General features: G+C 71.4%; 42 protein-coding genes and 1 pseudogene (1 of these 43 only partly in view). 13 read left to right on the top strand and 30 right to left on the bottom strand.

Going from position 1 to position 57,671, the window contains the following annotated elements:
- The 7 genes from ACFZDE_RS26375 to ACFZDE_RS26405 all read right to left on the bottom strand — a co-directional run.
- Nucleotides 1-1,319 carry the 5' portion of a proline--tRNA ligase gene (locus ACFZDE_RS26375; RefSeq protein ID WP_391203829.1) on the bottom strand. 382 nt of this gene lie to the left of the window's left edge, so 1,319 of the gene's 1,701 nt are visible here — the first part of the coding sequence; it begins with the start codon at nucleotides 1,317-1,319; the stop codon falls past the left edge of the window.
- 107 nt (nucleotides 1,320-1,426) lie between these two features.
- A complete protein-coding gene (locus ACFZDE_RS26380; RefSeq protein WP_391203832.1) occupies nucleotides 1,427-1,957 on the bottom strand; it encodes a GNAT family N-acetyltransferase in 531 nt (176 codons plus the stop codon).
- Nucleotides 1,958-2,052: 95 nt separating this feature from the next.
- Complete coding sequence (locus tag ACFZDE_RS26385; RefSeq protein ID WP_391005749.1) at nucleotides 2,053-2,901, bottom strand: GNAT family N-acetyltransferase; 849 nt, start codon at nucleotides 2,899-2,901, stop codon at nucleotides 2,053-2,055.
- Between the two features lie 178 nt (nucleotides 2,902-3,079).
- Complete coding sequence (gene ispG, locus ACFZDE_RS26390) at nucleotides 3,080-4,237, bottom strand: flavodoxin-dependent (E)-4-hydroxy-3-methylbut-2-enyl-diphosphate synthase (RefSeq protein ID WP_352096987.1); 1,158 nt, start codon at nucleotides 4,235-4,237, stop codon at nucleotides 3,080-3,082.
- 168 nt (nucleotides 4,238-4,405) lie between these two features.
- Nucleotides 4,406-5,698 carry a site-2 protease family protein gene (locus tag ACFZDE_RS26395; protein ID WP_391204439.1) on the bottom strand — a complete coding sequence of 431 codons (1,293 nt, stop codon included), beginning with the start codon at nucleotides 5,696-5,698 and terminating at the stop codon, nucleotides 4,406-4,408.
- Between the two features lie 8 nt (nucleotides 5,699-5,706).
- Nucleotides 5,707-6,993 carry a 1-deoxy-D-xylulose-5-phosphate reductoisomerase gene (gene dxr, locus ACFZDE_RS26400; RefSeq protein WP_391203835.1) on the bottom strand — a complete coding sequence of 429 codons (1,287 nt, stop codon included), beginning with the start codon at nucleotides 6,991-6,993 and terminating at the stop codon, nucleotides 5,707-5,709.
- A 514-nt stretch (nucleotides 6,994-7,507) separates the two neighbouring features.
- Nucleotides 7,508-9,448 carry an acyl-CoA dehydrogenase family protein gene (locus ACFZDE_RS26405; RefSeq protein ID WP_391203838.1) on the bottom strand — a complete coding sequence of 647 codons (1,941 nt, stop codon included), beginning with the start codon at nucleotides 9,446-9,448 and terminating at the stop codon, nucleotides 7,508-7,510.
- 348 nt (nucleotides 9,449-9,796) lie between these two features.
- On the opposite strand from ACFZDE_RS26405, the gene ACFZDE_RS26410 reads away from it, so the two are divergent.
- From ACFZDE_RS26410 to ACFZDE_RS26420, 3 genes are all read left to right on the top strand, one after another.
- Complete coding sequence (locus ACFZDE_RS26410) at nucleotides 9,797-10,810, top strand: substrate-binding domain-containing protein (RefSeq protein WP_391005739.1); 1,014 nt, start codon at nucleotides 9,797-9,799, stop codon at nucleotides 10,808-10,810.
- Between the two features lie 71 nt (nucleotides 10,811-10,881).
- A complete protein-coding gene (locus tag ACFZDE_RS26415) occupies nucleotides 10,882-12,924 on the top strand; it encodes a TIM-barrel domain-containing protein (protein ID WP_391203841.1) in 2,043 nt (680 codons plus the stop codon).
- Between the two features lie 110 nt (nucleotides 12,925-13,034).
- Nucleotides 13,035-14,222: a sulfotransferase gene (locus ACFZDE_RS26420; protein WP_391203844.1), complete on the top strand. Its 1,188-nt coding sequence runs from the start codon at nucleotides 13,035-13,037 to the stop codon at nucleotides 14,220-14,222.
- Between the two features lie 30 nt (nucleotides 14,223-14,252).
- Here the strand turns inward: ACFZDE_RS26420 and ACFZDE_RS26425 are convergent, their stop codons facing one another.
- The 7 genes from ACFZDE_RS26425 to ACFZDE_RS26455 all read right to left on the bottom strand — a co-directional run bounded on the left by ACFZDE_RS26425 (nucleotide 14,253) and on the right by ACFZDE_RS26455 (nucleotide 25,181).
- Complete coding sequence (locus ACFZDE_RS26425) at nucleotides 14,253-14,966, bottom strand: hypothetical protein (RefSeq protein WP_391203847.1); 714 nt, start codon at nucleotides 14,964-14,966, stop codon at nucleotides 14,253-14,255.
- A 34-nt stretch (nucleotides 14,967-15,000) separates the two neighbouring features.
- Entirely contained in the window at nucleotides 15,001-17,190 is a 2,190-nt protein-coding gene (locus ACFZDE_RS26430) for a glycoside hydrolase N-terminal domain-containing protein (RefSeq protein WP_391203850.1), read from the bottom strand.
- The gene (locus ACFZDE_RS26435; protein WP_391203853.1) at nucleotides 17,187-19,169 is read right to left on the bottom strand and encodes a beta-galactosidase; all 1,983 of its coding nucleotides are present in this window, start codon (nucleotides 19,167-19,169) and stop codon (nucleotides 17,187-17,189) included. The genes ACFZDE_RS26430 and ACFZDE_RS26435 overlap by 4 nt, the downstream gene beginning before the upstream one ends.
- The gene (locus tag ACFZDE_RS26440) at nucleotides 19,166-21,364 is read right to left on the bottom strand and encodes a WD40/YVTN/BNR-like repeat-containing protein (protein WP_391203856.1); all 2,199 of its coding nucleotides are present in this window, start codon (nucleotides 21,362-21,364) and stop codon (nucleotides 19,166-19,168) included. Before ACFZDE_RS26440 ends, ACFZDE_RS26435 begins: the two co-directional genes overlap by 4 nt.
- 111 nt (nucleotides 21,365-21,475) lie before the next feature.
- Nucleotides 21,476-22,429, bottom strand: a complete 954-nt coding sequence (locus tag ACFZDE_RS26445; RefSeq protein ID WP_391203859.1) for an ABC transporter permease subunit — start codon at nucleotides 22,427-22,429, stop codon at nucleotides 21,476-21,478.
- The gene (locus ACFZDE_RS26450) at nucleotides 22,426-23,466 is read right to left on the bottom strand and encodes an ABC transporter permease subunit (protein WP_391203862.1); all 1,041 of its coding nucleotides are present in this window, start codon (nucleotides 23,464-23,466) and stop codon (nucleotides 22,426-22,428) included. Before ACFZDE_RS26450 ends, ACFZDE_RS26445 begins: the two co-directional genes overlap by 4 nt.
- 26 nt (nucleotides 23,467-23,492) lie before the next feature.
- Nucleotides 23,493-25,181 (bottom strand): Tat pathway signal sequence domain protein, encoded by a 1,689-nt coding sequence (locus ACFZDE_RS26455; protein WP_391203865.1) that lies wholly within the window; start codon nucleotides 25,179-25,181, stop codon nucleotides 23,493-23,495.
- Between the two features lie 325 nt (nucleotides 25,182-25,506).
- Between ACFZDE_RS26455 and ACFZDE_RS26460 the strand changes: the two genes are divergently transcribed.
- Entirely contained in the window at nucleotides 25,507-28,344 is a 2,838-nt protein-coding gene (locus ACFZDE_RS26460; protein ID WP_391203867.1) for a glycoside hydrolase family 3 C-terminal domain-containing protein, read from the top strand.
- 120 nt (nucleotides 28,345-28,464) lie between these two features.
- Here the strand turns inward: ACFZDE_RS26460 and ACFZDE_RS26465 are convergent, their stop codons facing one another.
- From ACFZDE_RS26465 to ACFZDE_RS26475, 3 genes are all read right to left on the bottom strand, one after another.
- On the bottom strand, nucleotides 28,465-29,910 hold the full coding sequence (locus tag ACFZDE_RS26465) for an aldehyde dehydrogenase family protein (protein ID WP_391203870.1): 1,446 nt from the start codon (nucleotides 29,908-29,910) through the stop codon (nucleotides 28,465-28,467).
- Between the two features lie 122 nt (nucleotides 29,911-30,032).
- On the bottom strand, nucleotides 30,033-31,703 hold the full coding sequence (locus ACFZDE_RS26470; RefSeq protein ID WP_391203873.1) for a PucR family transcriptional regulator ligand-binding domain-containing protein: 1,671 nt from the start codon (nucleotides 31,701-31,703) through the stop codon (nucleotides 30,033-30,035).
- A gap of 119 nt (nucleotides 31,704-31,822) precedes the next feature.
- Nucleotides 31,823-33,955, bottom strand: a complete 2,133-nt coding sequence (locus ACFZDE_RS26475; protein WP_391203876.1) for an ATP-binding protein — start codon at nucleotides 33,953-33,955, stop codon at nucleotides 31,823-31,825.
- A gap of 252 nt (nucleotides 33,956-34,207) precedes the next feature.
- Here ACFZDE_RS26475 and gabT point away from each other — a divergent pair, with 252 nt between their 5' ends.
- Both gabT and ACFZDE_RS26485 read left to right on the top strand, forming a co-directional pair.
- The gene (gene gabT / locus ACFZDE_RS26480; RefSeq protein ID WP_391005710.1) at nucleotides 34,208-35,542 is read left to right on the top strand and encodes a 4-aminobutyrate--2-oxoglutarate transaminase; all 1,335 of its coding nucleotides are present in this window, start codon (nucleotides 34,208-34,210) and stop codon (nucleotides 35,540-35,542) included.
- Nucleotides 35,543-35,642: 100 nt separating this feature from the next.
- Nucleotides 35,643-35,864: pseudogene (locus ACFZDE_RS26485) on the top strand (phosphoesterase); the annotation flags it as partial.
- 49 nt (nucleotides 35,865-35,913) lie between these two features.
- Here the strand turns inward: ACFZDE_RS26485 and ACFZDE_RS26490 are convergent.
- Nucleotides 35,914-37,704, bottom strand: a complete 1,791-nt coding sequence (locus ACFZDE_RS26490) for a DapH/DapD/GlmU-related protein (protein ID WP_391203879.1) — start codon at nucleotides 37,702-37,704, stop codon at nucleotides 35,914-35,916.
- A 57-nt stretch (nucleotides 37,705-37,761) separates the two neighbouring features.
- Here ACFZDE_RS26490 and ACFZDE_RS26495 point away from each other — a divergent pair, with 57 nt between their 5' ends.
- Complete coding sequence (locus ACFZDE_RS26495) at nucleotides 37,762-38,421, top strand: phosphatase PAP2 family protein (protein ID WP_391203882.1); 660 nt, start codon at nucleotides 37,762-37,764, stop codon at nucleotides 38,419-38,421.
- Nucleotides 38,422-38,436: 15 nt separating this feature from the next.
- Here ACFZDE_RS26495 and ACFZDE_RS26500 read toward each other — a convergent pair whose 3' ends face one another.
- The 7 genes from ACFZDE_RS26500 to ACFZDE_RS26530 form a co-directional block, all read right to left on the bottom strand.
- Entirely contained in the window at nucleotides 38,437-38,892 is a 456-nt protein-coding gene (locus ACFZDE_RS26500; protein WP_391005704.1) for a hypothetical protein, read from the bottom strand.
- Nucleotides 38,893-39,022: 130 nt separating this feature from the next.
- Nucleotides 39,023-40,441, bottom strand: a complete 1,419-nt coding sequence (locus tag ACFZDE_RS26505; protein ID WP_391203885.1) for an FAD-dependent oxidoreductase — start codon at nucleotides 40,439-40,441, stop codon at nucleotides 39,023-39,025.
- Between the two features lie 20 nt (nucleotides 40,442-40,461).
- The gene (locus tag ACFZDE_RS26510) at nucleotides 40,462-41,262 is read right to left on the bottom strand and encodes an ABC transporter permease subunit (protein ID WP_391005700.1); all 801 of its coding nucleotides are present in this window, start codon (nucleotides 41,260-41,262) and stop codon (nucleotides 40,462-40,464) included.
- Nucleotides 41,263-42,192 (bottom strand): ABC transporter permease subunit, encoded by a 930-nt coding sequence (locus ACFZDE_RS26515; protein ID WP_391203888.1) that lies wholly within the window; start codon nucleotides 42,190-42,192, stop codon nucleotides 41,263-41,265.
- On the bottom strand, nucleotides 42,192-43,337 hold the full coding sequence (locus ACFZDE_RS26520) for a polyamine ABC transporter ATP-binding protein (RefSeq protein WP_391204442.1): 1,146 nt from the start codon (nucleotides 43,335-43,337) through the stop codon (nucleotides 42,192-42,194). Before ACFZDE_RS26520 ends, ACFZDE_RS26515 begins: the two co-directional genes overlap by 1 nt.
- Before the next feature lie 5 nt (nucleotides 43,338-43,342).
- Complete coding sequence (locus ACFZDE_RS26525; protein WP_391203892.1) at nucleotides 43,343-44,590, bottom strand: extracellular solute-binding protein; 1,248 nt, start codon at nucleotides 44,588-44,590, stop codon at nucleotides 43,343-43,345.
- A 57-nt stretch (nucleotides 44,591-44,647) separates the two neighbouring features.
- Nucleotides 44,648-46,183, bottom strand: a complete 1,536-nt coding sequence (locus ACFZDE_RS26530) for an aminobutyraldehyde dehydrogenase (protein WP_391203895.1) — start codon at nucleotides 46,181-46,183, stop codon at nucleotides 44,648-44,650.
- Between the two features lie 199 nt (nucleotides 46,184-46,382).
- Between ACFZDE_RS26530 and ACFZDE_RS26535 the strand changes: the two genes are divergently transcribed.
- A complete protein-coding gene (locus ACFZDE_RS26535; protein WP_391203898.1) occupies nucleotides 46,383-46,955 on the top strand; it encodes an NADAR domain-containing protein in 573 nt (190 codons plus the stop codon).
- Nucleotides 46,956-47,008: 53 nt separating this feature from the next.
- Here ACFZDE_RS26535 and ACFZDE_RS26540 read toward each other — a convergent pair whose 3' ends face one another.
- Both ACFZDE_RS26540 and ACFZDE_RS26545 read right to left on the bottom strand, forming a co-directional pair.
- Nucleotides 47,009-47,479: a DUF4190 domain-containing protein gene (locus tag ACFZDE_RS26540; RefSeq protein ID WP_391005689.1), complete on the bottom strand. Its 471-nt coding sequence runs from the start codon at nucleotides 47,477-47,479 to the stop codon at nucleotides 47,009-47,011.
- A gap of 69 nt (nucleotides 47,480-47,548) precedes the next feature.
- Nucleotides 47,549-48,208 (bottom strand): DUF4190 domain-containing protein, encoded by a 660-nt coding sequence (locus tag ACFZDE_RS26545; RefSeq protein WP_391203901.1) that lies wholly within the window; start codon nucleotides 48,206-48,208, stop codon nucleotides 47,549-47,551.
- Between the two features lie 1,036 nt (nucleotides 48,209-49,244).
- Here ACFZDE_RS26545 and ACFZDE_RS26550 point away from each other — a divergent pair.
- Nucleotides 49,245-50,366 (top strand): adenosine deaminase, encoded by a 1,122-nt coding sequence (locus ACFZDE_RS26550; RefSeq protein ID WP_391204445.1) that lies wholly within the window; start codon nucleotides 49,245-49,247, stop codon nucleotides 50,364-50,366.
- Nucleotides 50,363-51,088, top strand: coding sequence for a glycerophosphodiester phosphodiesterase family protein (locus ACFZDE_RS26555; RefSeq protein ID WP_391203904.1), 726 nt, complete (start codon nucleotides 50,363-50,365; stop codon nucleotides 51,086-51,088). The genes ACFZDE_RS26550 and ACFZDE_RS26555 overlap by 4 nt, the downstream gene beginning before the upstream one ends.
- On the opposite strand, the gene ACFZDE_RS26560 is transcribed toward ACFZDE_RS26555, so the two are convergent.
- Both ACFZDE_RS26560 and ACFZDE_RS26565 read right to left on the bottom strand, forming a co-directional pair.
- The gene (locus tag ACFZDE_RS26560; protein WP_391203907.1) at nucleotides 51,033-52,676 is read right to left on the bottom strand and encodes a sigma-70 family RNA polymerase sigma factor; all 1,644 of its coding nucleotides are present in this window, start codon (nucleotides 52,674-52,676) and stop codon (nucleotides 51,033-51,035) included. The genes ACFZDE_RS26555 and ACFZDE_RS26560 overlap by 56 nt on opposite strands.
- A gap of 127 nt (nucleotides 52,677-52,803) precedes the next feature.
- On the bottom strand, nucleotides 52,804-53,328 hold the full coding sequence (locus tag ACFZDE_RS26565; RefSeq protein WP_391203910.1) for a hypothetical protein: 525 nt from the start codon (nucleotides 53,326-53,328) through the stop codon (nucleotides 52,804-52,806).
- Nucleotides 53,329-53,579: 251 nt separating this feature from the next.
- Between ACFZDE_RS26565 and ACFZDE_RS26570 the strand changes: the two genes are divergently transcribed.
- On the top strand, nucleotides 53,580-53,957 hold the full coding sequence (locus ACFZDE_RS26570; protein WP_391203913.1) for a hypothetical protein: 378 nt from the start codon (nucleotides 53,580-53,582) through the stop codon (nucleotides 53,955-53,957).
- Between the two features lie 62 nt (nucleotides 53,958-54,019).
- On the opposite strand, the gene ACFZDE_RS26575 is transcribed toward ACFZDE_RS26570, so the two are convergent.
- On the bottom strand, nucleotides 54,020-55,459 hold the full coding sequence (locus ACFZDE_RS26575) for an aminobutyraldehyde dehydrogenase (protein WP_391203916.1): 1,440 nt from the start codon (nucleotides 55,457-55,459) through the stop codon (nucleotides 54,020-54,022).
- A 164-nt stretch (nucleotides 55,460-55,623) separates the two neighbouring features.
- Here ACFZDE_RS26575 and ACFZDE_RS26580 point away from each other — a divergent pair, with 164 nt between their 5' ends.
- Entirely contained in the window at nucleotides 55,624-56,163 is a 540-nt protein-coding gene (locus ACFZDE_RS26580; RefSeq protein WP_391203919.1) for an Lrp/AsnC ligand binding domain-containing protein, read from the top strand.
- A 13-nt stretch (nucleotides 56,164-56,176) separates the two neighbouring features.
- On the top strand, nucleotides 56,177-57,544 hold the full coding sequence (locus ACFZDE_RS26585; RefSeq protein WP_391204448.1) for an aspartate aminotransferase family protein: 1,368 nt from the start codon (nucleotides 56,177-56,179) through the stop codon (nucleotides 57,542-57,544).
- Nucleotides 57,545-57,671: the final 127 nt, after the last annotated feature.

The raw sequence follows: 57,671 nt of genomic DNA on the forward strand, positions 1-57,671 counted from the left end.
ACGCGGACCGGCTTGCCGTTCTGGCCGAGGACGTCGAGCTTGAGGGCGTCGGCGTACTTGCGGCCCAGCTGGAAGATGTGGCCGATCTCGATGGCGCGGTCCAGGACGAGGCCCGTGCCGCACTTGGGGCAGGGGTCGCCCTCCTGCACGACGACGACGTCGACGTACTCGCCGACCTCGAAGTCGCGGCCCACGACCACGTTCTTGGTGTGCGTACCGGCCTTGTTGGCGCCGGTGATCCAGGCCGTGCCCGGGGCGACGCGCGGGTCTGCGATGTACGTGACCTTCTCCAGGCCGCGCGGTCCGACGTAGCCGCGGACCAGGTCGGGGCGGGCCGCGAAGTCCGTCTCCGTGACCAGCTCGACGGTGGCCGGGGCGAAGTGCGCCTCGACCTTGTCCATGTCGACCTCGCGGTCGCCGGGGACGCCGACGGCGACGATCTCGCCGTCGACCTTCACCAGGAGGTTCTTCAGCGTGGCCGAGGCCGGGACGCCGAGGGAGGCGGCGAGGGTCTCGATGGTGGGGGTGTCGGGGGTCGGGATGTCCTCGGCGGCCGGCACGTCCGAGGCGTCGACGGACGTCAACTCGTACGTGATGGCCTCGGTGTTGGCGGCGAAGTCGCAGTTCGGGCAGTCGGCGAAGGTGTCCTCACCGGCCTCGGCGGGGGCGAGGAACTCCTCGGACTTGGAGCCGCCCATGGCACCGGCCGTCGCGGCGCAGATGCGGTAGTCGAGGCCGAGGCGCGCGAAGATCTTCTGGTAGGCCTCGCGGTGCAGGGCGTAGGACTTCGCCAGGCCCTCGTCCTCGGTGTCGAAGGAGTAGGAGTCCTTCATCAGGAACTCGCGGCCGCGCAGGATGCCGGCGCGGGGGCGGGCCTCGTCGCGGTACTTGTTCTGGATCTGGTAGAGGATGACCGGCAGGTCCTTGTAGGAGGACGCCTGGTCCTTCACCAGCAGGGTGAAGATCTCCTCGTGGGTGGGGCCGAGGAGGTAGTCGCCGCCCCGGCGGTCCTGGAGGCGGAACAGCTCGGGGCCGTACTCCTCCCAGCGGCCGGTGGCCTCGTAGGGCTCGCGGGGCAGGATGGCGGGGAGCAGGACCTCCTGGGCGCCGACGGCGTCCATCTCCTCACGGACGATCCGCTCGACGTTGGCCAGCACCTTCTTGCCCAGGGGCAGCCAGCTCCAGATGCCGGCGGCGGTGCGGCGTACGTAGCCGGCGCGGACGAGGAGCTTGTGGCTGAGGACCTCGGCGTCCGCCGGGTCGTCGCGCAACGTCTTCGCCAACAACTGGGACATGCGCTGGACCGGTACGTTCGCCATGGTTCCTCTGCTCCTGCTGCTGGGGGTCCCCCCGCTCGAGCGGAGCCCAGAGCGGGGGAAGCTGATGGCAGGAGGTTATCCGGGGGGTGCGCGGGGGTGGAAATCGGTTATCCGCGGCGCAGCGGCAGCGGCGCTCCCATCACGGCGTACGGCTTCGGCGCGCTGGGGAAGAGGACCTGGCGGGCCAGGTCCCGGTAGCCGAGGGAGCGGTACAGGGCGCGGGCGGGGCTGTCGGTGTCGATCGCGGAGAGGATCGAGCGGGGTTCGGCGGCACCGTCGGTGATCGTGGTGATCAGGGAGCGTCCGAGGCCGCGGTTCTGGTACGCGGGGTGGACGTGCAGCTCGGTGATGACGAAGGAGTCGTCGAGCCAGTGGTCGTTGCGCAGGGCGCGGAGGTAGGGCTCGACGACGGTGGACCACCAGTGTGTGCGGTCGTTGGGCATGCCGTAGACGAAGCCGACGAGGGTGCCGTCGGCGGTGGCGCCGAGGGCTCTCGCCCCCGGGTACGTCATGTGGCGCAGGACGATCTGGCGGCGGACGGCCACCTCGTCCGGGCCGAGGCCGAACGCCACGGCTTGGATGGCCAGGGCCTCGTCCACGTGGGCGGAGAGGTCGAGTGGGCCGATCACCAGGTCCATGGCGGGGAGCCTACAGGGGGGTCGCCGTTCATGGCCGGGTGCGGGTTTGGATGTGGCTGGTCAAGCAGTTCCCCGCGCCCCTTTGGGGGGCGCCTTCAGAACAGGACGCTCATGAATGCTCCCACTTCCTGGAAGCCCACCCTCTGATAGGCCCGCCTGGCCGGGGTGTTGAAGTCGTTGACGTACAGGCTGACGACGGGGGCGACGTCGGCGAGGGCGTAGCGCAGGACCGCCGCCATGCCGGGGGCGGCCAGGCCCGTGCCGCGGTACTCGGGGGCCACCCACACGCCCTGGATCTGGCAGGCGCGGTCCGTCGCGGCGCCGATCTCGGCCTTGAAGGCGACCTTGCCGTCCGTGTCGAACCGGGCGAAGGCGCGTCCGGAGCCGACGAGTTCGGCGACCCGGGCCTGGTAGAGCAGGCCGCCGTCGCCGGCCAGCGGGGAGACGCCGACCTCCTCGGTGAACATCGCCACGCACGCCGGCATGATCGTTTCCATCTCGTCCTTGCGGACGCGGCGGACGTAGGGGTCGGGGGTGATGTCGGCCGGGAGGCGGTCGGTGACCATGAGCGGCTGCTGGCGGCGGACCTCGCGGGCCGGGCCCCAGTGGGGTTCCAGCAGCCGCCACAGGTCGGAGGTGGCGGCTGCGGGGCCGACGATGGAGGAGCAGCGGCGGCCGGCCCGGCGGGCTCGGTCGGCGAAGGCGCGGACGGCGCGCGGGCCGGCGCAGATCGGAACCAGGTTGGCACCGGCGTAGCAGAGGGACGTGAGTATGCCGTCCTCGTACCAGCCCCACATCTCGCCGCCCAGCCGCCACGGGTCGAGTCCGGCGATCTGCACGCGAGACGTCACGAAGGCGTTCGCGACCGGCTCGCGGTCGAGGACGGCGAGCGCCGCGTCCAGGTCGCTCGGTTCGAGGACCCGTGAGGTGGTCTGCGTCAACACGTGCGGGCCTCACGAACAGGGGTGGCTGGTCTCCGCACTATAGCTGCGCTGCTTGTGCCGACGCCTGGGAGCTCGGGGGGACACGGTTCGGCGGCGGGTGCGGGTCCGATGTGGCTGGGCGCGCGGTTCCCCGCGCCCCTGAGAGACGGGGCACCGGGAAACCGCCGATTCCAAGGGCTCAGCCCGCGACCGCCACCGACGGCTCTCCCGAGATCACGCCGTCCTTCTCCATCTGCTCGGCGAGCTTCATGGCCTCTTCGATGAGGGTTTCCACGATCTTGGACTCGGGGACGGTCTTGATGACCTCGCCCTTGACGAAGATCTGGCCCTTGCCGTTGCCGGAGGCGACGCCGAGGTCGGCCTCCCGTGCCTCGCCGGGGCCGTTGACGACGCAGCCCATGACGGCGACGCGCAGCGGGACCTCCATGCCGGTGAGGCCGGCCGTGACCTCTTCGGCGAGCTTGTAGACGTCGACCTGGGCGCGGCCGCAGGAGGGGCAGGAGACGATCTCCAGGCCGCGCTCCTTGAGGTTCAGGGACTCCAGGATCTGGATGCCGACCTTGACCTCCTCGGCCGGGGGTGCCGAGAGGGAGACGCGGATCGTGTCGCCGATGCCCTGCGAGAGCAGCGCGCCGAAGGCGACGGCCGACTTGATGGTGCCCTGGAAGGCCGGGCCGGCCTCGGTGACGCCGAGGTGCAGGGGGTAGTCGCACTGGGCGGCGAGCTGCTTGTAGGCCTCGATCATGACGACCGGGTCGTTGTGCTTGACGGAGATCTTGATGTCGCGGAAGTCGTGCTCCTCGAAGAGGGACGCCTCCCACAGGGCCGACTCGACGAGGGCCTCGGGGGTGGCCTTGCCGTACTTCTGGAGCAGGCGCCGGTCGAGGGAGCCGGCGTTGACGCCGATGCGGATCGGGGTGCCGTGGTCGCGGGCCGCCTTGGCGATCTCCTTGACCTTGTCGTCGAACTGCTTGATGTTGCCGGGGTTGACGCGGACCGCCGCGCAGCCGGCCTCGATGGCGGCGAAGACGTACTTCGGCTGGAAGTGGATGTCGGCAATGACCGGGATCTGCGACTTGCGGGCGATGGTGGCCAGCGCGTCGGCGTCGTCCTGCGTGGGACAGGCGACGCGGACGATCTGGCAGCCGGAGGCGGTGAGTTCGGCGATCTGCTGGAGCGTCGCGCCGATGTCGGAGGTGCGGGTCGTGGTCATCGACTGCACCGAGACAGGGGCGTCTCCGCCGACGGCCACGGATCCGACCTGGATCTTGCGGCTCTTCCGGCGCTCGGCGAGCTTGGTCGGAACGGACGGCATGCCGAGAGAAATCGCAGTCATCTGCTGTGCAACCCCAAGTCGTGGATCAAGGTCCGGTCCCGTGAGCAGCGGGCTCCGAGCTTCGAGATTACGGCACACGCCCCGGCCCGGGCACACCCCACCCACCGCGCCACCCGATGGGAGGCGGCCCGGCCAAAACGATGCCGGGCCGCCGTGAACGCCGTATGACTAGGAGATTCTCACCGGGTTCACCACGTCCGCGATCAGCACCAGGATCGTGAAGCAGATGAAGATCCCGGCGACGACGTAGGCGACCGGCATGAGCTTCGCCACGTCGAAGGGGCCCGGGTCCGGCCGGCGCAGGACCTTGGCCGTGTTGCGGCGCAGCGACTCCCACAGGGCTCCCGCGATGTGGCCGCCGTCGAGTGGCAGCAGCGGGAGCATGTTGAACAGGAACAGGGAGAGGTTGAAGCCGGCGACCAGCATCAGGGCCATGGCCAGTTGCTGGGTGGGCGGGATGTCCAGCGTGAAGATCTCGCCGCCCACGCGGGCCGCGCCGACCACGCCCATCGGGGAGTCGGCCTCGCGCTCGGCGCCGTCGAAGGCCGCGTTCCACAGCGCCGGGACCTTGCCGGGCAGGGCGGCGAGGGAGTCGACGGCCTCGCCGATCCGGTCGCCCATCCAGGTCACGGAGTCGCCGAAGTCCTGCTTGACCACGCCGGTGGCGGCGCTGAAGCCGAGGAAGCCCGCCTGGACGTACTGGCCCTCGACGATCTGGCCGGAGGAGTCCTTCTTGGCGACCTGGTTCGTGGCGATCTTCGCGTGCAGGGTGACGTCACTGCCGTCCCGCTCGACGACGATCGGGACGTCCTTGCCGGGGGTGGCGCGGATCAGGTCCGACAGCTTGTTCCAGTCGTCGGTCTTCACCCCGTTGAAGGAGACGATCTTGTCGCCCGCCTTGAGGCCCGCCGCGGCGGCGGGTGCGGCCGGGTCGCCCTTCTCGCACTTGTCGCGGTTCTCGTTCTGCGCGATGACGCACTGGGAGACCGAGCTGACCGTGGTGGTCTGCTGGGTGATGCCGAAGCCCATCAGGACGGTGAGGAACAGCGCCACCGCGAGGACCAGGTTCATGAAGGGGCCCGCGAACATCACGATCACGCGCTTCCAGGGGGCGCGCGTGTAGAACATGCGCTTCTCGTCGCCCGGCTGGAGTTCCTCGTAGGCGGCGGTGCGGGCGTCCTCGATCATGCCGCGCCACGGGGAGGTGGAGCGGGCCTCCATCCGGCCGTCGGGGCCGGGCGGGAACATGCCGATCATGCGGATGTAGCCGCCGAACGGGATGGCCTTGACGCCGTACTCCGTCTCGCCCTTGTGGCGCGAGAAGATCGTGGGGCCGAAGCCGACCATGTACTGCGGCACGCGGATGCCGAAGAGCTTGGCGGTGGACAGGTGCCCCAGCTCGTGCCACGCGATCGAGGCGAGCAGGCCGACCGCGAAGAGGACTATGCCGAGGATGAACATCAGGGTCGTCATGCACGGGCCTCCGCCGTCTGTGCCGCCAGTTGCCGGGCCCGGGTCCGCGCCCAGGTCTCCGCTTCGAGGACGTCCGACACGGTGAGTGAGGTTCCCGTACGCGGGGTGCCGTGCTCCTCGACGACCCGGGTGACGGTGTCCATGATCCCGTTGAAGGGCAGCGCGCCCCGGCGGAACGCCTCCACGCACTCCTCGTTGGCCGCATTGAACACCGCCGGGGCGGTGCCCGCGAGCTCGCCGACGTGCCGGGCGAGGTTCACCGACGGGAAGGCCTCGTTGTCGAGCGGGAAGAACTCCCAGGTCGAGGCCTTGCTCCAGTCGAAGGTGGGCGCCGCGTCGGGTACGCGCTCCGGCCAGCCGAGGCCGATGGCGATGGGCCCGCGCATGTCGGGCGGGGTCGCCTGGGCCAGTGTCGATCCATCCGTGAACTCAACCATCGAGTGGACATACGACTGGGGATGCACGACCACCTCAACGCGGTCGAAGGGAATGTCGTAGAGGAGGTGTGCCTCGATGACCTCCAGGCCCTTGTTGACGAGGGTCGCGGAGTTGATCGTGATGACCGGGCCCATGGCCCAGGTGGGGTGGGCGAGGGCGTCCTCGACGGTGACGTGCGCGAGGTCGGCCTTGGTGCGGCCGCGGAAGGGCCCGCCGGAGGCGGTGACGACCAGCTTGCGGACGTCGGCGCGGGTGCCGGCGGCCAGGGCCTGGAAGAGGGCGGCGTGCTCGGAGTCGACCGGGATGATCTGCCCGGGCTTGGCGAGGGCCTTGACGAGCGGGCCGCCGACGATGAGCGACTCCTTGTTGGCGAGCGCCAGGGTGCGGCCCGCCTCCAGGGCGGCCAGGGTCGGGGCGAGCCCGATGGAGCCGGTGATGCCGTTCAGGACGGTGTGGCAGTCGGAGGCCGCGAGCTGTGCGGCGGCGTCGGGGCCGGTGAGCAGCTCGGGGAGCGGCTCGCTCGTGCCGTACTGCGCGGTGAGCGCCTCGCGCAGGGCGGGTACGACGTCCTCGCGGGCGACCGCGACCGTGCGCACGCGCAGCCGGTACGCCTGCTCGGCGAGGAGCGCGACCCGGCCGCCGTTGGCGGACAGGCCGGTGACCCGGAACCGGTCGGGGTTGCGCAGTACGAGGTCGATGGCCTGGGTGCCGATGGACCCGGTGGAGCCGAGGATCACCACGTCCTTGGGACCGTCGCCCGTGAGGGGGTCGTGGACGAGGTGCGGATCGGCCAGGGCGGACGGGGCCCCCGGCCCGTGCCCTGAGGGGGCTGGACTGTCGCTCATTCCTCCATTGTTGCCGTAAGGCCGGTGTGTGAGGACAGCGCATCCCCCTCACGGGGTCGCGCACCACACCATTGCACGCCCCCGGGGGGGGGCGGGGCCAAGGCCCCGGGGGGCGAGGGCCGGAGGCCCGGGGGCCGAGGCCTGGTGTCCGGGGGCCAACGGCCGGGGCCCGAGGCCAACGGCCGGGGCCCGAGGCCAACGGCCGGGGCCCGAGGCCAACGGCCGGGATCCGAGGCCAACGGCCGGGGCCCGAGGCCAACGGCCGGGATCCGAGGCCAAGAGCTGGGGGCCGACGGCCGGGGCCCGGGGCCGAGAGCTGGGGGCCGAGGGCCAAGGCCTGAGGCCGGAGGCCCGGGGGCCAAGGGCCAAGGCCCAGACGCCGGGGGTCAGGTGCCGGGGGCCGAGGGCCAAGGCCCGGAGGCTCGGGGGCGACGGCCAGGGCCCGGGGCCGAGGAAACCCGGGCCCCGGGGTCGAGGAAGCCCGGGCCCGGGGCCGACGGCCAGGGCCCGGGGTTTATCTGATTGGCCGGTGGACGTTTTGCCGTTGTGACGGTCCCGGTGTCGCGTCCGCGATCCAGGGGCCGTCGCCCGACGGGTCGACGATGCCCTGCTCCAGCCATTCGTACGTGCCGGACAGGACGCCCTTGACGACCTTGCGGTCGAGGTCGTCGGTGTTGGTCCACAGGCGGGTGAAGAGCTCTTCGATCCGGATGCGGGCCTGACGGCAGAAGACGTCGGCGAGCTGGTAGGCCTCGCGGCCGTGGTCGCCCTGGCTTCTCAGGAGTTCGGCCCGGACACAGGCCGCGCTCATGGCGAACAGCTCGGCGCCGATGTCCACGATCCGGCCGAGGAAGCCCTGCTTGGACTCCATCCGGCCCTGCCAGCGGGACATGGCGTAGAAGGTGGAGCGGGCGAGCTTGCGGGCGGTGCGCTCGACGTAGCGCAGGTGCCCGGAGAGGTCCACGCCGTGTTTGAACTCGCCGTAGGAGGCGGGGAGCTGGCCGGGTCCGGCGACCAGTTTGGGCAGCCACTTGGCGTAGAAGACACCCGCGTTCGCGCCCGCCCTGGCCTTGTCGCCGAGGGACTTCTCGGGGTCGATGAGGTCGCCGGCGACCGAGAGGTGGGCGTCGACGGCCTCGCGCGCGATCAGCAGGTGCATGATCTCGGTGGAGCCCTCGAAGATGCGGTTGATGCGCAGGTCGCGCAGGAGTTGCTCGGCCGGGACGCCGCGCTCGCCGCGGGCGCGCAGGGAGTCGGCGGTCTCGAAACCGCGGCCGCCGCGGATCTGGACGAGTTCGTCGGCCATCGTCCAGGCCATCTCGGAGGCGTACAGCTTGGCGAGGGCGCCTTCGATACGGATGTCGTTGCGGTCCTCGTCGGCCATCTGCGAGGCCAGGTCCGTCACGGCCTCCAGGGCGAAGGTGGTGGCCGCGATGAAGGAGATCTTGGAGCCGACCGCCTCGTGGTGCGCGACGGGCTTGCCCCACTGCTCGCGGGCCGCCGACCACTCCCGGGCGATCTTCAGGCACCACTTGCCGGCCGCGACACAGGAGGCCGGCAGCGAGAGCCGCCCGGTGTTGAGGGTGGTCAGGGCGATCTTCAGGCCCTGGCCCTCCTCACCGACGCGGTTGGCGGCGGGGACGCGGACCTGGTGGAAGCGGGTGACGCCGTTCTCGATGCCGCGCAGGCCCATGAAGGCGTTGCGGTTCTCGACGGTGACGCCGGGCGAGTTGGTCTCCACGACGAAGGCCGTGATGCCGCCGCGGTGGCCCTCGCTCTTCGGGACCCGGGCCATGACGACCAGCAGGTCGGCGACGACGCCGTTGGTGGTCCACAGCTTCACGCCGTCGAGGACGTAGTCGTCGCCGTCCGGGATCGCGGTGGTGGCGAGGCGGGCCGGGTCGGAGCCGACGTCGGGCTCGGTGAGCAGGAAGGCGCTGATGTCGGTGCGGGCGCAGCGCGGCAGGAAGCGCTCGCGCTGCTCCTGGGTGCCGAACAGCTTCAGCGGCTGGGGCACGCCGATCGACTGGTGCGCGGAGAGCAGCACGCCGATGGCGGGGCTGGCGGATCCGGCCAGGGCGAGCGCCTTGTTGTAGTACACCTGGCCGAGGCCGAGACCGCCGTACTTGGTGTCGATCTTCATGCCGAAGGCGCCGAGCTCCTTGAGCCCGTCGATCACCTCGTCGGGGATCCGGGCCTCGCGCTCGATGAGGGCCCCGTCGACCTTCGTCTCGACGAAGTCGCGGAGTTTGGCGAGGAACTGCTCGCCGCGCTGGGCCAGCTCGTCGTCCGGAAGGGGGTGGGGGTGGATGAGGTCGAGCCGGAAGCGGCCGAGGAACAGTTCCTTGGCGAAGCTGGGCTTGCGCCAGTGCAGTTCCCGGGCGGCCTCCGCCACCTCACGGGCCTCCCGCTCGGTGACGGCGGGACGGGAAGAGGGGGTGGTGGAAGCGGACATGAGGGGCACCTCGCCGCAACTAGAAGATGGAGGACCGTTTCGTTACCGACCAGTGCTACTGGATCGTTGGTACCCGAATCCGGACGCTCCCACCAGTCCTCGCGCGTCCGTTCGGCCGAAGGGCGCGGGGCCCGCCCAGCACTTGTCGCGCACCTGATGACGGTGTTGCACTGAGGTGCCGCCCCGGGGCACGAGTCCTGCCCTGAGAGCGCTCCGGGAAATCGGCATCGAAGCGCTTCGACAACCTATGGACACCCACTCCCGCTGAAGCTACTGTCGAACCACCCTCCCCCACCCCCTATCGTCTACGCGCACTGTCGAAGCGCTTCACAGAGCTTGGAGAGCTGGATGGTCACCCTCGCCGAGGTCGCCCAGCACGCCGGAGTCTCGGCGAGCACGGTGAGCTATGTCCTCAGCGGCAAGCGGTCCATCTCCGCCAACACCCGGCAGCGGGTCGAGCGGAGCATCCGCGAGCTCGGGTACCACCCGAACGCCGGGGCCCGCGCCCTGGCCAGCAGCAAGTCGAACATCATCGCGCTGATGGTCCCGCTGCGCACGGACATGTACGTGCCGGTGATGATGGAGATCGCCATCGCCGTGGCGACCTCCGCCCGCGCCCACGGCTTCGACGTGCTGCTCCTCACCGGCGAGGAGGGGCCCGACGCGGTGCGCCGCGTGGCGGGCAGCGGGCTCGCCGACGGGATGATCCTGATGGACGTCGAACTCGACGACGGGCGGCTGCCGCTGCTGCGCGCGACGGACCAGCCGTCCGTACTGATCGGGCTGCCCGCCGACACCTCGGGGCTGACCTGCGTCGATCTGGACTTCCGGGCGACGGGCGCGCTGTGCGTGGAGCACCTGGCCGAGCAGGGGCACCGGGACATCGCCGTCATCGGGGAGGCCCCGGCCGTCTACGAGCGGCACACCGGTTTCGCCGAACGCACCCTCGACGGACTGCGGACCCGCTCGCGGGAGCTGGGCGTGCGGTTGCTGCACCGGCCGTGCGAGGGCGGGTACGACGCGATGGCCGTGACGCTCGCCCGGATCCTCGACGAACGCCCGGACACCTCCGGGATCATCGTGCAGAACGAGTCGGCGGTGGAGCCGCTGCTCGCGCTGCTGCGCCAGCAGGGCCGTGCCGTGCCGGAGGACGTGTCGGTGGTCGCGATCTGCCCCGACCAGGTCGCGATGCAGGCCTCGGTGCGGCTGACGTCGGTGGCCATCCCCGCGCAGGAGATGGGCCGGCACGCCGTGGACCACCTGGTCGCCAAGCTCGACGGGCGCGGCAGCGACGAGGTCGTGCTGCTCGCGCCCGAGCTGACGGTACGGGGCAGCACGGGACCGGCACCGAGCCGGTCGTAGCCCCTCCCCGCCCTTGAACAGCGCCCCTTCCGGGGCACCCCCATGTCTGCTTCCGCACAGGAGCCCGCCTCGTGAATCAGCCTGCTGAAACCCAGCCCCAGGTGAGCCTGGCGCAGTCCTCCCCGACCGTCGGCACGTTCCGCGAGCGGGACGGCGCGCTGGAGTGGAGCGGCCGCCAGGAGACCGTCCGGATCGAGCCGTGGGGACCGGACGCGGTCCGGGTGCGTGCCCGGCTCGGCGGTCCCGTCCTCGAAGGTCTGCCGGGTGCCCTGCTCGACGAGGCGCCCGCGACGCCCGCCACGGTGAAGATCGAGGACGGCCGGGGGCTGCTGACCGTCGGGGCACTCACCGTCGAGGTGAGCGCCGAGGGCCTGATCCGCTTCCTGCGCACGGAGGACTCCGCCGAGATCCTCGCCGAGGACCGCGCCCACTTCTGGTGGCCGGGCCCCCGCCTCTACACGGCCGTCGGCAACGGCCACCACCGCCTGGAGCAGCGCTTCGCCGCCTACGACGACGAGAAGCTGTACGGCCTCGGCCAGCACCAGCACGGCCGTCTGGACCAGAAGGGCCTGGTGCTGGACCTGGTCCAGCGCAACGCCGAGGTCGGCATCCCGGTGCTGACCTCCAGCCGCGGCTACACCCTGCTGTGGAACAACCCGGCGATCGGCCGTGTGGAGCTGGCGCACAACGGCACCCGCTGGGTCGCCGACTCGGCCCGGCAGATCGACTACTGGATCACCGCCGCAGACCCGGCGCGGGGCCAGCGCCGCTACAGCGCGGTGACCGGCCGCAGCCCGATGCTGCCCGAGTGGGCGGCGGGCTTCTGGCAGTGCAAGCTGCGCTACCGCACCCAGGACGAACTGCTGTCGGTGGCCCGGGAGTACAAGCGGCGCGGGCTGCCCCTGGCGGCGATCGTCTGCGACTTCTTCCACTGGACGCACCTCGGCGACTGGAAGTTCGACCCGAAGGAGTGGCCGGACCCGGCGGCGATGGTGCGGGAGCTGGAGGAACTCGGCGTCAAGCTGGTGGTGAGCGTCTGGCCGTCGGTGTCGCCGCTGAGCGAGAACCACCCGGTCATGGAACAGCGCGGATACTTCATCGGCACCCAGTACGGCCCGATGGCGCACGCCGACTGGCCCGACAAGGAGGTCGCCTCCACGGTCCAGGTGGCCTTCTACGACGCGACCAACCCCGACGCCCGGGAGTTCGTGTGGTCGAGGATCAAGGAGAACTACCTCGACCCGTACGGCATCACGGCGTTCTGGCTGGACGCCTGCGAGCCCGAGCTGAAGCCGGGCTTCCAGGAGAACCTGCGCTACTGGGCGGGCCCGGGCCTGGAGGTCGGCAACGCCTACCCGCTGGAGAACGCCCGCACGTTCCACGAGGGTCTGCTCGCCACCGGCGAGGAGGAGATCGTCACCCTCAACCGCTCGGCGTGGGCGGGCAGTCAGCGCTACGGCGCCGCCCTGTGGTCCGGTGACATCGGCACGGACTTCCCGACGCTGCGCCGTCAGATCGCGGCCGGGCTGAACACGGCCCTGTCGGGCATCCCCTGGTGGAACACCGACATCGGCGGCTTCCACGGCGGCGACCCGGACGACCCGGCGTACCGGGAGGTGATGGTCCGCTGGTTCCAGTTCGGCGCGCTGTCCCCGCTGATGCGGCTGCACGGCTTCCGCGACCCGGGGATGCCGCTGGGCCCGGACATGACCGGCGGCCCGAACGAGGTGTGGTCCTACGGCGAGGAGGCCGGGGCGATCCTGGAGAAGTACCTGCGGCTGCGCGAGCGGCTGAAGCCGTACGTGCTGGACGTCATGCGGGCGGCGCACGAGGAGGGGCTGCCGGTTCTGCGGCCGCTGTTCCTGGAGTTCCCGGACGACCCGGCGGCCTGGTCGGTCGACGACTCCTACCTGTTCGGACCGGATCTGCTGGTCGCGCCGGTGCTGACGGCCGGTGCCACCGCCCGGACGGCGTATCTGCCGGCGGGGGCGTCCTGGACGGACGCTTGGACGGGTGAGACGTACCAGGGCGGCCGGACCGTGACGGTCGAGGCCCCGCTGGACCGCATCCCGCTGTTCCTGCGGGACGGGGCGCGGCTGCCTGTAGCGGAGTAGCCGCGTCGCAGGGGGTGGCCGGATCGATGGAGGTCTTCCGGCCACCCCCTGTCGCCTGTTCGGCCAACTTCCGTCCACCGCAGCCACGTTCCAGGGGGTAGGTTTCCCGCGTGTCCTCGTCTCCGCTCGCCCTCACCCTCGCCGGCCTGGCGCTGCGGCCCGCCTTCGGCTCCCGCCGTGACCCCGGCCGGATCTTCGACCGCATCGTGGTGGAGACCGGTGAGGCTCCGGGGGACCGGGAGTTCGTCGACGACTTCCGGGCCCTGTTGGGCTGGTGGGCGAAGGCGGAGCACCTCACCCCGGTCGGCTGGCAGGCCGCGCAGGGGCACGTCCGGCGGCACCTGGCCAACCGGGCGCGGGTGCGGCGGCTGATCGCCGAGCACCCGGAGATCGAGCGGGAGCCGATCGAGCGGCCCGTTTTCGTGGTGGGGCTGCCGCGCACCGCGACCACCGTGACGCACTCGGTGCTGTCCGTCTCCGACGAGCACCGCAGCCCGCTGCTGTGGGAACTGCTCGCGCCCGGCCTGGAGTTGCCGCCCCGGCAGCGGCGCAGGGCGATCAGGGCCGGGCGGCGGATGGTGCGGGGCACGGACCTGTTCGCGCCGCGCTTCCGCGACATCCACGCGATGGCCGCCGAGGGCCCGGAGGAATGCACGTTCGCGCTGCCGCACGCTCTGATGCCGCTCTCCCAGGCCCGTATCCCCGAGTACCTGGAGTGGCACCGCGCGCGGGACTTCACCGCCGACTACCGGTATCTGAAGCAGGTCTACCAGGTGCTCCAGTACGGTCGGCCACGTCGGCGCTGGATGCTGAAGTCCCCCATGCACCTGGAGAACCTGGACGCGCTGTGCAGGGTCTTCCCGGACGCCACGATCGTGTGGTGCCACCGCGACCCGGTCACCGCCGTGGCGTCGTTCTGCTCTCTGATCGAGCACGGCATGGCCGTCAGTACCCGGCCCGTCGACCTGAACGGCATCGGCGCCACCTGGCTGGGGCTGCTGAGCCGGGCCATGACCCGCGCTCTCGCCGCCCGGGCCGCCGTCCCCGCGCGGCAGCTGGTGGACGCGCCGTACGCGTGGCTCGGCTCCGATCCCGCGGCCGGCGCCCCGAAGCTCTTCGCGGCCGTGGGCGCCCGGTGGACCGAGGCGGACGCGGCCCGGCTCCCCGCGGCCGTCGCCCGCCCCCGGGGCACCCGCAGGCACACCTACGACCTGTCCCACTACGGCCTGACCCGCGACGAGGTCGAGTCGGCCTTCGCGGACTACAACGTGCTGCGGGCCGAGGTCGACCGCCCGTGACGGCGGTCGGCCCCGGCCCCGGGTGCCGCGTCAGCTGCTGCTGACGGTCAAGCTGTTGGTGCGGAAGTCCAGGCCCCCGGACGACGAGGTGATCTCGAAGCCGAACTGGACGTCACCGATGGTCTCGTTGCCCATCCACTTCTTGGTGTCCTTGATCCACTTCAGGATCGGCAGGATGTTCACGGTGCCGGAACTGGAGTTGGAGGTGCGGATGAACGTGAACACCTCGTTGGCGCCGTTGGTGCCCTTGAAGACGTTCCAGGAGTGGCCGCCGAGGCTGACGCTGCCCTGCGAGGAGCCGATCGGGCCGACGGGCCCGGTCTTGTTGACCCAGAGCATGATCTCGTAGTCGTGGTCCGTGTCCCAGATGTCGTACGACGTGTTGTACGCGCCGGACGACGGGACGCTGACGTTGTAGCCGCTGCTCAGCGAGGACAGCGAGGTGATCGACTTGTTGATCGCCTTCGTCTGGTTCGGATAGGACTTGATGCCGCCGGTGTTGGGGTGGTTGGCGTTGACACCCCAGTTGGTGCCGGAGTTGGCCCAGATGCACTGGGCGCCGGCGCCGGAGCCCCAGATGTTGTTGTAGAGCGTGTAGCCGTTCAGGTTCGTGTTCGCCCACTGGTCGCAGGAGTTCCAGACGGCTGCGGAGGCGGGGGCGGAGGCGAGGCCGACGGTGACGCCGAGGGCCAGGGCGGGAGCCAGCAGGGCCTTGGTGACCCTGCTCAGCGTGCGTGATGCCATGGTGTCCCTTCCATGGGGTGGGGGGATGAGGGAACTACCACGTCCTCAGGGTGACGACGTGGTCTTCCCCGGCGGCCAGGTGGAGGGATTCTGCGCCGGAGGAAGTCCGCAGTTCGACGCGGTGGGTGCGGCCGGGTCTGATGACGGCGACCGCGCCGTCCCGCGTCCAGGTGAGGTCGAGCTCGGCCCCGAACCGGGTGCGCACCCCGCGCAGGGCGCCCTCGGGGTACGCCGGTGGCAGCGCGGGCAGCAGCACCAGCCGGTCGGGGGTCGACTGGACGAGCATCTCGATCAGCAGGGCGGGCAGGGTGTGCGCGGCGTCGGCGTTGTAGACGTCGCGGGCGGGGTAGTGCGCGCTCATCAGGGAGGCGTGGAAGAAGTCGCCGTCCAGGACCTGCCCGAGGGCGTGGGCGACCCGGTCCGCGTCCCGGAGCCGGGCGGCGACGAGGGCGTGGTGGAGGTGGCCGTGCGCGGAGTCGTTCTCGGCGCCGCGCAGTTCGAGAGCACGGTGTGCGGCGCCGGCCAGTGCAGGGGTGTCGTAGGGGGTGATCTCGTCGAGCGGCCAGACGCCGTAGAGGTGGCTGAGGTGGCGGTGGTCGTAGGAGTCGGCGAGGCCGGGCCAGGCCCATTCGGCCAGGGCTCCGTCCTCGTTGATCCGGTGCGGTGGGAGCCGGTCGGCGAGGGCGTTCCAGCGGTCGGCGTCGGGGCCCGGGTGGTAGGCGGCGGCCGTGCGCAGGGCGTGGCGGGCCGCGGAGAGGTCCATCGCGGCGTTGAGCGTGCCCCAGCTGGCGTTCGCTGGCCGGTTCTCGGGTGAGTAGGAGGGGACGACGACGAGGTGGCCGTTGTCGTCGGTCCTGGTGAGGAAGTCCTCGTAGAACAGGGCTACTTCGGCGAGTGCTGCGGCGGTGCGGGGGTCGCGGGTGCCGTGGGTCTGGTCGTGGTCGACGAGCGGTTTCAGCAGCCAGTCGGCGCTGGCGGTCCACAGGTGCAGCGGGTACTCGCGGTCGAAGTGGAAGGAGTGGCCGGACTCGCCGTCGCAGTGGGCGGGGGCGACGGCGCCCCGGGTGCCGAAGATCGCGCGGGCGTTGTCGCGCCAGTCGGGCAGCATCCGGTGGACGAGGTGGGCGTGGGCCTCGGTGACCTCGGGGAGGGCCGCGGCGGCGGCCGAGGCGGTCTGGAGGTTGAGGTTGGCGTCCTGGGTGAACGCGCCGGACCAGGCGGTGTTCCAGTCGCCGGTCCACAGTCCGGTCAGCCGGGGCGGGAAGAGGCCGCTCGCGGAGAGCAGGTGGTAGCGCCCGGCGGCGAAGAGGCGCTCCAGCAGGGCGGCGGCGCCCGGCCGTTTGAGCAACTCGGAGCCCGGCAGGGCCCGTTCGCCGGGGTCGGCGGCGAGGTCGAGGGTGACGCGCTGGTAGGCCGTGCGGTGCAGGACGGTGTGGCGTTCGAGGAGTTCGTCGTAGGTGGTGGGCAGATCGCGCAGGGCGCGGCCCTCGGCGACCACGTCCAGCTCGCCGGGGTGCCGGTGCACCCGGGTGAGGAGCAGCACGGACCGGGCGTTCTCGACGCGCACGCCCGGCGGCACCAGGGTGGTCGTGCCGCCGGTGACGGTGACCTGGGTGACGCCGGTGCAGGCCAGGTCGCTGTCCGGGTAGCGGGCGCGCAGGCTGAGCAGGGCGCCCTCGGGGGTCAGTACGGCTCCGTGGCCCACGCCCAGCCGGGCGGGGGCGCCGGGCAGCCGGGGGTCGAGCTCGACGCCGAGGGTGAGACCGGGTCCGGTGAGGTGCTGGACGATCACGTCGTCGGCGCGGGAGACGAAGACGCGGCTCGTCCAGCCGGCGCATTCCGCGCTCACCACGCCGGTGGTGAAGTCGACGTCCCGCCGGTAGTCGTGGCCGCCGTCCTCGGGCCGGTCAAGCCGGACCTGGAAGGCCGGGTGGAAGGGCTGCACCCACTGGAGGGGACGGCCGTCCGTGAAGTCCTCGGCGGCGGTGGTGTCGCCCGCCAGGAGACGGTCCTGGAGTCCGGGCAGGGCACCGGCGAGCTGCGGCGGGCGGGGGTCGCGGCCGTTCGGCCGTACCAGGGTGTGGTGGGTGACGACGACCCGCTCGGCGTGCGGATCGCCGAACACCAGGGCGCCGTGCCGGCCGTTGCCGCTGAGGAAGGCGTCCTCCCAGCGGGCGGCCGGGTGCGGCTCCCAGGTGCCGTGGACGGGTGCGGAGTCGGTCATGGCCGCAGCACCGCCACCCCGTGGCGGCCGAGGGTGACCCGGTCGGTGACGTCCGTCCCGGACAGCAGGTCGCGGTGGGTGCCGGGCACCTCGACGGTCACCGGCTCACGGCCGTGGTTGAGCACGAACAGCACCTCGCCCCGGCGCACGGCCTCCACCTGCTCGGGCAGAGCGTCGAGCACCGGCCGGACGCCCGCCCCGGCGGCGATCGACGCCAGCAGGCCGCGCAGCGCCCCGGGCTCCGGGAGCGTGGAGACGTACCAGGCGCGGCCCTTGCGCAGGACGGCGGGCTGTTGGTCGAGTTCACCGCCCCGGTAGGGGATGGTCTCGTCGGCGGTGCCGTCCGGTTCCAGTTCCTCGGACCACAGGGTGCCCTCGAAGCCCTCGCAGGCGACGGTCTCCCCCGCGTCCAGCGGCCACCACTCGTGCAGCGTGCGGATGCCGAACAGCGCGCGCAGTCGGGCGTCCATGCCGCCGGGCCGGACGCGGTCGTCCTGGTCGGCGACGCCGGTCTGGAAGCCGCAGACGAGGGTGCCGCCCTGCCGTACGTAGGCGAGGAGGCGGTCGGTCGCGGCGTCGGTGAGCGCGTACAGCTGCGGCACCACGACCAGCGCGTACGGCGTCAGGTCGTGCTCGGGGTGGGCGAAGTCGGTGGTGAGGTGCGCCTGCCACAGGGCCCGGTGCCAGGCGCGCAGCACGTCCGGGTACTCCACCAGGCCGGACAGGCGGCCGTCCTGGGCGCCGGCCCACCAGGCGTGCCAGTCGTGCAGGACGGCGACGTCCGCGGTGAGGTGCCTGCCGGTCACCTCGGGGGCGATCCGCTCCAGGTCGGCGCCCAGTTCCTTGATCTCCTGGTACGTGCGGCCCTCCTCCCCCGCGTGGCTGACCATGCCGGAGTGGAACTTCTCCGCGCCCTGCCGGGACTGCCGCCACTGGAAGTAGCAGACGGCGTCGGCTCCCCGGGCCACGGCCTGGAGGGACCACAGCCGGTTGAGGCCGCGCGGCTTGGGGTGGTTCACGCCCCGCCAGTTGACCGGCCCGGCCGCCTGCTCCATCAGCATCCAGGGCCCGCGCGCCTGGGAGCGGGTCATGTCCTGGACGAGGGCGCCGTGCTGCGCGCCGAGGGGGTCGCGCGGGTCGGGGTAGAGGTCGACGGAGACGACGTCCTCCTCCTCGGCCCAGCGCCACGCGTCCTGCCCGAACCACAGCGGCATGAAGTTGCTGGTGACAGGGATGTGCGGGGTGTGGCGGCGCACGATGTCGCGCTCGGCGACGTAGCACTCCAGGAGCATGTCGGAGGTGAAGCGGCGGAAGTCCAGGACCTGGCCGGGGTTGCGCATGTAGTGCGGCAGGCGGGGCGGCAGGATGCCGTCCCAGGTGTCGTAGCCCTGGCTCCAGAAGGCGGTGCCCCAGGCCTCGTTGAGGGCGTCGAGGGTGCCGTACCGCTCGCGCAGCCACCGCCGGAAGGAGGCGGCGGCCTCGTCGCCGTGGTCGTAGGTGCAGTACTCGTTGTTGATGTGCCACATCGTCAGGGCCGGGTGGCCGCCGTAGCGGGCGGCCAGGTCCTCGGTGATGGCGGCGGCGTAGCGCCGGTAGGTGGCGCTGGAGTGCGAGAAGTGCTGCCGGCCGCCCCACCACTCGGTGCGGCCGTCCTCGGTGACGGGCAGGGTGTCGGGGTGCAGCCGGCCCATCCAGGGCGGGGGCGAGGAGGTCGGGGTGGCGAGGACGACTCCGATGCCGTGCTCGTGCATCAGGTCCATCAGCGTGTCCAGCCAGCCGAACTCCCGGGCCCCCGGCTCGGGTTCCAGTTTCGCCCAGGAGAAGACGCCGAGGGTGACGGAGTTGACGCCGGCGGCCTTCATCAGCCGGACGTCCTCGTGCCAGGTCTCCTCGGGCCACTGCTCGGGGTTGTAGTCGCCGCCGAACAGCAGCCGCCCGCGGGTCGCCTCGCTCAGGCCGGGCCGTTCTCGCACGGTCATCGGGTGGGCTCCCCGTACTGCACGCCGCGTCCGTTGGTGGCGATGTAGACCCGGCCGTGGACGCGCGGGTCGCCGGTGATGGTGGCGCCGATCCAGCCCCACTGGTGCCGGTCGTCGTTGATCCGCGTCCAGGACTTCGCCTCGTCGTCGGAGCGGTACACGGCGGTGATGGTCTCGGTGGAGCCGACCATGTAGAGGGCCGGGTAGGAGGCGCCCTCGGCGGCCTTGCCGAAACCGAGGGTGTACGACGCCCAGCAGCTGGCGACCTTGCTGAAGGCCGCACCGCCGTCCGTCGACCGGTACAGCCCGTTCCATTTCAGGCTCAGCCACAGGTCACCGGTGCGCCCGGGCGCCGCGACCAGCTGGAACTCGGTGTCGCCGGAGTTCAGTCCGGTGGCCCGCGCGGTGAAGGTCCGGCCGCTGTCGGTGCTGGCGAAGAGCGTGCCGGTGGTGGTGTCGAAGGCGTAGAAGCGTGCCGGGTCGACCGGGTCCGCGACGGGGACGGCACCCTTGGGGAAGGAGGCGACCTCGGACCAGGAGGCGCCGTTGTCCGCCGAGCGGTAGCCGAGGCTCGCCGTGCCGAAGGACCACAGCAGCACGCTGCCGTCGGCGTTGGTGGCGATCGGCCCGGGCGCGGACTTGGCCACGTCCGGCTGCGTCTCGAAGGGCGCCCAGGTCTTGCCGCCGTCGTTCGAGAAGGCGCCGTTGCCGTGGTCGCCCCAGCCCGCGCGGACCACGTAGGACGGCTCGGCCGGGGCGAGCGACAGGCCCGTCGCGGTGCCGAAGACCGGGTTGGACGCCATGCCGCGGGACGGCGAGGCCGTGAGCCGCTCGTGGTACATCACGCCGACGTCCCCGGACCCGCTGAGCAGGTGAGCCTCGCCGCTCGGGGGCGAGATCAGCTGGCGTATGGAGGCCTCCTCGACGCCGCGGATCTGCGGGGCCCAGTGCCTGAGGTCGCGGGTGCCGTACAGGGTCGCGCCGGTGCCGTACACGAGGTGCCCGGAGTCGTACGGGTCGAGGCCGAGGGCCTGGATCCACCAGCCGAACTTGGGCTTGTCGGCACCGAAGGTGAGGTAGGGCGTCTCGGAGACGTCGAGAACGGCCTTGTCCTTCAGGGACGTCCAGGTGCGGCCGCCGTCGGTGCTGCGGTACAGCGTGTCGACCAGGGACCAGCGGTTGTTGGTGGAGACGACGACGGTGCCGGGGCGGCAGGCGTCGACGGCGACACCGCCGTAGCCGAAGGAGTCGGTTCCGCCGTCGCCGGTGGGACCGCCGGGCTTCACGGGCGTGACCTCGCTCCACTTCCCGTTCGCCGTCCGCAGCTTGTGCACGCTGCCGTCGGACTGGCCGTTGGGGCCGGGGGCGTCGGCGTACGTCACGTACAGCTCGCGGGTGTGCCGGTCGTACGCGGCCCGTATCGGGACCTTGGCGGCGGTGCCGGTGGGCTGCCCGGGGACGGCCTCCCAGGTGGTGCCGTCGGCGGTTGAGTAGAGGTTCGCGGACGTGCCGTCGGAGTCGCCCCAGCCGGCGTAGACCGTACGGCCCGCCGCTACGAGGAGCGTAATGCCCTGGCCGGTGGCGCTGGGGGCGGCCGGGAAGCTCACGGCCTTCCAACTGGCCCCCCGGTCGGTGGACTTGAGCAGTCCGTCGTGCCGGGTGCCGAGCCACAGGGTGTCGCTGTCGCGCGGGTCGACGAGCAGCCGCTCCCCGCAGCCCCGGCCGTCCTCGTTGGCGCCGAGCTTCACGGTGAGGTCGGTGCGCTGCCAGGTCGCCCCCCGGTCCTCCGAGCGCAGCACCGCCCCGTTGCCGGCCCAGGACTGCGCGTAGGTGCCGAGGGAGAGGTAGACCCGGTTCGGGTGCGCCGGGTCGACGGCCATGGCCTCCACGCCGAGCAGGTTCCAGTCGTCCCAGCCGATGTGGTCGGTCAGCGGGATCCACCGGCCACCGCGCTCGTCCCACCGGTAGGCACCGCCGATGTCGGTGCGCAGATAGGCGAGCCCGCGCACAGACGGATGGAACAGCACCCCGGTGACGAATCCGGTACCGCCCTGCACGACGTTGCGCCAGCGGTAGCCGCCGGTGGCGGCTGTGGCGGCCGCGGCTCGTCCCTGGATCGACGGCAGGGAGACGACCGCGGCGACGGCGGCGGTCCCGGCGAGAACGGAACGTCTGCTGAGGTGAAACGTACTCATGACATACCTCGGTTCATGCGAAGAAGGGGAAGTGCGTACCCTCAGGGGCGCGGGGAACTGCGCGACCAGCCACGAGGCAGCCGCGGACGACGAACAACCGACAGCCTGGGGTCAGCCCTTGACCGCCCCCGTGAGCATGCCCTTCTTGAAGTGCTTCTGGACGAACGGCGAGAGGACGGCCACCGGCAGCAGGGCCATCACCATCACCGCCATCTGGATCGCGAGCGGCGAGAGCTGGCCGGTGTTGATCTGTGCCTGGAGGCCCACCGGACGCTGCTGCATCTGCACCAGCTGGATCATCACGTTCTGCAGCGGCATCATTTCCTGGTCGGTCAGGTAGATCGACGCGTTGAACCAGGCGCTCCAATAGCCGACGGCGTAGAAGAGCCCGATCACCGCGAGGACCGCGCGGGACAGCGGCAGGACGATCTTCCACAGGATCCGCCAGTCGCCGGCGCCGTCGATGCGGGCGCTGTCGATCAGTTCTGGGGAGATGTTCATGAAGAACGCGCGCAGTACCAGGATGTTGAAGACGCTCACGGCGCTGGGCAGGATCAGCGCCAAGTAGGTGTCCGTCAGGCCGAGGGCCTGTACCAGCAGGTAGGTGGGGATGAGACCGGCCCCGAAGAACATCGTCGCGAGCAGGGTCATCAGGATTCCGCGGTGGCCGAGCGAGCCGCTGCGTGACAGCCCGTACGCGCACAGGACCGACACGGTCATGCTGAACAGCGTGCCGACCACGGTCACGCCGATGCTCACCAGTGCGGCCTTCTGGACCTGGCCGCCGCTGAGGAGTTCCTGGTAGGCGACGAAGGTGATGCCCTTGGGGATCACCACCAGGCCGCCGGCCTCGTCGATGGTCTTCTTCGACTGGAGGCTGGTGACGATGACGATCCACAGCGGGAAGAGGATGGCCAGGCAGGCCAGGGTCAGGGCGATTCCCTTGCCGGCCAGTCCTGCCTTGTTGGGCGGCTCCTCCCAGACGGGGCGGGGCGGGGCCGCCCAGCGGCTCGGTTTCCTGGCGCGCGACGTCTCGTCGGGCGGAGTGTGGAGGACGGCGGTCACTTCTTGTACACCCCCTGCTCGCCCATGAGATGGGCCACCTTGTTGGCGATCAGTACGAGCGCCAGCCCGACCACGCCCTTGATGAGCCCGGCGGCGGCGGCATAGCTGAAGTCCTGGTTGCGGATGCCGTTCCACCACACGTAGGTGTCGAGGACGTCGGAGGCGTTGACACCCACGGCTTGTCGTTGGAGGAGCAGTTGCTCGAAGCCGACGGTGAGGGCGTCGCCGACGCGCAGCACGAGCAGGAGGGCGATCACCGGCCGCAGGGCGGGCAGCGTGATGTGCCACATGCGCCGCCAGCGTCCCGCGCCGTCCATGGCGGCGGCCTCGTACAGGTCGCCGGAGACCGAGGAGAGGGCGGCGAGGAAAACGATGATGCCCCAGCCCGCGTCCTTCCAGACGGTCTGCGCCGTGACCAGGTACTTGAAGACCTCCGGGTCGGTCATCACGTCGAAGCCCTCGTAGCCGTGCTGGCGCAGGGTCTGGGCGATGATCCCGGCGCCGCCGAAGATCTGCATGAAGACGGTGACGACGAGGACCCAGGAGAAGAAGTGCGGCAGGTACATGACCGCCTGGGCGACCGCCCGTATCCGGGGCCTGACCACGCTGTTGATCAGCAGCGCGAGCAGGATGGGGATCGGGAAGTAGAGCACCAGCTGCAGGAAGAACAGCACCAGGGTGTTCTGCACGGCGTGCCAGAAGGCCGAGTCGGCGAAGATCCGCTCGAACTGCTCGAAGCCGATCCAGGGGCTGTTGAAGATGGCGACGAAGCCGTTGTCGCCGGCGTAGGGGTCGTAGTCCTGGAAGGCCACCACATTGCCGAGGATCGGTATGTAGTTGAAGACCAGGATCAGCAGGACCGCCGGCAGCGTCATGAGGATCAGCGTGCGGTCACGCCGGAATCTGAGCTTCAGGCTCAGCTTGCCCGACTTCTTCCCGTCGCGGGTGCGCTCTGCGGCGGCGCCACCGGAGGCCGCGGGAGTCCTCGCGGGGGTCTTCGCCTCGGTCGGTGTCCGAGGCACCGTGCTGTTGGACACGGCCGTCTCCTTGCCTGAGCCCCGGATCAGTTCGCCGAGCCGTTGTCGTCGAGCAGCTTCTTGTACCAGTCGCGCAGGTCGTCGCCGCCCTTCTTCTTCCAGTCGGACACGGCCTGCTGCACGTCGCTGATCTTCTTCCGGCCACGTACGCAGTCGTCCTCGAGCTGCTCGAAGTCGTCGGCGAGGTTGGCCCAGCGGGTGGGCTCGGTGACGGTCAGGCCGTAGAAGGAGGACTTCTTGGTGAAGGCGCCCATGCGCTGCTGCCACTCGACGATGCCCCGGGTGATGTCGGGGAGGTCGGGGTAGGCGACGTACGGTGCGGGGTTGCCCGTGAGGTCGTAGGTGCTGCTGACCTCGTTGATGCCCTGCTGCGTCTTGGTGGGCAGGCCGTTCTTCACCGTGTAGTCGGTGCCCTCGACGCCGTAGGCGGTGAGCATGAACTCCTTGGTGCCGTACGGAGCGGCGCAGTAGTTGCAGAGCGCGAGGAAGTCCTTGATCTGCTGCTTGCTCGCCTTCTTGCTGATGAAGGTGAACATGCCGCCCGGCTGGCTGGCCCAGAGCGTGGGATCGCCCCCGTCGGCGCCGAAGATGTCGAAGACGCCCATCTCGAAGTCGGGGTTCTGGGTCCGCTGCTCGGCGGTCTTGCCCCACCAGTCGGAGATGTTGTTGTTGTAGACCAGCACCTGGCCGGCGGTGAAGCGGTTGGCCGCCATGCCGCCCGCCTTGCCCGAGACGGCGTCCGGGTGGACCACCCTCGCCGCGTAGAGCTTGCGCGTCCACTCCAGGGCTTCCAGGTACTGCTCGGTCTCGACGCGGTTGACGAGCTTGCCGTCGACCATGTTCCACCACAGCGCCTTGTCGCCGCCCGACTGGACACCGAAGAACTGCCAGGCGGACCACTTCATGTCGTCGCAGGCCCAGACCTTCGACCTGGCCTGTGTCGCCTCCTTCGCCCAGGACAGGAACTCGTCCGGGCTCTTCGGGACGGCGTAGCCCTTCTTCTCGAAGATGTCCTTGCGGTACATGGCCGCCATGGTGGTGACGGAGGAGTTCGGCATCGGGATCGCACGGAGCTGGCCGCCGAAGATGCCCCGCTGCCACGCGTCGGTGGGCACGGCCGCGAGGTTCGGGTAGTCCTTGACCTTGTCGCCGGACAGATACGGGCCGAGGTCGGCGAACTTGGCGTTGATCGCACTGGGTATCCGGCCCGTCAGGTTCCAGTCGGGCACCACCACGGCGTCGGGGATGTCGCTGGAGGCGAGGATCGCGCCGAGCTTCTGGTCGTAGGTGACGCCGTCCTGGTTCTGCCAGGTGATGTCCACGCCGATGGCCTTGTTCATGGCCGTGTAGTACGGGTTGTCGCCCTTGGGCGGGGAGCCCCAGTAGGGGGCCATGATCGTCAGCTTGCCTCCGCTGCCCAGCTTCTGCTGCACCGAGGTCTTCAGCTGGGCCGCCGGGATCGCCTTGGTGAAGCCGACCGGCGAGCCGTTCTTCGAGGGGATGTCCGGGGTCACGACGTGCGACGCGACGAAGGCCGGGAGGATCTTGGCGGCTTTCTTCCCCGACGTGGCCCCGTCCTTCTGTCCCTCCTGCCCGCCGCCGCAGGCGGCGAGCAGCGGTACCCCGCCCGCCACGGCCGCGGTGGCGACCGCCGTGGAGGCGAGGAAACTTCTCCGGCTCGGACCGGAGGAGGCGGAGGCGGCGTTCGGCGTCATTGCGTCAACCCTTCATGGCGCACCAGGACACCCGGCGGAGGGCCGTCGGCTGCGGTGTCTCGAGTGGAACTGGCTGAGCCGAAGCGAACTGTCGACCCACCAGGGACTGCCGTAGTCGAAGCGCTTCGATGTTGCTGTGAGGTTAAGTGAACACCCCAGGGCGCACAAGAGTCGTTCGCAAACTTCCTCCGCTGCCCGAGAAGGGACCTTTCCTCGTGCACTGCTTGAAGTCATGGCGCTGCTCCCTTGACACTCGACCGCTCCGCAACTCAGCATCGAAGCGCTTCGAAAGCATCTCCACGATCCATCGCAAGGGGATCCCCACGTGACCGCACACACCCCGTCCACCGAACCGTTCCGTGATCCGCAACTGCCGTTCGCGAAGCGGATCGACGACCTCCTGTCGCGGCTCACGCTTCAGGAGAAGACCGCGTTCCTGCACCAGTTCGCCCCGGCCGTCGAACGGCTCGGCGTCGCCGCCTTCCGCACCGGCCAGGAGGCCCTGCACGGTGTGGCGTGGATGGGCCCGGCGACGGTGTTCCCACAGGCGATCGGCCTCGGCGCCACCTGGAACCCGGAGCTGGTGCGGCGCGTCGGCGACGCGGTGTCCCGGGAGGTCCGGGCGATGCGCGCCAAGGACGACCGGGTCGGCCTGAACGTCTGGTCCCCGACGGTCAACCTGCTGCGCCACCCGTTGTGGGGCCGCAACGAGGAGGGCTACTCGGAGGACCCGAGGCTCACCTCCGCGATCGCCACCGCCTACACCCGCGGTCTGCGCGGCGAGCACCCCACCTACTGGCGTACCGCGCCCGTGCTGAAGCACTGGCTGGCCCACAACAACGAGACCGACCGTTCCACGACGTCGAGCTCGGTGCGCCCGCGCGTGCTGCACGAGTACGACCTGCGGGCCTTCCGCGACACGGTCGAGGCGGGCGCGGTGGCCGGGGTGATGCCGGCGTACAACCTGGTCAACGGCCGCCCGAACCATGTCTCCCCGTACCTGGCCGAGCATCTGCGGACCTGGACCGAGGAGGAGCTGCTGGTCTGCTCGGACGCGGGGGCGCCGAGCAACCTGGTCGACTCCGAGCACTACTTCGACACCCACGAGGAGGCCACCGCCGCCGCCCTGGTCGCGGGTGTCGACAGCTTCACCGACCACGGCACGGACTCCTCGCAGATCATCGGCCGGCTGCGCGGCGCCCTGGAGCGCGGTCTGCTGACCGAGGCCGATCTCGACACGGCCGTCCGCCGTCAGCTGTCGGTCCGTTTCCGGCTCGGGGAGTTCGACCCCGGCTACGACCCGCACGACGCGACCGGCGAGTTCGACACCCCGGCGCACCGCGCCCTCGCCCTGGAGGCCGCCGAGCAGGCGATCGTGCTGCTGAAGAACGACAGCGTGCTGCCGCTCGCCCCGGGCACCCGGATCGCCGTGGTGGGCCTGCTCGCCGACGAGTGCAAGCTCGACTGGTACAGCGGCACCCTCCTGCACCGCTCGACCCCGCTGGAGGGTCTGTACGAGCGGTTCGGCGCGGAGCGCGTGGAGTTCGCGGAGGGCGTGGACCGAATCCGGCTGAAGACCTCCACGGGCGCGTTCCTGCACGTGCCGGTGGCCGAGCGGGCCGCGGACGAGGTGCGCGGCGCCGAGGGCGCGCTCGACCCGGCGCTGCTCACGGGCCGCACCGACCTGCCGGTGCTCACAACCGACGCCACCGGCACCGAACTGGCGCTGGCGGACTGGGGCGGGGGCGTGCTGACGCTGCGCGCCCCGGACGGCCGCTATCTCTCGGTCGCCGACGACGGCTTCCTGCGCGCCTCCGCCGACCAGCCGGGCGGCTGGATCGTGCAGGAGACGTTCCGCCTGGAACGGCATGGGGACGGGCACCTCCTGAAGCATCTGGGGACGGGTCGGCACGTGTGTGTCTCCGCCGACGGCGTAAAGGTTGCCGACGAGGATCCCGAGGTCTTCGAGCTGGTCGTCGCCGAGCGCGGCGAGGAGGCGGTGGCGCGGGCCGCGGCGGCGGCCGACGTGGTCGTGGTGGTCGCGGGCAACGACCCGTACGTCAACGGCCGCGAGACCGAGGACCGTACGACCCTGCGCCTGCCCGGGCAGCAGGAGCGGCTGCTGCGGGCCGCCCGCGCGGCGAATCCGGCCACCGTGCTGGCGCTGGTCTCCGCCTACCCGTACGCCGTCGACCCGGCCGAGCTCCCGGCGGTGCTGTGGACCGCGCACGGCGGGCAGGCGGCCGGTACCGCCCTGGCCCGTGTCCTGGCCGGTGACGTCTCCCCCGCCGGCCGTCTGCCGCAGACCTGGTACGCCGACGACGCCGACCTGCCCGGCCTCCTCGACTACGACGTGATCGGCGCCCGCCAGACGTATCTGTACTTCGAGGGCACGCCCCTGTTCCCCTTCGGGCACGGCCTGTCGTACGCCTCGTTCACCTACGGCGGTCTGGCGGCCCGGGTCGGGGACGAGGTGGTGCGGGTCTCCTTCTCGGTGACCAACACCGGTGACGTGACGGCCGACGAGGTGGCCCAGCTCTACGGCCGGGCCGTCGACGCCTCGGTGCCGCGCCCGCGCCGCGAGCTGCTCGACCACCGGCGGGTCACCCTCGCCCCGGGTAAGACGGCCGAGCTGGGCTTCGACGTCCCGCTGACCGCGTTCGCGTTCTGGGACGTCGCCCAGGACCGGTGGCGGGTGGAGCCGGGCGGGTACGAGCTGCTGGCCGGGGCGTCCAGCGAGGACGTCCGGCTGCGGACGACGGTCACACTCGACGGCGAGCCGGCCCGGCCGCGCGCGGTCCTCGCGACCGGTCTGGCCGCGGCCGGGTTCGACGAGCAGCGGGGCGTCGCGATCGTCGACCGGACGAAGGTCTCGGGCGACGCGGTGACCGCCGAGGGCCCGGAGCCGGGTGAGCTGGTCTACCGCGCCTGCGACTTCGGCAGGGGCGCCCGCGAGGTGACGGTGGAGGTGGCCGGGGAGGGCACGGTCGAGCTGTCCCTTGACGGCGGCCCCGTGCTCGCGGTGCTGTCGCCCGCCGCACCGACCTCGGGTCCCTACGACTACGTCCGTCTCACCGCGTCGATCGCCGCCGCGGGCGTCCACGACGTGCGTCTGAAGCTGCGCGGCCCACTGCGGCTCGCGCATGTCGGCTTCTCCGGTTGAGGGTCCGGAGCAGGCCGACGCACAGAAGGGGCCCGGCACCGGAAGGCATCGGTGCCGGGCCTCTTCACAGAGCTTATATGAAAATGGTTTCCATAAGCCAGGAGGTATGCCGGTGGTGCGTCAGAGGTCGATGCCGGTGAGGACCAGCACCCGCTCGTAGGTGTAGTCGTCCATCGCGAAGCGCACGCCCTCGCGGCCCACGCCGGACTGCTTGACGCCGCCGTACGGCATCTGGTCGGCACGGTAGGACGGCACGTCGCCGATGACCACGCCACCGACCTCCAGGGCGCGGTGGGCACGGAAGGCGGTCTGCAGGTCGTGGGTGAACACGCCCGCCTGGAGGCCGTATTTGGAGTCGTTGACGGCGGCGAAGGCAGCCGCCTCGCCATCGGCCTTCTGCACGGTCAGCACCGGCCCGAAGACCTCCTCGCAGGAGATCGTCACATCGCCCGGCACCTCGGCGAGGACGGTCGGCGCGTAGGAGGCGCCGTCGCGCTTGCCGCCGGTGAGCAGCCGCGCCCCGGCGTCCACGGCCTCCTGGACCCACGTCTCGACGCGCTGGGCGGCGTCCTCGCTGACCAGCGGGCCGACGTCGGTCTTGTCGTCGCTCGGGTCGCCGGTGACCTGGGCCTCGACGGCGGCGACGATACGCGGCAGCAGCCGGTCGTAGACCGAGGCGTCGGCGATGACCCGCTGCACGGAGATGCAGGACTGGCCGCCCTGGTAGTTGGAGAAGGTGGCGATGCGGTTCGCCGCCCACTGAAGGTCCTCGTCGCTCGCCCAGTCGGCGAGGACGACGGCCGCGCCGTTGCCGCCCAGCTCCAGGGTGCAGTGCTTGCGCGGCACCGAGTCCATGATCGCGTAGCCGACCTTCTCGGAGCCCGTGAAGGAGATGACGGGCAGGCGCTCGTCCCGCACCAGGGCCGGCATCTTGTCGTTGGCGACCGGCAGGATGCTCCAGGAGCCGGCGGGCAGCTCGGTCTCGGCCAGCAGCTCGCCGATGACCAGACCGGACAGCGGGGTCGCGGGGGCCGGCTTGAGGATGATCGGGGCACCGGCGGCGATGGCCGGGGCGATCTTGTGGGCGCAGAGGTTCAGCGGGAAGTTGAACGGCGCGATGCCGAGCACGACGCCCTTCGGGAAGCGCCGGGTGAGGGCCAGCCGGCCCTGGCCGCCGAGGTCGGTGTCGAGGCGCTGGGCCTCGCCGCCGTTGAACCGGCGGGCCTCCTCGGCCGCGAACCGGAACACCGACACGGCCCGGCCGACCTCGCCGCGCGCCCACTTCAGGGGCTTGCCGTTCTCGGCGGAGATCAGCCGTGCGATCTCCTCGGTGCGCTCGACGAGGCGCTTGCTGACGTGGTCGAGGGCGGCGGCCCGCACATGGGCGGGGGTGGCGGCGAACTCGTCCAGGACGGCGTGCGCGGCGGCCACGGCCTCCTCGACCTGCGCGTCGGTCGGCAGGCTCACCGTGCCGACGAGCCGCCCGTCCCAGGGGGAGGTGACGTCGAAGGTGTCCTCGCCGGTGGCCTGGCGGCCGGCGAGCCAGAAGGCGTGGGTGGAGGTCATGTGGGTTCCGGCCCTTCGGCGTCGGGGATGATCGGGTGCTACCCGCCCCACGGTAGGGGCGAGCCGGCCGAACGGCGTTTGTCCGAGCCGTAGCAGTCAGGGGCGCGGACACTACGGTTTGGCTACTCGGTACTGCTCGTCTTCAGGGCCAGCCACAGCTCCATCCGGACATCCGGGTCGTCCAGGGAGCGACCGAGGATCTCCTCGACCCGGCGCATGCGGTAGCGCAGGGTGTGCCGGTGCACGCCCAGGTCGGCCGCCGCCGCGTCCCACTGGCCGTGCTTGGACAGCCAGGCGCGCAGGGAGGCCACGAGGTCGCCGCGGCCCGTGGCGTCGTGTTCGTACAGCGGCCGCAGCATGCCGTCGGCGAAGGCCCGTACGGCGTCGTCCGCGAGCAGCGGCAGCACCGATCCGGCCGCCATCTGCTCGTGCTCCACCAGGACGCGCCCGCGCCGGCGCGCCACCGACAGCGCCTGCTCGGCCTGCTTGTAGGCGGCGGACGCGGCGATCGGCCCGGCCGGCGCCGACAGGCCCACGACCAGTTCGCCCTCCTCGCCGCCCGGCACCTTCTCGCGTATCCCGGCCCGGGCCGACTCCAGGGCGGCCGCGTACTCCCCGCAGGCCGCCGCCGCGGCACCGCCGTCCGCGGCCAGCACCACCAGCCGCTCCCCCTCCGGCACCACCAGCACCGCCTCGCCCGCCCTGGCCGCCGCGGACTCCACGACGTCGGCGAGCACCGCGAGGGGGTCGCCGGTGTCGGCGGCGGCGAGCGCGGCGGCCGAGGGCCGCTCGACGGGCGGAGCGGTCGTGCGCGCCTCGGCCCGGACCAGCGCGGCCGACGCCGACACCGGCACCCGCTCCGCGACCACCATCCGGAACGGCGCGTCCAGCAGCCCGCCGTACAGGTCCCCGGCGACCGCGCGCGCGTGGTCGGGCTCCCCGGCCAGCAGCATGCGCAACACCGCCGTGCCGACCCGCTGCTCGGCCGCCTGGAGGGACCGGGAGCGTTCCGTGGTCAGGGTGAGCAGGGCGATGGCCGAGTGGACGGCGTAGCGCTCGGCGGTGCCCGGGGCGGCGGCGGTGCCGACGGCGAGGGCCGCCCGGGGGCGCCGGCCGGTGCCGAGGGTGTGCAGCTCGACCCGGTCCTCGTTCTCCGGCCCGCCGACCACGGAGGAGGCGGGCGCGGGCCGGTCCCGCAGCTTCTGCACGTCGGCGGTGAGCCGTGCGGCGCGCCGCCCGGCCCACTCCGGCGCCGTGGCGACGACCGCGCCCGAGGCGTCGTACAGCGCCGCCCAGCCGTCGACCTGCGCGGCCAGTGCGGACAGCAGCCCCTCCGGGCCGCCGCTCTGGGCCTGCCGGGTCAGCTCGCGCTGGGCGGCGAACCCGGCGGTGACGGCCCGGTACTGGTCGGCGGCGATGGCGGCGGACACGGCCTTGCTGATGGCCAGGAACGGTGTGCGGCGCGGCACCTCCAGCAGCGGCAGGCCCTCCTTCTCCGCCGCCTCGACGAGCGCCTTGGGCGTCTCGTCGTAGTTGACGCCGACGGCGAAGCCGAGCCCGACCACGCCGGCCCCGGCCAGCCGCCGGACGTAGCGGCGCATGGCCTGGGGGTCCTCGGCGTCCAGCTTCAGCGCGGTGATCAGCAGCAGTTCCCCGCCCTCCATGTAGGGCACGGGGTCGGCGAGCTCACTGACGTGCGCCCAGCGCACCGGCACGTCGAGGCGGTCTCCGCCCGCCCGCACGGTCAGTTTCAGCGCGGAGTGGTGGACGAGCGAGGCGAGCGTCGGGGGCATGGGGCCTTCTGCGTCAGGGCTGTGAGATCTCTGTGGTCATTTGGCCGCCGCGTATGAACGACCTGTGACGATTCTGCCTCACCGTACGGTGCCCGCGTAGCCGTGCCGGTGGGAAGGGGTCAGCCCCGCAGGTCCACCAGCAGCGGGGGCGCGTGCTCGCCCTTGACGTCGGTCAGCGACAGCACCGCGTGCCCCGCCGGCAGGGCGTGCGCCAGCTCGGAGGCGGACCAGCGCTCCCGCTCGACCTGCCGTACGGTCACCGCCCGCGCGGTCGGGGCCTTGCCGGTGATCACCCGGCGCAGCATGTGCACGGCCTTGCCTGCGGGGGTCTCCGCGATGATCTGCCGGTCGGTGACGTCGCGGGCCTCGGTCCACTCCTTGCCCCACACCTCGGCGAAGTCCTGCCCGTCCCACGGGGTGAGCCCCGACAGGGCCATCCGGCAGCCGGTCGCGCCGAGCAGCGGCCCGCGCAGCGGCCGGGCCACGTCGTCCAGGGTGCGCAGGGTGAGCACGACCCCGGCGTTGCCCGAGCGCAGCCGCTGGATGCCGCGCACGGCCTCGGGCGTCACCACCCCGGTCGCGTCGTCCAGCAGCAGACAGGCGAACAGCGACCGGTCCTCGCGTACGGCGACACTGGCCGTGAACTGCGCGAGCACGAGCCGCGCGAGCATCTTCGAGGCGTCGGCGTGCCCGCGCTGGGGCAGGTCGATGCGCACCCGCACCGGGTGGTCGAGGGCCTTGAGGGTGAAGGGCCTGGACTGCCCGGAGGTGTCGAAGAACCCGGCGAAGGCCGGCCGGTCGAGCAGCGCCACCCGATCGCCGAGCACCCCGCCGACGTCCCCGGGCTGCCCCATCTGCCGCTCCCGGGCGTCGAGCTCCCGCAGCAGCGACTCCTGCCCGGCCTCGTGGAGCCCCTGCCGCAGCGCGGCGAACGGCCCCGGCGCGCCGTCCAGCAGCTGCCGCAGCTCCGGTACGGACGGGAAACGCCCGTGCACGGCCCGGAACGGCCCGAGCAGCTGGGCGAGGACGGTGGTGGAACGGCGGCTGTCGCTGCCGGGGTGCGGGTCGGCGAGGTCCCCGACGAGCGCCTCGGCGAGCACGGCCGCTGCCTCGTCCGGGTCGGTGGTGCCGCCGTACAGGTCGAGGTCGTACTCGGAGTCCGGGTTCCCGATCCGTACGACCACGTCATAGGCGTCGGCCGGGCCGAGCCCCGCCCCGGCCGCCCCCACGACGACCACGGCGGCCCGCCCGGCGAGGGCGTGCAGGCACAGCGACTCGGCGAGGGGCCGCACCACGGTGCCGGTCTTGCCGGACCCCGCGGGGCCGACGGCGACGAGCGAGGTGCCGAGCAGGTCGGGGCCGAGGGCGAGCCCGGTGCCCCGGTAGGCGTACGGGTTGCGGGCGTCGTCGACGGTGGTCCCGAGCCGCACCTGCCCGGTGACGAGATCGTGCCGGGCGAGCCGGGCGGGCAGGTCGCGCTCCCCGGAGGGGTGCAGGCACGCGGCGGCGCCGTCCTTGAGCACGGCGGCGCTGAACGTGGCGAGGCTGTGCCGTCCGGTGCGCACGCCCTGCCAGGCCCGCAGGATCCGGGCGTGGTCGACGTCGCGCATCAGCCCGGTACGGGCCTCACCGGCGAGCCGCTCGGCGGCGTCCGGGGCCCCGGCGGCACGCAGCTCGTTCCACTGGGCCGGGTCGTCCTCGGGGGCCGTACGGGCCTCCTGCACCTGCGGACGGCGCAAGCGGGGGGTGACGAAGCGGCGCCACACCTCGCCCCAGCGGCCGAGCCGGGCCGCCCCGATCATGATTCCCAGGGCGACGAGCAGCTCGTACCCCTGGTAGACGATGAACGTCCCGGTCGCGCCGAGATCGCTGTCGCCACCGCGCCAGGCGTCGGGGACGATCAGGTCGAACGGCACCCACCACCAGGTGCCGAGGTACCCGTTCTGCAGCAGCGACCAGATCAGCCAGCCCACCAGGAAGGCGATCAGCGCCCCGCTCAGCAGCTGCCGGGTGGGGATCTCCTCCGGCTCCTCCGCGGGCCGCGGCCGGTGCCCGAAGCGCCACACGCCCGGTGCGGCGTCGGGGCGCGGCGTGCGCAGCCAGGTGAGGAACGCGGACCCGTCCGGCAGCGGTGGCGCCGCTGGTGCCAGGGGTGGCCTGGGAGGCATCGCGGGCACCTGCGGAGGCCCCGCCGGGCGCGGCACGGGACTCGCATGCGTACCCCGCGCGTCCTGCGTCCCGTCGCTGTCCATCGCCCTTGCCCCCTGACCAGCCGCTCCGTCCACCATCAGCGAGCCAATCTAACGCCCTCCCCTGGGGAGTTCACCGCTTACGCGGCCGGGTCGTGGGCACCGGTCCCGTAAGTCGGCCATGTCCACCCCGGACAAGGCGCACCGCCGACAACGCCCACATGGAGCATGCCCACCCCCCTTCCTCCGCCCTAGCCTGCGAGAAAAGAAGCCAAGCGTCCGTACAGACCATCCGCACCACCCCAGGAGCCCCGCATGACCGCACTTCCGCAGGAGCGCCGCGTCGTCACCGCCATTCCCGGCCCGAAGTCGCAGGAGCTGCAGGCCCGCCGTACCGCCGCGGTCGCGCAGGGCGTGGGGTCCGTGCTGCCCGTGTTCACGGCGCGTGCCGGTGGCGGGATCATCGAGGACGTCGACGGCAACAGGCTGATCGACTTCGGGTCGGGCATCGCCGTGACGTCCGTGGGCGCCTCCGCCGAGGCCGTCGTACGTCGGGCGTCGGCGCAGTTGGCCGACTTCACCCACACCTGTTTCATGGTCACGCCCTACGAGGGGTACGTCGAGGTCGCCGAGGCCCTCGCCGAGCTGACCCCCGGTGACCACGCCAAGAAGAGCGCCCTGTTCAACTCGGGCGCCGAGGCCGTCGAGAACGCGGTCAAGATCGCGCGGGCGTACACCAAGCGCCAGGCCGTCGTGGTGTTCGACCACGGCTACCACGGCCGCACCAACCTCACCATGGCGCTGACCGCGAAGAACATGCCGTACAAGCACGGCTTCGGGCCGTTCGCGCCGGAGGTGTACCGCGTGCCGGTGGCGTACGGCTACCGCTGGCCGACCGGGCCGGAGAACGCCGGGCCCGAGGCCGCCGCGCAGGCCATCGACCAGATCAGCAAGCAGGTCGGCGCGGAGAACGTCGCCGCGGTCATCATCGAGCCGGTGCTCGGCGAGGGCGGCTTCATCGAGCCGGCCAAGGGCTTCCTGCCCGCGATCCGCGCGTTCGCCGAGGACAACGGCATCGTCTTCGTCGCCGACGAGATCCAGTCCGGCTTCTGCCGAACGGGCCAGTGGTTCGCGTGCGAGGACGAGGGCATCGTGCCGGACCTCATCACCACGGCGAAGGGCATCGCGGGCGGTCTGCCGCTCGCGGCCGTCACCGGTCGCGCCGAGATCATGGACGCGGCGCACGCCGGTGGCCTGGGCGGCACCTACGGCGGCAACCCCGTCGCCTGCGCGGGCGCGCTCGGCTCGATCGAGACGATGAAGGAGCTCGACCTCAACGCCAAGGCGAAGAACATCGAGGCGATCATGAAGGCCCGCCTCGGCGCCATGGCCGAGAAGTTCGACATCATCGGTGACGTCCGCGGCCGCGGCGCCATGATCGCCATCGAGCTGGTCAAGGACCGCGCCACCAAGGAGCCGAACCCGGAGGCGACCGCCGCGCTCGCCAAGGCGTGCCACGCCGAGGGCCTGCTGGTCCTGACCTGTGGCACCTACGGCAACGTACTCCGCTTCCTGCCCCCGCTGGTCATCGGGGACGACCTGCTGAACGAGGGCCTCGACATCATCGAGCAGGCGTTCTCCCGCGTCTGACCTCCCGAGGGGCAGAGGGTGTGAAGAAGGTGTGCGAGGTGGATGGCAGCGGGCCCTACGGCCTGTCCAGCGCCCTGCCCCTGTCGTAGGTTCTACCCAGATGAGAGATACACCCCGCCCACAGGGGACTGTGGGTGACATCAGGCCGGGGCCTCCCCAGCTTCGACCTGGTCGTGCCCTCGCGCACACAACCGGAGCCTGAGGCTCTGGATCTCCTCACCGATCGGACAGTCGCCCGCCCCAAACCCCCCGGGGCGCGCGGCGTTCCGGTCCGGTCGGCCGCCCCGGAACCACCCCCCCTGTTCCGGGGCGGCCGACCTCCATTTCCGCCCCCTCTCCTTCTCCTTCCTGGGCGGATTTCAGATGGCCGGTCAGGCTCGGGCGGCCGGAGCGGGCTCCGGGCGGTGAATCCCCCGCGGGCGGTAGCCCAGCACGTCGGCCATGCCGAGAACGTCCGCGAGCAGCCAGATGATCGCGAGCCACATCTCCGTGCCCTGCAGGCCGGGTTCACGTCCCGGGCCGCTGCCGTCCGGCGTCGGACCGAACCCGAAGCCCTGTCCGGGGTGCCAGCGGCGCAGGGCGGCCGTCAGCTGCCGCGCCGCCCAGGCCCGGGCCTCTTCCCGACGGTGGCCGGTCTGCCGGGCGCACAGCCACAGGGGGTGGATCACGTCCAGGACGTTGCAGGCGTTCTCCCGGCCGGGCGCGAAGTGGCGGGGGTCGCGGGCGTGGTCCAGGACGGTGTCGATCACGCGCTCCGCGTACGGCACTTGGAGGCCGAACTGGGCGAAGGAGCCGCGGGTGAGCCGGTAGTAGCCGTTGACCATCTGCAGGCGTCCGTCCTCCCGGGTGGGTGAGCCCCACATCCCGGTCCACGGGTCGGCGTGGGTGTGCAGCCAGCCGAACAGCGCCTCCAGCGCGCCGGGCGCTGCCGCCTCGCTACCGGCGCGCAGGTTCCAGTACGCGGCGGTGGCCCAGGAGTCGGCCCACGCCCCGGCGTGCCAGGCACGGTCGGTCCAGGGCAGTTCACCGAGGTGCCGGACCAGCCGGTCGGCGGTCGTGGTCCGCACCGCGTGGACCGGGTGGGCGAAGGAGCTGCCGAGCAGGTCGAGCGCGTAGCCGACGCACAGCACGTGATAGGCGGTGGCGCCGTCCGGCACCCCGGCGGGGCCCGGGAGCGGGGCGGTGGCGCCGAGTTCGGGGACCAGGCCGGTGGCGGGGTCCTGCAACGCCCGGAGCCGCTCCACGTGTTCGGCGGCGGACAGCTGCGGCGGGGCTTCGCCGAGCAGCAGGTCGGCGATCTCGACGGCGTCGCAGTGGGCCCGGACGGTCGGCTCGACACCGGGCCGATCGACGTAGCGCCCGGTGTCCGGACACCAGGAGCGGGCCAGCAGGCCGGTGGCCTGGGCCCGGGCGGCCTTGACGAAGGCGGCGAGCGCTGCGCCGAGGTCGTCGGTACCGGTACGGGCGGGCCGCCCGACCTCTACCGCAACACCGGGCCCGGAACGCTGTGCCGATTCCGCGTCGGCATCCGTCGGTCGCGGCGCCCGGGACGGGGGTTCAGGGCGGGCCGGGTTCTTCGCCGCGCGTGGCTCGCGTCGGTCCCGGATCCGGCGGGCCGGGTTGCCCGCCGCGACCGACCAGGCCGGGAGGTCCTTCGTGACGACCGCCCCCGCGCCGATGACGCAGTGGTCGCCGATGGTGACACCGTCGACGACGACCACGTGCGAGCCGATCCACACGTCGTCACCCACCCTGATCCCGCGGCTGCTGACCGGCTGCCGATGGACCGGCAGGTCGGGTGCGAAGCCGTGGTCGAAGCCGAGCAGCGAGCTGTGGGCGCCGATGCGCACCCCGTCCCCGAGGGCCACGGTGCCGCGCACCACGGTGAAGGGGTTGATCGTGCAGTCGGCGCCGGTGCGTATGGCGTCGGTGACGTAGGCGTGGGCCGCGATGTACGAGCGGTCGCCGAGGTGCAGGACGTCCGGGTGCACGGCGGCCGTCTCCGCCACGAAACAGTTCTCTCCCAGGCGCACTTCGCCTGGCCCGGCGAGCAGCCGCCGCTGCCGCTGCTCCTGTGCGGCGCGCTGCCCGCCGGAGGCCCGCTCGGCGAAGAGCCAGGGACAGTGGTCGAAGAGGCCGGCGTCATGGGACGGCTGGTTCACGTGATCCTCCGCGGGGGCCCGCTGGTCGGCGTCTGTGCTCGTGCCAAGCTGTGCCCCATGCCGATCTCCGCGAACCGGGAACGCACCACCTCGCTGGGCCCCGCAGCCCTCCTGCTCGCCCTCCCGGCCCTCCTGTTCGCCCTGATCACCTGGCAGGTCGCCGCCGACGGTCCACTGGTCGGGCTCGACGAACGCCTCAGCCGCGTCCTGGTGAACCCGGACCGCTTCTCGGAACTCCTCGCCGACCTGGGCAACGTCCAGGTCGCGGTGCCGGTCCTCGCGGTCGCGCTGGCCTATGTCACCGTCCGCCACCGCCGCGCCGGTTCGAACTGCTGGTGGCTCCCCGTCGCCGCCGGGGCCCTGCTCATGGCCCTGGTCCCGGCACTGGTCGTCCCCTTGAAGGCGCTGCTGGCCCGCCCGGCCACTCCGGCCGAACCACCCGGCACCGGCTACTACCCCTCGGGCCACACCGCGACGGCCGCCGTCGCCTACGGCACCGCGACCCTGCTCCTGCTCCCCCGCCTCCGCACGCCCCTGGCCCGCGGCGCCCTGCTCGCCCTCTGCACGACCCTGATCCTCGCCACGAGCTACGGCCTCATCCGCCGCGGCTACCACTGGCCCCTGGACGTGGCGGGCAGCTGGTGCCTGTGCGCGGTGCTGCTGACGTCACTGTGGCTGTTCCTCAAGCGGACGACGACGGAGCTGCCCCGGAGCTAGCGGACGCCGGCTTCCTCACCCCCCGTTCTCCGTCGCCAGACCCGCCGCCGCCTCGTGCATGGCCAGTTCCAGGAGGGACGGGTCCGTCAGCATGCCGGAGCCGTCCGGGGGGATCAGCCAGCGCACGCCGCCGGGTGAGGAGCGGCCGGGGTACGGCACGACGATCCAGGTGCCGGCGCCCGCCGTGCGGATGCCCGTGCCGAGCCAGCGGGTGGCGGTGCCCGGCGGCACGAAGAACCCCATGCGGGCGTCACCGAAGTCGACGAGTACCGGCCCCGGCCGGTCGAGGACGCGGGTGAGCACGTCGAGTGTGGCGTAGCCGAGCGCGCCGGGCAGGATGAGCACGTCCCAGGCGCTCCCGGCCGGCAGCAGCGCGACTCCGCGCGGGTTGCGCTCCCACTCCCAGCGGCACGCCTCGGGATCGGGTGCGACGGATGCGAGCCACTCGATCGCCGTCTTCGCATCGGTCATCGTCAAAGACCCCCTTCTCTCTCTCGCGAGCGTCACGCGCGAGCATCACGAGGGAGAGAAGGGGGTGTCCCCCCGGCCATTACGCGGGTTCCGGCACCTCGTTGGAGTGAACCGGATCACACCCGGTCGGTCAGCTGTCGAATCCCAGCCCCAACCGGTCCATCGTGCGCAGCCACAGATTGCGGCGGCCGCCCTGCGCGTCCGCACGGGCCAGGGACCACTTGGTGAGGGCGATGCCCGTCCAGGCGAAGGGTTCCGGCGGGAAGGGCAGGGGCTTCTTGCGAACCATCTCCAGCTCCGTGCGCTCGGTGCGCTCACCGGACAGCAGGTCCAGCATCACCTCGGCGCCGAAGCGGGTGGCACCGACCCCGAGGCCGGTGTATCCGGCCGCGTACGCCACCTTGCTCTGGTGGGCGGTGCCGAAGAACGCCGAGAAGCGGGAGCAGGTGTCGATCGCACCGCCCCAGGCGTGGCTGAAGCGGACGCCCTCCAGCTGCGGGAAGCAGGTGAAGAAGTGCCCGGCGAGCTTGGCGTAGGTCTCCGGCCGGTCGTCGTACTCGGCGCGGACCCGGCCGCCGTAGGGGTAGATCGCGTCGTAGCCGCCCCACAGGATCCGGTTGTCGGCGGACAGCCGGAAGTAGTGGAACTGGTTGGCGCTGTCACCGAGGCCCTGGCGGTTCTTCCAGCCGATCGAGTCGAGCTGCCCGGGCGTGAGCGGCTCGGTCATCAGGGCGTAGTCGTAGACCGGGACGGTGTACGAGCGGACGCGTCTGACCAGGTTCGGGAAGATGTTGGTGCCGAGGGCGACCTGGCGGGCGCGGATCCCGCCGTAGGGGGTGCGTACGGCCATGCCGGGCCCGTACGGCTTCAGGGTCAGGGCGGGGGTGTTCTCGTAGACGCGTACGCCCAGTTCCACGCACGCCCGCTTCAGGCCCCAGGCGAGCTTCGCCGGGTTCAGCATGGCGACGCCCCCGCGGTCCCACAGGCCCGCCTGGAAGGTGGGTGAGTCCACCTGCTCCCGTACGGCGTCGGCGTCCAGGAACTCGACGCCCTCGGCCAGGCCCCTGCGGGCCGTCTCCTCGTGCCACTCGCGCAGTTCCCGCGCCTGGTAGGGCTCGGTGGCGACGTCGATCTCGCCGGTGCGCTCGAAGTCGCAGTCGATGGAGTGCCGGGCGAGGGCCGTCTCGATCTCGTCGAGGTTGCGGGCACCCAGCTCCTGGAGCCGGTGGATCTCGTCCGGCCAGCGGGAGAGGCCGTTGGGCAGGCCGTGGGTGAGGGAGGCGGCGCAGAATCCGCCGTTGCGGCCGGAGGCGGCCCAGCCCACCTCGCGGCCCTCCACCAGCACCACGTCCCGCTGCGGGTCGCGTTCCTTGGCGATCAGCGCCGTCCACAGGCCGCTGTAGCCGCCGCCGACGACCAGCAGATCGCAGGTCTCGGAGGTGGTGAGGGCGGGTTCGGGGCGGGGCCGGCCGGGGTCGTCCAGCCAGTACGGGACCGGCTGGACGTCGGAAAGCGAACGGGTCCACTGATTCATGGCGCTCGGGGCCATGATTTCAACTCCCTACGGGGTTATGCCTTCTGCCTGTTGCGGCGGTTTCCGGCAATCATGGAAACCAGGACGAACAGTACGGCGACCACGAACATGGTCGTGCCGATGACATTGATCTGAACGGGCGTTCCGCGCTGCGCCGAACCCCAGACGAACATGGGGAAGGTGACGGTCGAGCCGGCGTTGAAATTGGTGATGATGAAATCGTCGAAGGACAGCGCGAAGGCGAGCAGCGCACCCGCCGCGATGCCCGGCGCGGCGATCGGCAGGGTCACCCGGACGAAGGTCTGGAACGGGCCCGCGTACAGGTCCCGGGCCGCCTCCTCCAGTTTGGGATCCATCGACATCACGCGTGCCTTGACGGCCGTGACCACGAAACTCAGGCAGAACATGATGTGGGCGATGAGAATCGTCCAGAAGCCCAGCTGGGCGCCCATGTTGAGGAACAGGGTGAGCAGCGAGGCGGCCATGACGACCTCGGGCATCGCCATCGGCAGGAAGATCAGCGAGTTCACGGCGCCGCGGGCGCGGAACCGGTAGCGGACCAGGGCGAAGGCGATCAGCGTGCCGAGGAGGGTGGCGCCGAGGGTCGCCCAGACCGCGATCTGGAGGCTGAGGGACAGCGACCCGCACAGCCCGGAGACACCGCACGGGTCCTTCCAGGCGTCCAGGGAGAATTGCTGCCATTCGTAGTTGAAGCGCCCCTTCGGTTTGTTGAAGGAGAACACCGTGACGACGACGTTCGGCAGCAGCAGATAGCCGAGGGTCAGCAGTCCCGCGATGACGACGAGATTTCTTTTCAGCCAGTTGACGAAGGGCATTTAGACCAGATCCTCCGTCCCCGACTTGCGGATGTAGAGGGTGACCATGAGCAGAATGGCCGCCATGAGGATGAAGGAGAGCGCCGCGGCCGTCGGATAGTCGAGGACTCTCAGGAACTGTGTCTGGATGACGTTTCCGACCATGCGGGTGTCGGTGGAGCCGAGCAGGTCGGCGTTCACGTAGTCACCGGCCGCCGGGATGAAGGTGAGCAGCGTGCCGGAGACGACACCCGGCATCGACAGCGGGAAGGTGACCTTGCGGAACGTGGTCCAGGGCCGTGCGTAGAGGTCACCGGCGGCCTCGTGGAGACGTCCGTCGATGCGCTCCAGCGAGGTGTAGAGCGGCAGGATCATGAACGGCAGGAAGTTGTACGTCAGACCGCACACCACCGCGAGCGGGGTGGCCAGGACGCGGTCGCCGGCGGTCATGCCGAGCCAGGTGGTGACGTCCAGGACGTGCAGCGTGTTGAGCGCGCCGACGACCGGTCCGCCGTCCGCGAGGATCGTCTTCCAGGCGAGGGTGCGAATCAGGAAGCTGGTGAAGAACGGCGCGATCACCAGGATCATGATCAGGTTCTTCCAGCGGCCGGCGCGGAAGGCGATCAGATAGGCCAGCGGATAGCCGAGCAGCAGGCACAGGATCGTCGCCGTGCCCGCGTAGAGCACCGAGCGGACGAACTGCGGCCAGTACGCGGACAGCGCGTCCCAGTACGTGGCGAAGTGCCAGGTGACCTTGTAGCCCTGCTCCAGGGAGCCCGTCTGCACGGACGTGGAGGCCTGGTAGATCATCGGCAGCGCGAAGAAGACGACCAGCCACAGGATGCCGGGCAGCAGCAGCCAGTACGGCGTGAAGCGGCCCCGGCGCTTGGGGGGCTTGGTTGTGGGCGCCTCGGGCGCGAGGGGCGGTGGCGCCTCGGTGAGTGTCGACATCAGGCCGCCTCTTCCACTCCCGCGTCGGCGTCCTGCGCGGCGTCCAGGCCGAAGGTGTGGGCCGGGTTCCAGTGCAGGACGACCTCGGCGCCGGGGGCCAGGCGGGGGTCGCGGTCGATGTTCTGGGCGTAGACCTCGAAGTCGGAGCAGACCGGGCTGTCGACGACGTACTGGGTGGAGACGCCGATGAAGCTGGAGTCGGCGATCCGCCCGGTGATGCGGTTGCGGCCCTCGGGGATCTCGCCGGCGTCGTCGGCGTGGGTGAGGGAGATCTTCTCGGGGCGTACGCCGACCAGTACCTTGCCACCGGTCGTCGTGGGCGCCGAACATCGCCCCCCGGGCAGGACGAGCTTGCCGCCGCCCGCCTTGAGCACGATCTCCTCGCCGTTCTTCGAGTCGACCTCGGCCTCGATGAAGTTGGAGGTGCCGAGGAAGTTCGCGACGAACGTCGTGCGCGGGTTCTCGTAGAGCTCGGTGGGGGCGCCCAGTTGCTCGACGCGGCCCGCGTTCATCACGGCGACCGTGTCGGCCATGGTCATGGCCTCCTCCTGGTCGTGGGTGACGTGGACGAAGGTGATGCCGACCTCGGTCTGGATGCGCTTGAGCTCCAGCTGCATCTGGCGGCGCAGCTTGAGGTCGAGGGCGCCGAGCGGCTCGTCGAGCAGGAGCACCTTGGGGTGGTTGATCAGGGCGCGGGCGACGGCGACGCGCTGCTGCTGGCCGCCGGAGAGCTGGTGCGGCTTCTTGCGGGCCTGTTCGCCGAGCTGCACGAGCTCCAGCATGTCCTCGACCTGCTTCTTCACCGACTTCCATCCGCGCCGGCGCAGGCCGAAGGCGACGTTCTCGAAGATGTCGAGGTGCGGGAAGAGGGCGTAGGACTGGAAGACCGTGTTCACCGGCCGCTTGTACGGCGGCAGGGCGGTGACGTCCTGGTCGCCGAGGAAGACGGTGCCGGCGGAGGGTTCCTCCAGGCCGGCGATCATGCGCAGGGTGGTGGTCTTGCCGCAGCCGGAGGCGCCGAGCAGGGCGAAGAAGGAGCCCTGCGGCACGGTCAGGTCGAGCGGGTGGACGGCGGTGAAGGAGCCGTAGGTCTTGGCTATGCCCGTGAGGCGGACGTCGCCGCCGGTGTCGCTCTTGTTCGTCATGGTGGTCACGCCCCCGTCAGCTTCGCGAACTTCGCTTCGAACTCGGTCTCTTCCTTCGAGCTCAGCGAGCGGAAGGCGTGGGACTTGGCGGCCATGGCCTTGTCGGGAATGATCAGCGGGTTGTTCGCCGCGTCCTCGTCGATCTTCGCGAGTTCGGCCTTCACGCCGTCGACGGGACACACGTAGTTGATGTACGCGGCGAGTTCGGCGGCGGCCTTCGGCTCGTAGTAGAAGTCGATGAGCCGCTCGGCGTTGGTCTTGTGCCGGGCCTTGTTCGGGATCAGCAGGTTGTCGGTCGACGTCACGTAGCCGCTGTCCGGGATGAGGAAGTCGATGTCGGGGCTGTCCGCCTTGAGCTGGACGACGTCACCGGCCCAGGCGACGCAGGCCGCGAAGTCGCCGCTGGTCAGGTCCGAGGTGTAGTCGTTGCCCGTGAAGCGGCGGATCTGGCCCTTGTCGACGGCTTTCTGGAGCCGTGCGATGGCCGCGTCGTAGTCGTCGGCGGTGAAGTCCGCCGGGTCCTTGCCCATGTCGAGCAGCGTCATGCCGATGCTGTCGCGCATCTCGGAGAGGAACCCGACCCGGCCCTTGAGCTTGGGGTTGTCCAGCAGGTCGGAGACCGACTTCACCTCGACGCCGTCGAGGGCCTTCTTGTTGTACGCGATGACGGTCGATATGCCCTGCCAGACGTACGAGTAGGCACGGCCCGGGTCCCAGTCGGGAGTGCGGAACTGGGCCGACAGGTTGGCGTAGGCGTGCGGCAGGTTGCTCGGGTCGAGCTTCTGCACCCAGCCCAGGCGGATGAGCCGGGCGGCCAGCCAGTCGGTGAGGACGATCAGGTCGCGGCCGGTGTCCTGGCCCGCGGCGAGCTGCGGCTTGATCTTGCCGAAGAACTCGTTGTTGTCGTTGATGTCCTCGCTGTACTTGACCGTGATGCCGGTCCGTTCGGCGAACTGGTCCAGGGTCGGGTGGCGTTTGCCGCTGTCGTCGACGTCCATGTACTCGGTCCAGTTGGAGAAGGTCACCGTCTTCTCCTTGGCCGAGTGGTCCTCGGCGGAGACGCCGCCCTTGGACTGGCCGGCCGCCGGGATGCCGCAGGCGCTCAGCGTCCCCAGTCCGCCGGCCGCGAGCGCCCCGCCCGCGGAGGCGCGCAGCAGGGACCGCCGGGTGAGAGCGGCCCTGCCGTTTTTGAGACTGCGCCGCACGGCGGCCACTTGGGCCGCGGACAGGCGGTCGGGCTCGTACTGCTCCATGCGCGTGGTGCCCTTTCGGAGGGTGGACGGCCGTTGGTCAGGCGGCCTGAGTAGCGGCTATCGGTCCCCGAACACGGTGCGGTGCCAGTCCTTCGCGGCCACCGCGGTGTTGTCGAACATGACGTGTTTGATCTGGGTGTACTCCTCGAAGGAGTACGCGGACATGTCCTTGCCGTAGCCGGAGGACTTGTAGCCGCCGTGCGGCATCTCGCTGATGATCGGGATGTGGTCGTTGATCCACACGCAGCCGGCCTTGATCTCACGCGTGGCGCGGTTCGCCCGGTACACGTCCCGGCTCCAGGCGGAGGCGGCCAGGCCGTAGGGGGTGTCGTTGGCGAGCGCGAGTCCCTCGTCGTCGGTGTCGAACGGCAGCACGACCAGGACCGGGCCGAAGATCTCGGACTGCACGACCTCGCTGTCCTGGGCCGCGTCGGCGATCAGGGTGGGCCGGTAGTAGGCGCCCTTGGCGAGTTCACCCTCGGGTGCCTCGCCGCCGGTCACCACGCGCGCGTAGGACCGCGCCCGGTCCACGAATCCGGCGACCCGGTCCCGCTGAACGTGCGAGACCAGCGGGCCGAGGTCGGTGCCGGCGGCGAAGGGGTCGCCGAGCCGGACCGTCTCCATGAGCGCCGCGGTCCGCTCCACGAAGGCGTCGTACAGCGGCCGCTGCACGTACGCGCGCGTGGCGGCCGTGCAGTCCTGCCCGGTGTTGATCAGACAGCCCGCGACCGCGCCGTGGGCGGCGGCCTCCAGGTCGGCGTCGTCGAAGACCACGAAGGGCGCCTTGCCGCCGAGCTCCAGATGGAGGCGCTTGACGGTGGCGGTGGCCACCTCGGCGACGCGCTTGCCGACGGCGGTGGAGCCGGTGAACGAGGTCATGACCACGTCGGGGTGGCCGACGAGGTGCTCTCCGGCCTCCTTGCCCGTGCCGGTGACGATGTTGATCACGCCGTCGGGGATCCCGGCGTCCGTGGCCGCCTGGGCGAAGAGCAGCGAGGTCAGCGGGGTGAGCTCGGCGGGCTTCAGGACGATGGTGTTGCCCGCGGCGATCGCCGGGAGGACCTTCCAGGCGGCCATCTGGAGGGGGTAGTTCCAGGGCGCGATCGACCCCACGACGCCGATCGGCTCGCGCCGGATGTACGAGGTGTGGTCGCCGGAGTACTCGCCGGCCGACTGACCCTGGAGATGCCGTGCGGCACCGGCGAAGAAGGCCGCGTTGTCGATGGTCCCGGGGACGTCGAACTCGCGGGTCAGCTTCAGCGGCTTGCCGCACTGGAGCGACTCGGCGCGGGCGAACTCCTCGGCCCGGTCGGCCAGGACCGCGGCAAACCGGTGCAGGGCGTCGGAGCGCTCCGCCGGGGTGGTTCCCGCCCAGCCGGGGAAGGCCGCGCGGGCCGCGGCGACGGCCCGGTCGACGTCGGCCGGGCCCGCCAGCTCGTAGGTGAGGACCTCCTCGCCCGAGGCCGGGTCGACGACCGTGTGGGTGCGGCCCGAGGTGCCCCTGGTCAGGCGCCCCGCGATGTACTGCGCGCCCTCCGCGAAGCGCTCCTCGGCCGGAAATCGGTCCTCGGTGGCAGTGCCCGGGTTGTGCATGTCGCTCTCCTCCGTGTCCCCTGATGGGGCCGGCGTGGCTCAGGCTCGATTTGAGTGCCGATCCTGACAGAGGTATGCCACTCCAACAAGTGATTCCGTTGTTGATTTTTGGTTACGCGACGGAATCTGTCGACCAGGTGTCGAGTTCACCGCGAAAAGGCAGGACGCTGTGTCAGTGGTGCGTGCCAAACTCGCGTGCATGGAGAAGATCACGGGGGCGGTCGACTCGCAGGAGGCCCTGATCAGGGCCGTCCAGGCGGGGGCCAGGGTCACCTATCTGCACTTCTGGGGGCACCGGCCGCGGCCGGACGGCCGGATCGGGGCGAGCTGTCTGAGCCAGTGGTGGCCGGCGCCGTTCACCGTGGACGGCGTGTCCTACGCGACGGCGGAGCACTGGATGATGGCCGGCAAGGCCCGCCTCTTCGAGGACGCGGCGGCCGAGCGTGCCGTGCTGGCCGCGGAGCGGCCCGCCGAGGCGAAGAAGGCCGGGCGGCTGGTGCGCGGGTTCGACGAGGCGGTGTGGGCGCGGGAGCGGTTCCGGATCGTGGTGGAGGGCAGCGTCCACAAGTTCGGCGCGCACCCCGAGCTGGCGGGGTATCTGCTGGGCACCGGCGACCGGGTGCTGGTGGAGGCGAGCCCCGTGGACCGGGTGTGGGGCATCGGGCTGGCCGCGGACGACGACGCGGCGATGGATCCGGAGCGGTGGCGGGGGCCGAATCTGCTGGGCTTCGCGCTGATGGAGGCGCGGGGGCGGCTGCGGGAGGGGGCATGAGCAAGGGGCCGGTCCCCCGGGACCGGCCCCTGGTCGAGCTTTCGTGAGCAGCGTCAGGACGCGGCGCCGAGCCCGCCCATGATGCTGGCGAACAGCAGGAAGCCCAGCAGCGGGAGGATCACGGTGGCGATGATGCCGCAGACCAGGCCCGCGGTCGCCGCGCCCTTGTTCGTGGCCTCACCGCGGGTGGCCCTGCCGCGGCCGATGGCGCCGAAGATGATCGCGAGAATGCCCAGGATCACGCCGAAGAACCACATGATGAACGTGACGCTGCAGACCACACCGATGATGCCCAGCACCAGTCCCGTGGTGCCCATGCCGTTGCTGGGCTGCGCGGGCATCCCGTAACCGGGCGCCTGCGGGTAGCCCACGGGCGGCGCGGCCGGGTAGCCGGGGCCGCCCTGGGGGTAGCCGTAGCCCGGGGCGCCGGGGGGCTGCTGCGGATAGCCGTATCCCGGGGCCGGCTGCTGCGGCGGCTGGGCCGGTGGGCCGAAACCACCCGGCGGCGGGTTGGTGTTGGACATGGACGAACTCCCCTCCGTTGTCAGACCAAGGCATCGTAGTGGCCAACTCGGCCTTGCAGAGCCTGGGTTTCAGCGGTGGGACACGGCGGTGGCCACCGGGCCGAGGGTCCCGTAGGTCGAGCCGTCGTCGTAGTTGTCGCTGTTGATCGCGGCCGTGATGCCGACGGCGATCAGCACGATCACCGCGATGCCGAGGATGATCCCGATGATGCCCATGATCAGACCGGCCTGGGCCTGCCCGTGGTTGGTGGCGACTCCGGCCTCGGCGCGTTTGCGTCCCTTGATGCCGAAGACGACGGCGAGGATGCCGGTGATCAGGGAGACCACGCCGTAGAGGCAGAAGAGGGTGCAGGAGACGATGCCGAGCACCATCGCGGCGATGCCCAGGCCGTTCTGGGGGGCCGGGGGCATGCCGGGCCAGCCGTAGCCGGACTGGGGGTATCCGGACTGCGGGTAGCCGGGGTAGCCGTAGCCGCCGGGCGCTCCCGGGCCGGTGGGAGCCACGGGCGGGGGCGGGACGACGCCCGCGCCGGCGCCGGACGGGTCGTACTGCGGCGTGCCGGTGGGCGGGGTGAAGCCCGGCATCGAGGTGACCGTGGCCTGGTCGTGCACGGACGGCGGCCCCGCGGCGGGGGGCTGCTGCTTGTCGAGTGAGGGCGTGTGCTCCGGGGGCGCCCACGGGTCGTGGCCGGCGCCTCCACCACCGTCGGGCTGCGTCGCGTCCGTCATCCTGTTCCCCCCTGGGTCGATCGTGTGGTCATGCTACGGGGCGCTCCGGCACGAGCCACAGGGCGGGTACACGAAGAGCCACAGCCCGGGCACGCGGAGGGCCACGGGCCGGGTGCGTGGGGGATACAGGCCGGGCACGCGGAGGGCCAGGAGCCGGGTACGTGGGGGGATACCGGCCGGGCACACGGATGGCCAGGAGCCGGGCACGCGGAGGGCCAGGAGCCGGGCACGCGGAGGGCCAGGGGCCGCGAGGCCGCTCACGCCGACACGGCCGGAGCCCCACGCGACCTCACGCCCAGGCGGGCGGGCCTAGCACGACCTCGCACCCCACACGGCCGAGCCCACGCGACCTCGTACTACGCGGGGCGGAGCCCGACACGACGTCATGCGGCCGGAGCCCCACGCGGGCGGAACCCCACACGCCAGAGCCCCGCGCCACCGACCCGCACCCCATGCGAGCGGAGCCCGATCCGGCCTCACACCCACGCGACCTCGCACTACGCGGGGCGGAGCCCGACACGGCGTCATGCCCACGCGGCAAGCAGCCGCATGCGGCGTCGCGCCCACGCGGGCGGAACCCAGGGCAGTGCCCCGCCCGACCTCGCGCCCACCCCGGGCGCAGCCCTACGCCACCTCACACCCACGCGGACGGACCCCGCAGGGCCGGAGCCCCACGCGGGCGGAACCCCACGCGCCAGAGCCCCGCGCCACCGACCCGCACCCCATGCGGGCGGAGCCCGACGCGGTCTCGCGGGCGGGCCCTACGCGACCTCATCCCAACCGGGGCGCAACCCCGCGGGGCCTCGCGCCCATCCCGGGCGCAGCCCTCTGCGGCCTCACGCCCACGCGGGGTGGAACCCCGCAGGGCCGGGGCCCCGCGGGCGGAGCCTGGCGCGCCTCGCGGACGGGGCAAACGCGGCCTCCGCCTCTCCCTCACCACCGGGGCGGAGTCCCGCGCCGCGATGGCGCCCCGCGCCCCTAGCAGAGGGCATCGCACCGAACGGCATACGATGAATTCGCGTCAACCGATCAGCCGATCACCCGCGTCCCACCCGCCACACGCCGGCGGCGACGGCGCCGTTCCGGGGAGGAACCCTTGACCGAGCATCTCGTCGACCCCCGCGCCCCACGCGAGCTGAAGGCCTTCATCGCCGGCCTGCCCAAGGCCGAACTGCATGTGCACCACGTGGGATCCGCCTCCCCCCGGATCGTCTCCGAGCTGTCCGCGCGGCACCCCGACTCGAAGGTGCCGACCGACCCCGAGGCGCTGGCCGACTACTTCACCTTCACCGACTTCGCGCACTTCATCGACGTGTACCTGTCGGTCGTGGACCTGATCCGCACCCCGGAGGACGTCCGGCTGCTGACCTTCGAGGTGGCGCGGGACCTGGCCCGCCAGCAGGTGCGGTACGCCGAGCTGACCATCACGCCGTTCTCCTCCACCCGGCGCGGCATCGACGAGCGGGCCTTCATGGACGCCATCGAGGACGCCCGCAAGGCCGCCGAGGCCGAGTTCGGGACCGTGCTGCGCTGGTGCTTCGACATCCCCGGTGAGGCGGGTCTGGAGGCCGCCGAGGAGACCACCCGGCTCGCCACCGACGACCGGCTGCGCCCGGAGGGCCTGGTCTCCTTCGGTCTCGGCGGGCCCGAGATCGGCGTGGAGCGGCCGCAGTTCAAGCCGTACTTCGACCGGGCGATCGCCGCGGGGCTGCACTCCGCACCGCACGCCGGGGAGACGACCGGCCCGCGGACGGTGTGGGACGCGCTGACCCATCTGCGCGCCGAGCGCATCGGGCACGGCACCAGCTCCGCGCAGGACCCCGAGCTGCTCGCGCACCTCGCCGAGCACCGGATCCCGCTGGAGGTGTGCCCGACCTCGAACATCGCCACCCGCGCGGTGCGCACCCTCGACGAGCACCCGATCAAGGAGTTCGTGCGGGCCGGGGTCGTCGTCACCATCAACTCCGACGACCCGCCCATGTTCGGTACGACCCTGGAGAACGAGTACGCGGTCGCCGCCCGGCTCCTCGACCTCGACGAGCGGGGCCTGGCGGAGCTGGCGAAGAACTCCGTCGAGGCGTCCTTCCTGGACGCCGCGGGCAAGTCGCGGATCACCGGCGAGATCGACACGTACACCGCGCGGTGGCTCGCCCCGTGACATCCGCCCCCGTCGCCGTGGCCCACCGGGGCGACCCCTACCGCGTCCGTGAGAACACCGTCGCCTCGCTGCGTTCGGCCCTGAGCCGGGGCGCGGACGCGGTGGAGGTCGATGTACGGCTCACCCGGGACAGCGTGCCGGTGCTGCTGCACGACGCGACGCTGAAGCGGTTGTGGGAGCACGAACGGCCGGTGCACGCGCTGTCCTTCGAGGAGGTGCGGGGGCTGACCGGCGGCGGGGTGCCGGCCCTGGCCGAGGCGCTGGCGGCGACCGGCGGGCACCGGGTGATGATCGACCTGCCCGGGTCGCCGGATGTGCGGGCGGTGCGCCGCATCCTGGGCGTGGTGGAGGAGGCGGGGGCGGCGGAGCGCGTCTACTACTGCGCGGGCGCCGACGCCATGCTCGCCGTGCGCGCGGTGGACGCGGGCGCCGAGATCGCCCTCACCTGGACGACGCTCGCCCCGCCGCGGCCCGTCCTGCTGGAGGCGGTCCGCCCGCGCTGGCTCAACTACCGCTTCTCCCTGGTGGACCGCCCGCTCGCCGAGCGCGTGCACCGCGACGGGTGTCTGCTGTCCGTCTGGACCCCTGACACCCGCCGTTCCATGCGGCGGCTGCTGGCGGCGGGCGTGGATTCGATCACCACCAACCGTGTCGACGTGCTGTGCGCTACACGCGCGAGCGCTGCGCCACCGTCGCCGGATCGGCCGGGGTCGCGCGGGTGACGTACTGCGGCACGGGGGCGCTGTCGGTGCCGGTGTCGCGGACGAGTCCGTAGCGGATGGCCCCCTGGGGCGGACCGTGGTCGATGTCCTCGACCACGGCGTCCCGGTCCGACGGGAAGACGATGAGGCCGTAGTCGCAGCCCCGTTCGTTCTGGGTGAGGGTGACGGTGCCGTCGAGGTAGAAGTACTCGTTCTGCCACATCTGCTGGGTGCCGGGCGGGAGGACGGCGTAGCCGATGTCCGGGCCGCCCATGCCGGTGGCGTAGCCGTTCGGGGCGCCGGGCAGTGGGTCGTCCATCCGCCGCGTGCCCGCGGACGCCACGTGGAACAGCTTGCCCTTCAGGCCGGTCCAGGACGGCATGACCAGCGCGCCGGGCCGGGACGCGGGCGAGATCTGCCAGCGGACCAGGACGTAGCCCCGGCCGGTGAGGGTCACCCGGTCGCCGCGGTGCTGCATGACGGCCTTGGGGCCGCCAGTGCTGGTGATGCCGGACTCGGGGCGGCGGGGCAGGGCGGCGGGCCGGGTGTTCGGGTCGGGCGCGGGGTCGGCGGTGTCGACGACCGTGCCGTACGGCTTCGTGGTGGGTGAGGGTGAGGGCCTGGGGGTGGGGGCGGGCGGGGCGAGGGTGCGCGGCGGTTGCGGGGTGACCGTGGCTGTGGGTGCGAGGGCGGCCCGGGGCGGCGGGGCGTCCGGCGGCTGGGTGACGACGTAGGCGCCGCCCGCCACGATCGTCGCGCCCGCGGTCAGCGCGACGGCCGGCTTGGTGAGCGCGCCGAGCAGCTGGGCCGACCAGCCGGCCGAGGTCGCGGCCGTGGCGGCCGCCGCGGTCTTTCCGCCGAGGGCGAGCGACAGGGTGAAGCCGACGGGCAGCGGGACCAGGGCGATGCCGGCCAGCAGGCGCTCGGCGGGGACGACGGCCTCGCGGGTGCCGCCGCAGTAGCCGCAGCCGCGCAGGTGCCTCGCCAGCCGCTTGCGCCACACCGAGTCGGGCCGGCCGTCCCACCGGCCGGTCATCTCCCGCAGGCCGGGGCAGGCGCCGTCCAGCGCGCGGACGATGCCGCGCGAGGTCTCCAGGCGCTCCTTCATCCGCTGGACGCGCACGGCCGCGTGCTGCCGGGTGATGCCCACGGCGGCGGCCAGCTCGCGCCGGGTCAGTTCGCCCGCGACCTCCAGCCACCACAGCGACAGCAGCTGCCGGTCGTCCTCGTCGAGCCAGCGCGCCGCCTCGGCGACCTCGCGCCGCTGTCCCTCCAACTGGAGGCGCAGCACGGTCAGTTCGGCGAAGTCGGGTGCCGGCGCCTCCTCCAGCCGGTCCGGGGTCCTGCGTCGGGCCCGGTCGCGGATCTGCCGCACGGCGATCGCCACCAGCCAGGACCGGAAGCTGTCCGGGTCGCGCAGGGAGCCGAGGTTGCCGACCGCGCGCAGCATCGTCTCCTGCACGACGTCGTCGACGTCGGCGTGCCCGTTGAGGGCCCGTCCCACGATGTTGTAGACCAGCGGCAGCCAGCCCTCGACCAGCTCGTCCAGTGCCCGCCGGTCGCCGGCCTGCGCCGCCGTGATGACGGCGCGCCAGTGCTGACTGTCCACGATGGCCTCTTCACGCCTGGTGTCACCGATGTTCCGCACGCACCCTCTCAGCCGGTCTTGGGGCCCCCATGCCGGGGGTCACATGCGGGGAGACGAGGTGAACGTTCGCGGGATAGCGGTTTTTTTCTCAGACGCCCGGCACCGGGGCTGCCACCGGTACGGTCAGCGCCTCCAGCCGCTTGATCCGCTGCCGTACGACGTACAGCGGGATCACCCCGAACACCCCGAAGGCCATGTCGATCACCGACCACCAGAAGGGGATCCCGCGCAGCGGCCCGCAGATCAGGGCGAGAGGGATGATGCCCGCGCAGGCGATCATCCCGAACTCGACGACCCAGATGTTGCGGACCGGGTCACGATAGGGCCCGTAGAAGGCGACCGCGATGACCAGGTGCGCGAAGGCGAGCCAGTCCGTGCCGTAGAGGAGGAACGGGTACTCGGCGTCGGCCTCGTCGAGACCTGCCCGCACCCGCCCGATCCACTCCGTCAGCCCGGGCAGGTACTCACCCACGGACAGCCCGCGCAACAGATCCTCGGTCCAGCGCAGCTCGTGGACCAGGGGGAAGGCCGTCGCACCGCTGAACACCAGGCACACCACGAAGAAGACCAGCCACGCGCGAATGCCCTTCAGCAGGGCGGCTCTGTCGCTCATGAAAAGCACCCTAGCCCATTCTTGAACATGTTCAAAAAGGGTGGGCGATGGCCGAACAGCTCATCCGGGTACCGGGCCCGTGGCGGAGCGGTACGTTGGGGCGGTGGTGGGACGCGGAGTGAAACAAGCGGTGGTCGCGGGGGGTTCGGTGGTCGCCTCGGCGGCCAGTGGGCTGGTCACCAACGTGGTGACGGACCGGCCGGCCTGGCCCTGGTGGGTGGCGCTGGGAGGCGTACTGCGTCCTGCTTTCCGTGCTGCCCGAACAGGAGGGTGCCGCGGTGCCGGCGGAGGCGCTGGACTGCCTGGCCCAGGTCGACCGGGCCATGCGTCCGGAGAAGCTGGTCAGACTCGTGCCGTACCTGGACCCGGAGTCCCTGGAGACGGCCGTCGGCCTCGCTCCGGACGACGCCGACCTGGCAACCGCCCTCCTTGCCAGGCCCATGGACGAACACGGCTGCTCGCCCGGGGAGTTCGTCGCCCTCGTACGCCGCCTCGTGTCCCTGACCTCGCAGGACAGGGCCCTGACCGTGATCACCGACAACCTCTCGCGTCTGGTGTCGGTCGCCGGTGAGGAGGCGCGGGAAGAGCTGACCCGGGCGGTGGACGACGTGCTGACCTGGTGGCCTTGAGGCACGCGCGAGAACGGCCCCGGGCGGCATCAGCGCCCAGGGCCGTCGACCGAGCCGGTCGGTTACGCGTCCAGCGACGTCATGACGTGCTTGATGCGCGTGTAGTCGTCGAAGCCGTAGCCCGAGAGGTCCTTGCCGTAGCCGGACTTCTTGAAGCCGCCGTGCGGCATCTCGGCGACCAGCGGAATGTGGGTGTTGATCCACACGCAGCCGAAGTCGAGCCTCTTGGACATCCGCATGGCGCGCCCGTGGTCCTTGGTCCACACCGAGGAGGCCAGCGCGTACTCGACGTCGTTGGCCCACTCCACGGCCTGCTCCTCGTCGGAGAAGGACTGCACGGTGATGACGGGGCCGAAGACCTCCTTCTGGATGATCTCGTCGGTCTGCTTCAGGCCCGAGACGACGGTCGGGGCGTAGAAGTAGCCCTTGTCGCCGACCCGCTTGCCGCCGGCCTCCACGCGCGCGTGCGCGGGCAGCCGCTCGATGAAGCCCTCGACCTGCTTGAGCTGGTTGGGGTTGTTGAGCGGGCCGAACAGCACGTCCTCGTCGTCCGGCTGCCCGGTCTTCGTCTCGGAGGCGGCCTTGGCGAGCGCGGAGACGAACTCGTCGTGGATGGACTCGTGGACGAGCACGCGGGTGGCGGCGGTGCAGTCCTGGCCGGCGTTGAAGTAGCCGGCGACGGAGATGTCCTCGACGGCCTTGGCGATGTCGGTGTCCTCGAAGACCACGACCGGGGCCTTGCCGCCCAGCTCCAGGTGGACGCGCTTGACGTCCTTGGCGGCGGACTCGGCGACCTGGATGCCGGCGCGCACGGAACCGGTGATGGAGGCCATCGCCGGGGTGTCGTGCTCCACCATCAGGCGGCCGGTGTCGCGGTCGCCGCAGATGACGTTGAAGACGCCCTTGGGGACGATCGAGCCGATGATCTCGGCCATGAGGACCGTGGAGGCCGGGGTGGTGTCCGACGGCTTGAGCACCACGGTGTTGCCCGCGGCGATCGCCGGGGCGAACTTCCACACGGCCATCATCATCGGGTAGTTCCACGGGGCGACCTGCGCGCAGACACCGACCGGCTCGCGGCGCACGATGGAGGTCAGGCCCTCCATGTACTCGCCGGCCGAGCGGCCCTCCAGCATCCGCGCCGCACCCGCGAAGAAGCGGATCTGGTCGACCATCGGCGGGATCTCCTCGGAGCGGGTCAGCCCGGTGGGCTTGCCCGTGTTCTCCACCTCGGCCGCGATCAGTTCCTCGGCGCGCTCCTCGAAGGCGTCCGCGATCTTCAGCAGGGCCTTCTGCCGCTCGGCGGGCGTGGTGTCGCGCCAGCCGGGGAAGGCCTCGGCGGCCGCCGCCATCGCGGCGTCCACGTCCGCCTGCCCGGACAGCGGAGCGGTCGCGTACGCCTCACCCGTCGCGGGATTGACCACCTCGGTGGTCCGTCCGTCGGCGGCGTCCCGGAACTCACCGCCGATGTAGTTGCGCAGACGACGAAGCTCGGTGCTCACTGCCGGCCCTCCAGTTCGGATGTCCAGTACTTGAGACACCCACCCTAGTCGGCAGACCCACGTTTTCAACACCCCCAATCCCTTCGATCGTGCGGAATTCGCAGGAGTCGGGGACTCAAACAACGGATTTCATCGATCCAGGCTTGCGGAAGTGTCGAGACCTCGTGCACAGTGACCTCGTGGCCAGTCGAAGCGCAGATCAGAAGGGCTCGCGGGAGTCCCGCGAGCCCTCCCGCGAGTCCAGGAACGGCAGCTCGCCGCAGCTGGACGCCGTCTCCCTCGCCATCATCGAGCAGCTCCAGGAGGACGGCCGCCGGCCGTACGCCGCCATCGGCAAGGCCGTGGGCCTGTCGGAGGCGGCCGTGCGCCAGCGCGTCCAGAAGCTGCTCGACCAGGGCGTGATGCAGATCGTCGCCGTCACGGACCCGCTCACCGTGGGCTTCCGCAGACAGGCGATGGTCGGCGTCAACGTCGAGGGCGACGTGGAGTCGGTCGCGGACGCGCTGTCGGCCATGTCCGAATGCGAGTACGTGGTGATGACCGCGGGGTCCTTCGACCTGGTGGTGGAGATCGTCTGCGAGGACGACGACCACCTCCTGGAGGTCATCAACAAACGCATACGGGCCGTGCCCGGAGTGCGCTCCACCGAGAGCTTCGTCTACCTCAAGCTAAAGAAGCAGACCTACATGTGGGGAACCCGATAACCGTGAGGACCCGATAGCCGTGAGCAAGGACCTCTCCCAGTCCGCGTACGACCACCTGTGGATGCACTTCACGCGCATGTCGTCGTACGAGAAGGCCCCCGTCCCCACCATCGTCCGGGGCGAGGGCACGTACATCTACGACGACAAGGGCAAGCGCTACCTGGACGGCCTCGCCGGCCTGTTCGTGGTGCAGGCCGGGCACGGCCGGGTCGAGCTCGCCGAGACCGCCTTCAAGCAGGCGCAGGAGCTGGCGTTCTTCCCGGTGTGGTCCTACGCCCACCCCAAGGCCGTCGAGCTGGCCGAGCGCCTCGCGCACCACGCCCCGGGCGACCTGAACAAGGTCTTCTTCACCACCGGCGGCGGTGAGGCGGTCGAGACCGCCTGGAAGCTCGCCAAGCAGTACTTCAAGCTGACCGGCAAGCCCACCAAGCACAAGGTCATCTCCCGCGCGGTCGCCTACCACGGCACCCCGCAGGGCGCCCTGTCCATCACCGGCCTGCCGGCCCTGAAGGCCCCCTTCGAGCCGCTGGTCCCGGGCGCCCACAAGGTCCCGAACACCAACATCTACCGCGCCCCGATCCACGGCGACGACCCCGAGGCCTACGGCCGCTGGGCCGCCGACCAGATCGAGCAGCAGATCCTCTTCGAGGGCCCGGACACCGTCGCCGCGGTCTTCCTGGAGCCGGTGCAGAACGCCGGCGGCTGCTTCCCGCCCCCGCCCGGCTACTTCCAGCGGGTCCGCGAGATCTGCGACCAGTACGACGTACTGCTCGTCTCGGACGAGGTCATCTGCGCCTTCGGCCGTCTGGGCACGTACTTCGCCTGCGACAAGTTCGACTACGTGCCGGACATGATCACCTGCGCCAAGGGCATGACCTCGGGCTACTCCCCGATCGGCGCCTGCATCATCTCCGACCGCCTGGCCGAGCCGTTCTACAAGGGCGACAACACCTTCCTGCACGGCTACACCTTCGGCGGCCACCCGGTCTCCGCGGCCGTGGGCCTGGCCAACCTCGACCTGTTCGAGCGCGAGAACCTCAACCAGCACGTCCTGGACAACGAGGGCAACTTCCGCGCCACCCTGGAGAAGCTCCACGACCTGCCGATCGTCGGCGACGTCCGCGGCAACGGCTTCTTCTACGGCATCGAGCTGGTGAAGGACAAGAACACCAAGGAGTCCTTCAACGACGAGGAGACCGAGCGCGTCCTGTACGGCTTCCTCTCCAAGGCGCTGTACGACAACGGCCTGTACTGCCGGGCCGACGACCGCGGTGACCCGGTCGTCCAGCTCGCCCCGCCGCTGATCTCCGACCAGTCGACGTTCGACGAGATCGAGCAGATCCTGCGCACCACCCTCACGGAGGCGTGGACGAAGCTCTGACGCCCGTCGCTCAGATCGTCTTCCAGGATGATCAACACCGGCCCCGGTACCGCCCGTTCGAGTGAGAAACGGCGGCCCGGGGCCGCGTGCTGTCCGGCCTCCCGCCGCCTTCTGCCTAGCGTGCCCA

Origin of the sequence: Streptomyces sp. NPDC007929 (assembly GCF_042959065.1) — a bacterium.
Lineage (GTDB): Bacteria > Actinomycetota > Actinomycetes > Streptomycetales > Streptomycetaceae > Streptomyces.

Bases quoted from the DNA above. Each gene is read 5' to 3' on its own strand.
- ACFZDE_RS26380 (WP_391203832.1), bottom strand. From the start codon at position 1,957: ATGGACCTGGTGATCGGCCCACTCGACCTCTCCGCCCACGTGGACGAG.
- ispG (WP_352096987.1), bottom strand. From the start codon at position 4,237: ATGACTGCGATTTCTCTCGGCATGCCGTCCGTTCCGACCAAGCTCGCC.
- ACFZDE_RS26395 (WP_391204439.1), bottom strand. From the start codon at position 5,698: ATGTTCATCCTCGGCATAGTCCTCTTCGCGGTCGGCCTGCTCGCCTCG.
- dxr (WP_391203835.1), bottom strand. From the start codon at position 6,993: ATGAGCGACAGTCCAGCCCCCTCAGGGCACGGGCCGGGGGCCCCGTCC.
- ACFZDE_RS26405 (WP_391203838.1), bottom strand. From the start codon at position 9,448: ATGTCCGCTTCCACCACCCCCTCTTCCCGTCCCGCCGTCACCGAGCGG.
- ACFZDE_RS26410 (WP_391005739.1), top strand. From the start codon at position 9,797: ATGGTCACCCTCGCCGAGGTCGCCCAGCACGCCGGAGTCTCGGCGAGC.
- ACFZDE_RS26425 (WP_391203847.1), bottom strand. From the start codon at position 14,966: ATGGCATCACGCACGCTGAGCAGGGTCACCAAGGCCCTGCTGGCTCCC.
- ACFZDE_RS26430 (WP_391203850.1), bottom strand. From the start codon at position 17,190: ATGACCGACTCCGCACCCGTCCACGGCACCTGGGAGCCGCACCCGGCC.
- ACFZDE_RS26435 (WP_391203853.1), bottom strand. From the start codon at position 19,169: ATGACCGTGCGAGAACGGCCCGGCCTGAGCGAGGCGACCCGCGGGCGG.
- ACFZDE_RS26440 (WP_391203856.1), bottom strand. From the start codon at position 21,364: ATGAGTACGTTTCACCTCAGCAGACGTTCCGTTCTCGCCGGGACCGCC.
- ACFZDE_RS26455 (WP_391203865.1), bottom strand. From the start codon at position 25,181: ATGACGCCGAACGCCGCCTCCGCCTCCTCCGGTCCGAGCCGGAGAAGT.
- ACFZDE_RS26465 (WP_391203870.1), bottom strand. From the start codon at position 29,910: ATGACCTCCACCCACGCCTTCTGGCTCGCCGGCCGCCAGGCCACCGGC.
- ACFZDE_RS26470 (WP_391203873.1), bottom strand. From the start codon at position 31,703: ATGCCCCCGACGCTCGCCTCGCTCGTCCACCACTCCGCGCTGAAACTG.
- ACFZDE_RS26475 (WP_391203876.1), bottom strand. From the start codon at position 33,955: ATGGACAGCGACGGGACGCAGGACGCGCGGGGTACGCATGCGAGTCCC.
- gabT (WP_391005710.1), top strand. From the start codon at position 34,208: ATGACCGCACTTCCGCAGGAGCGCCGCGTCGTCACCGCCATTCCCGGC.
- ACFZDE_RS26495 (WP_391203882.1), top strand. From the start codon at position 37,762: ATGCCGATCTCCGCGAACCGGGAACGCACCACCTCGCTGGGCCCCGCA.
- ACFZDE_RS26500 (WP_391005704.1), bottom strand. From the start codon at position 38,892: ATGACCGATGCGAAGACGGCGATCGAGTGGCTCGCATCCGTCGCACCC.
- ACFZDE_RS26505 (WP_391203885.1), bottom strand. From the start codon at position 40,441: ATGGCCCCGAGCGCCATGAATCAGTGGACCCGTTCGCTTTCCGACGTC.
- ACFZDE_RS26510 (WP_391005700.1), bottom strand. From the start codon at position 41,262: ATGCCCTTCGTCAACTGGCTGAAAAGAAATCTCGTCGTCATCGCGGGA.
- ACFZDE_RS26515 (WP_391203888.1), bottom strand. From the start codon at position 42,192: ATGTCGACACTCACCGAGGCGCCACCGCCCCTCGCGCCCGAGGCGCCC.
- ACFZDE_RS26520 (WP_391204442.1), bottom strand. From the start codon at position 43,337: ATGACGAACAAGAGCGACACCGGCGGCGACGTCCGCCTCACGGGCATA.
- ACFZDE_RS26525 (WP_391203892.1), bottom strand. From the start codon at position 44,590: ATGGAGCAGTACGAGCCCGACCGCCTGTCCGCGGCCCAAGTGGCCGCC.
- ACFZDE_RS26530 (WP_391203895.1), bottom strand. From the start codon at position 46,183: ATGCACAACCCGGGCACTGCCACCGAGGACCGATTTCCGGCCGAGGAG.
- ACFZDE_RS26535 (WP_391203898.1), top strand. From the start codon at position 46,383: ATGGAGAAGATCACGGGGGCGGTCGACTCGCAGGAGGCCCTGATCAGG.
- ACFZDE_RS26540 (WP_391005689.1), bottom strand. From the start codon at position 47,479: ATGTCCAACACCAACCCGCCGCCGGGTGGTTTCGGCCCACCGGCCCAG.
- ACFZDE_RS26545 (WP_391203901.1), bottom strand. From the start codon at position 48,208: ATGACGGACGCGACGCAGCCCGACGGTGGTGGAGGCGCCGGCCACGAC.
- ACFZDE_RS26565 (WP_391203910.1), bottom strand. From the start codon at position 53,328: ATGAGCGACAGAGCCGCCCTGCTGAAGGGCATTCGCGCGTGGCTGGTC.